This window comes from Blautia sp. 1001283B150304_161114_C9 (genome assembly GCF_015668165.1).
GTDB lineage: Bacteria > Bacillota > Clostridia > Lachnospirales > Lachnospiraceae > Blautia_A > Blautia_A wexlerae.
On the sequence record NZ_JADPGO010000018.1, the window covers coordinates 1 to 57671 of the forward strand.

At 41.1% G+C, this 57671-nt stretch carries 51 protein-coding genes and 2 riboswitches (1 of these 53 running past the window's edge); of the genes, 7 read left to right on the forward strand and 44 right to left on the reverse strand.

Going from position 1 to position 57671, the window contains the following annotated elements; all coding sequences use genetic code 11:
- From ltrA to I4V44_RS10425, 3 genes are all read right to left on the reverse strand, one after another.
- On the reverse strand, positions 1-860 hold an 860-nt coding region (gene ltrA, locus I4V44_RS10415), incomplete at its 3' end, for a group II intron reverse transcriptase/maturase (protein ID WP_196002688.1).
- Positions 861-1430: 570 nt separating this feature from the next.
- The gene (locus I4V44_RS10420) at positions 1431-1766 is read right to left on the reverse strand and encodes a cytidylate kinase-like family protein (RefSeq protein ID WP_082433154.1); all 336 of its coding nucleotides are present in this window, start codon (positions 1764-1766) and stop codon (positions 1431-1433) included.
- A 90-nt stretch (positions 1767-1856) separates the two neighbouring features.
- On the reverse strand, positions 1857-3770 hold the full coding sequence (locus I4V44_RS10425; RefSeq protein ID WP_118341793.1) for a beta-N-acetylhexosaminidase: 1914 nt from the start codon (positions 3768-3770) through the stop codon (positions 1857-1859).
- A gap of 283 nt (positions 3771-4053) precedes the next feature.
- Between I4V44_RS10425 and I4V44_RS10430 the strand changes: the two genes are divergently transcribed.
- Entirely contained in the window at positions 4054-4932 is an 879-nt protein-coding gene (locus tag I4V44_RS10430; RefSeq protein WP_055199859.1) for an ROK family protein, read from the forward strand.
- Between the two features lie 140 nt (positions 4933-5072).
- Here the strand turns inward: I4V44_RS10430 and I4V44_RS10435 are convergent, their stop codons facing one another.
- The 8 genes from I4V44_RS10435 to I4V44_RS10470 form a co-directional block, all read right to left on the reverse strand.
- Positions 5073-6515, reverse strand: a complete 1443-nt coding sequence (locus I4V44_RS10435; RefSeq protein ID WP_118341794.1) for a hypothetical protein — start codon at positions 6513-6515, stop codon at positions 5073-5075.
- Positions 6516-6581: 66 nt separating this feature from the next.
- Entirely contained in the window at positions 6582-7499 is a 918-nt protein-coding gene (locus I4V44_RS10440; protein WP_055199861.1) for a dihydrodipicolinate synthase family protein, read from the reverse strand.
- Positions 7500-7620: 121 nt separating this feature from the next.
- Positions 7621-8076 (reverse strand): YhcH/YjgK/YiaL family protein, encoded by a 456-nt coding sequence (locus tag I4V44_RS10445; protein WP_055199862.1) that lies wholly within the window; start codon positions 8074-8076, stop codon positions 7621-7623.
- Positions 8073-9086 (reverse strand): ABC transporter ATP-binding protein, encoded by a 1014-nt coding sequence (locus I4V44_RS10450; protein WP_055199863.1) that lies wholly within the window; start codon positions 9084-9086, stop codon positions 8073-8075. The genes I4V44_RS10445 and I4V44_RS10450 overlap by 4 nt, the downstream gene beginning before the upstream one ends.
- A gap of 1 nt (position 9087) precedes the next feature.
- Positions 9088-10116, reverse strand: a complete 1029-nt coding sequence (locus tag I4V44_RS10455) for an ABC transporter ATP-binding protein (protein WP_055199864.1) — start codon at positions 10114-10116, stop codon at positions 9088-9090.
- A gap of 11 nt (positions 10117-10127) precedes the next feature.
- Complete coding sequence (locus I4V44_RS10460; protein ID WP_082433155.1) at positions 10128-11021, reverse strand: ABC transporter permease; 894 nt, start codon at positions 11019-11021, stop codon at positions 10128-10130.
- Positions 11022-11035: 14 nt separating this feature from the next.
- Complete coding sequence (locus I4V44_RS10465) at positions 11036-11998, reverse strand: ABC transporter permease (protein WP_118592886.1); 963 nt, start codon at positions 11996-11998, stop codon at positions 11036-11038.
- 115 nt (positions 11999-12113) lie between these two features.
- Positions 12114-13673, reverse strand: a complete 1560-nt coding sequence (locus tag I4V44_RS10470) for an ABC transporter substrate-binding protein (protein ID WP_082433156.1) — start codon at positions 13671-13673, stop codon at positions 12114-12116.
- A gap of 259 nt (positions 13674-13932) precedes the next feature.
- On the opposite strand from I4V44_RS10470, the gene I4V44_RS10475 reads away from it, so the two are divergent.
- Entirely contained in the window at positions 13933-14790 is an 858-nt protein-coding gene (locus I4V44_RS10475) for a MurR/RpiR family transcriptional regulator (protein WP_055199867.1), read from the forward strand.
- Between the two features lie 181 nt (positions 14791-14971).
- On the opposite strand, the gene I4V44_RS10480 is transcribed toward I4V44_RS10475, so the two are convergent.
- The 3 genes from I4V44_RS10480 to nagB form a co-directional block, all read right to left on the reverse strand.
- Positions 14972-15673 (reverse strand): N-acetylmannosamine-6-phosphate 2-epimerase, encoded by a 702-nt coding sequence (locus tag I4V44_RS10480; RefSeq protein ID WP_055199868.1) that lies wholly within the window; start codon positions 15671-15673, stop codon positions 14972-14974.
- A gap of 176 nt (positions 15674-15849) precedes the next feature.
- Complete coding sequence (gene nagA, locus I4V44_RS10485) at positions 15850-16953, reverse strand: N-acetylglucosamine-6-phosphate deacetylase (protein ID WP_055199869.1); 1104 nt, start codon at positions 16951-16953, stop codon at positions 15850-15852.
- A 43-nt stretch (positions 16954-16996) separates the two neighbouring features.
- Positions 16997-17740, reverse strand: coding sequence for a glucosamine-6-phosphate deaminase (gene nagB, locus I4V44_RS10490; protein ID WP_055199870.1), 744 nt, complete (start codon positions 17738-17740; stop codon positions 16997-16999).
- A gap of 403 nt (positions 17741-18143) precedes the next feature.
- Between nagB and I4V44_RS10495 the strand changes: the two genes are divergently transcribed.
- The gene (locus I4V44_RS10495; RefSeq protein WP_055199871.1) at positions 18144-18971 is read left to right on the forward strand and encodes a MurR/RpiR family transcriptional regulator; all 828 of its coding nucleotides are present in this window, start codon (positions 18144-18146) and stop codon (positions 18969-18971) included.
- A gap of 86 nt (positions 18972-19057) precedes the next feature.
- Here the strand turns inward: I4V44_RS10495 and arfA are convergent, their stop codons facing one another.
- The 4 genes from arfA to I4V44_RS10515 form a co-directional block, all read right to left on the reverse strand.
- Complete coding sequence (gene arfA, locus I4V44_RS10500; protein WP_196002689.1) at positions 19058-20581, reverse strand: arabinosylfuranosidase ArfA; 1524 nt, start codon at positions 20579-20581, stop codon at positions 19058-19060.
- Positions 20582-20611: 30 nt separating this feature from the next.
- Positions 20612-21484, reverse strand: coding sequence for a carbohydrate ABC transporter permease (locus I4V44_RS10505; protein WP_118758999.1), 873 nt, complete (start codon positions 21482-21484; stop codon positions 20612-20614).
- A 1-nt stretch (position 21485) separates the two neighbouring features.
- Positions 21486-22385: a carbohydrate ABC transporter permease gene (locus tag I4V44_RS10510; RefSeq protein WP_330380914.1), complete on the reverse strand. Its 900-nt coding sequence runs from the start codon at positions 22383-22385 to the stop codon at positions 21486-21488.
- 267 nt (positions 22386-22652) lie between these two features.
- Complete coding sequence (locus tag I4V44_RS10515; RefSeq protein WP_196002690.1) at positions 22653-24047, reverse strand: ABC transporter substrate-binding protein; 1395 nt, start codon at positions 24045-24047, stop codon at positions 22653-22655.
- A gap of 394 nt (positions 24048-24441) precedes the next feature.
- On the opposite strand from I4V44_RS10515, the gene I4V44_RS10520 reads away from it, so the two are divergent.
- The gene (locus I4V44_RS10520; RefSeq protein ID WP_196002691.1) at positions 24442-25365 is read left to right on the forward strand and encodes an ArsR/SmtB family transcription factor; all 924 of its coding nucleotides are present in this window, start codon (positions 24442-24444) and stop codon (positions 25363-25365) included.
- Positions 25366-25417: 52 nt separating this feature from the next.
- Here the strand turns inward: I4V44_RS10520 and I4V44_RS10525 are convergent, their stop codons facing one another.
- On the reverse strand, positions 25418-26992 hold the full coding sequence (locus I4V44_RS10525; RefSeq protein WP_118758996.1) for a glycoside hydrolase family 43 protein: 1575 nt from the start codon (positions 26990-26992) through the stop codon (positions 25418-25420).
- 44 nt (positions 26993-27036) lie between these two features.
- On the reverse strand, positions 27037-27993 hold the full coding sequence (locus I4V44_RS10530; RefSeq protein WP_118758995.1) for a family 43 glycosylhydrolase: 957 nt from the start codon (positions 27991-27993) through the stop codon (positions 27037-27039).
- A 187-nt stretch (positions 27994-28180) separates the two neighbouring features.
- On the opposite strand from I4V44_RS10530, the gene I4V44_RS10535 reads away from it, so the two are divergent.
- Complete coding sequence (locus I4V44_RS10535; RefSeq protein WP_022380673.1) at positions 28181-29104, forward strand: ArsR/SmtB family transcription factor; 924 nt, start codon at positions 28181-28183, stop codon at positions 29102-29104.
- Between the two features lie 96 nt (positions 29105-29200).
- Here I4V44_RS10535 and I4V44_RS10540 read toward each other — a convergent pair whose 3' ends face one another.
- From I4V44_RS10540 to I4V44_RS10600, 13 genes are all read right to left on the reverse strand, one after another.
- Positions 29201-31129, reverse strand: a complete 1929-nt coding sequence (locus I4V44_RS10540) for a glycoside hydrolase family 127 protein (RefSeq protein WP_118409210.1) — start codon at positions 31127-31129, stop codon at positions 29201-29203.
- On the reverse strand, positions 31126-31398 hold the full coding sequence (locus tag I4V44_RS10545; protein WP_008707104.1) for a DUF6171 family protein: 273 nt from the start codon (positions 31396-31398) through the stop codon (positions 31126-31128). The genes I4V44_RS10540 and I4V44_RS10545 overlap by 4 nt, the downstream gene beginning before the upstream one ends.
- A gap of 55 nt (positions 31399-31453) precedes the next feature.
- Entirely contained in the window at positions 31454-32956 is a 1503-nt protein-coding gene (locus I4V44_RS10550; RefSeq protein ID WP_196002692.1) for an alpha-N-arabinofuranosidase, read from the reverse strand.
- 262 nt (positions 32957-33218) lie between these two features.
- The gene (locus I4V44_RS10555) at positions 33219-34055 is read right to left on the reverse strand and encodes an alpha/beta hydrolase (protein ID WP_196002693.1); all 837 of its coding nucleotides are present in this window, start codon (positions 34053-34055) and stop codon (positions 33219-33221) included.
- Between the two features lie 111 nt (positions 34056-34166).
- Entirely contained in the window at positions 34167-34418 is a 252-nt protein-coding gene (gene spoIIID / locus I4V44_RS10560) for a sporulation transcriptional regulator SpoIIID (protein ID WP_022380265.1), read from the reverse strand.
- 133 nt (positions 34419-34551) lie between these two features.
- Positions 34552-35778 carry a serine/threonine transporter SstT gene (gene sstT, locus I4V44_RS10565; protein ID WP_062807111.1) on the reverse strand — a complete coding sequence of 409 codons (1227 nt, stop codon included), beginning with the start codon at positions 35776-35778 and terminating at the stop codon, positions 34552-34554.
- 242 nt (positions 35779-36020) lie between these two features.
- Positions 36021-37925, reverse strand: coding sequence for an EAL domain-containing protein (locus I4V44_RS10570; RefSeq protein WP_118409218.1), 1905 nt, complete (start codon positions 37923-37925; stop codon positions 36021-36023).
- The gene (locus I4V44_RS10575) at positions 37915-39588 is read right to left on the reverse strand and encodes a GGDEF domain-containing protein (protein ID WP_008707149.1); all 1674 of its coding nucleotides are present in this window, start codon (positions 39586-39588) and stop codon (positions 37915-37917) included. Before I4V44_RS10575 ends, I4V44_RS10570 begins: the two co-directional genes overlap by 11 nt.
- 187 nt (positions 39589-39775) lie before the next feature.
- Positions 39776-40411 (reverse strand): GTP pyrophosphokinase, encoded by a 636-nt coding sequence (locus I4V44_RS10580; RefSeq protein ID WP_008707150.1) that lies wholly within the window; start codon positions 40409-40411, stop codon positions 39776-39778.
- Positions 40412-40761: 350 nt separating this feature from the next.
- On the reverse strand, positions 40762-41907 hold the full coding sequence (gene fucO / locus I4V44_RS10585) for a lactaldehyde reductase (protein ID WP_008707151.1): 1146 nt from the start codon (positions 41905-41907) through the stop codon (positions 40762-40764).
- A gap of 189 nt (positions 41908-42096) precedes the next feature.
- On the reverse strand, positions 42097-42675 hold the full coding sequence (locus I4V44_RS10590; RefSeq protein WP_008707152.1) for a TetR/AcrR family transcriptional regulator: 579 nt from the start codon (positions 42673-42675) through the stop codon (positions 42097-42099).
- Between the two features lie 43 nt (positions 42676-42718).
- Positions 42719-43123, reverse strand: a complete 405-nt coding sequence (locus I4V44_RS10595; RefSeq protein WP_008707154.1) for a HEPN domain-containing protein — start codon at positions 43121-43123, stop codon at positions 42719-42721.
- Positions 43116-43451, reverse strand: a complete 336-nt coding sequence (locus I4V44_RS10600; protein WP_008707155.1) for a nucleotidyltransferase domain-containing protein — start codon at positions 43449-43451, stop codon at positions 43116-43118. The genes I4V44_RS10595 and I4V44_RS10600 overlap by 8 nt, the downstream gene beginning before the upstream one ends.
- 187 nt (positions 43452-43638) lie before the next feature.
- Here I4V44_RS10600 and I4V44_RS10605 point away from each other — a divergent pair, with 187 nt between their 5' ends.
- A complete protein-coding gene (locus I4V44_RS10605; RefSeq protein WP_008707157.1) occupies positions 43639-44139 on the forward strand; it encodes a DUF2284 domain-containing protein in 501 nt (166 codons plus the stop codon).
- 180 nt (positions 44140-44319) lie between these two features.
- Here I4V44_RS10605 and I4V44_RS10610 read toward each other — a convergent pair whose 3' ends face one another.
- The 11 genes from I4V44_RS10610 to I4V44_RS10660 form a co-directional block, all read right to left on the reverse strand.
- The gene (locus I4V44_RS10610; protein WP_020993288.1) at positions 44320-45411 is read right to left on the reverse strand and encodes a M14 family metallopeptidase; all 1092 of its coding nucleotides are present in this window, start codon (positions 45409-45411) and stop codon (positions 44320-44322) included.
- A 186-nt stretch (positions 45412-45597) separates the two neighbouring features.
- Positions 45598-45906 (reverse strand): ArsR/SmtB family transcription factor, encoded by a 309-nt coding sequence (locus I4V44_RS10615; protein ID WP_081017038.1) that lies wholly within the window; start codon positions 45904-45906, stop codon positions 45598-45600.
- 130 nt (positions 45907-46036) lie between these two features.
- Complete coding sequence (locus I4V44_RS10620; RefSeq protein WP_008707160.1) at positions 46037-47902, reverse strand: heavy metal translocating P-type ATPase; 1866 nt, start codon at positions 47900-47902, stop codon at positions 46037-46039.
- Positions 47903-48054: 152 nt separating this feature from the next.
- Entirely contained in the window at positions 48055-48273 is a 219-nt protein-coding gene (locus I4V44_RS10625; RefSeq protein ID WP_020993289.1) for a cation transporter, read from the reverse strand.
- A gap of 213 nt (positions 48274-48486) precedes the next feature.
- The gene (locus I4V44_RS10630; RefSeq protein WP_008707162.1) at positions 48487-49842 is read right to left on the reverse strand and encodes an MATE family efflux transporter; all 1356 of its coding nucleotides are present in this window, start codon (positions 49840-49842) and stop codon (positions 48487-48489) included.
- On the reverse strand, positions 49842-50813 hold the full coding sequence (locus I4V44_RS10635) for an ABC transporter ATP-binding protein (RefSeq protein ID WP_020993290.1): 972 nt from the start codon (positions 50811-50813) through the stop codon (positions 49842-49844). The genes I4V44_RS10630 and I4V44_RS10635 overlap by 1 nt, the downstream gene beginning before the upstream one ends.
- Positions 50806-51588: an ABC transporter ATP-binding protein gene (locus I4V44_RS10640; RefSeq protein WP_020993291.1), complete on the reverse strand. Its 783-nt coding sequence runs from the start codon at positions 51586-51588 to the stop codon at positions 50806-50808. Before I4V44_RS10640 ends, I4V44_RS10635 begins: the two co-directional genes overlap by 8 nt.
- A gap of 11 nt (positions 51589-51599) precedes the next feature.
- Complete coding sequence (gene nikC / locus I4V44_RS10645) at positions 51600-52427, reverse strand: nickel transporter permease (protein WP_008707164.1); 828 nt, start codon at positions 52425-52427, stop codon at positions 51600-51602.
- A 4-nt stretch (positions 52428-52431) separates the two neighbouring features.
- Entirely contained in the window at positions 52432-53379 is a 948-nt protein-coding gene (gene nikB / locus I4V44_RS10650; RefSeq protein WP_306452298.1) for a nickel ABC transporter permease, read from the reverse strand.
- A gap of 55 nt (positions 53380-53434) precedes the next feature.
- The gene (locus I4V44_RS10655) at positions 53435-54997 is read right to left on the reverse strand and encodes an ABC transporter substrate-binding protein (protein ID WP_196002694.1); all 1563 of its coding nucleotides are present in this window, start codon (positions 54995-54997) and stop codon (positions 53435-53437) included.
- A gap of 196 nt (positions 54998-55193) precedes the next feature.
- Positions 55194-55393, reverse strand: a riboswitch (cobalamin riboswitch).
- 75 nt (positions 55394-55468) lie between these two features.
- The gene (locus I4V44_RS10660) at positions 55469-56677 is read right to left on the reverse strand and encodes a hypothetical protein (RefSeq protein WP_117676950.1); all 1209 of its coding nucleotides are present in this window, start codon (positions 56675-56677) and stop codon (positions 55469-55471) included.
- A gap of 141 nt (positions 56678-56818) precedes the next feature.
- Positions 56819-57001: riboswitch (cobalamin riboswitch) on the reverse strand.
- Between the two features lie 448 nt (positions 57002-57449).
- Between I4V44_RS10660 and I4V44_RS10665 the strand changes: the two genes are divergently transcribed.
- Positions 57450-57671, forward strand: the 5' portion of a protein-coding gene (locus I4V44_RS10665; protein WP_243097413.1) for a transposase. The gene runs 879 nt beyond the window's last position; the window shows 222 of its 1101 coding nt (coding positions 1-222); it begins with the start codon at positions 57450-57452; its stop codon lies off the right edge, out of view.

Genomic DNA, 57671 nt, shown 5'->3' on the forward strand with positions numbered 1-57671 from the left:
TGTAGCTTTAAATCCAGTTTTGCCATGATATACTGCAATAAATTCAGTGCGTGATTTGCACTTTTCTTATTCTTGCAAATGATTACCGTATCATCTGCGTACCTTACAAGAATACCGTGAGTAAGTCCATACTTTTCCCACAGTCTGTCCAGTGTGTTTAGGTAAATGTTTGCCAGTAACGGAGATATGACTGAACCTTGGCTTGTTCCCAGTTCAGAGATTGTCAGTACATTTCCGTATAATACTCCTGATACTAACCATTGTTTTATCAGCTTCAATATCCTACGGTCTGATATTCTCTGCTCTACCAGTTTCATCAGCTTTTCTTGGTTTACATTGTCAAAAAACTTTTCAATATCTGCGTCTACTACATAATAGCCCTTGTTGTTACACGCTTTCCTTACTACTTCCAGTGCTTGTTTTGCACTTCTTTTCGGTCGGAATCCATAGGAACATTCTCTAAAGTCAGCTTCGAATACTGGCTCTATTGCTATCTTTGTAGCCATTTGCACAATTCTGTCCTTGATTGTTGGTATTCCAAGAGGTCTTTCACTTCCGTCTGGTTTTGGTATCATAACTCGCTTTACTGGAGATGGTTTATACTTTCCATTCATCAGTTCTGATTTGATTTCTGACAGGTATTTTTCAATTCCCATCGCTTCAACATCCTCGATTTTGATACCATCCACACCACTGGAACCTTTGTTAGCTTTTACCCTTTTCCATGCCTCAAAAAGTACATCATCCCGATATACCTTATCGTAAAGTGCATGAAATCTTCGGCTGTCACACTTCTTGGCTGTCAGATATAGTTTGTTTTGAAGTTGTCGAACTTTTTCTTTGGAGTTGTTAGTCTGCATGACATTCTCTCACTCTTACCCTCTCTACAAACATGAATGAAGCAGGGAACCTTCCCATAAACTGCGTTTTCTTGCACAATCATTATCGGTACTATGTTCCCTTCCGACTCCCTTCCATCAGAAATACGATTTCGCAAGCTTATACGCTTTCTCTTTACCTTTCGGTGATGGGTAGGGTCTCTCCAGTTCCGAACTACACTTTTCATACATACCGTTTCCTATATACCGAGGGATTCTTCCGTGCTGTTTTCCAGTTTCTCCACACGTTCCATGGTTTTCGCCTATTTTACCAAGGCTCAACTTCCCTTTTTTTCTCTTTCGAGACCTTTTTTAACGATACGGCAGAATTCACTTTATGTTACGGTCTGCATGATTGCTCGCACCTTTTTCAAGGTTACTTTATCCACTCGCTTAGCACCCTGTATTACTACAACGCACCGAGTTTAACTACACGGCTCACTGGCGATTACCGTGACCGGACTTACACCGGCAAGTGTAGTCCAGCTTTGCTGGACACACGTAAAAAAAGAAGGGCGTTTTGATATTTATTTCTATCAAAACGCCCTTCTTTTAATCAAAAATTGTACAAAAAAGTACATGCCATATTCTATGTGAATTCTGACACACCGGTGTCACTCCCTTCACGCAGCGCTCCCAGCCAATCCTGTCGCTGTTTAATGTGAAGTCGTAATTGATCGGATTTCTCCAGTCATCACCTGCATAACATTTGTAATATTCATACCTGTATTTATCTGTTTTTTTGATCAGTTCTTCTGCCCGTTTCGGTGTTACATTCAGCATTTTGCAGATTCTGTCCACACAGGCATGACGGGGAGCTTCAATGTAAACGCTGATCACATTATTGAAATTTCTAAGTACATGATCCGCACATTTTCCAACAATAATGCAGGACTGTGCCCGGTGATTTTTTCCATTCTGTTACTTTTTCTATCACTGTTTAGGCTATTACACTATAAACACAATCTTTTGTTTTTCTCAGATTGTATCCGTAAAATCTGCCCCGCTGACTGCTCTCTGCCAGTGATTTTCGATTGCAGGTTCTCCTTCTGCAAAGTACGGAATCCTCTCTGTTTCCAGTTCTTCCAGTCTGGAAATCTTACCTTCCACATAGCTGTGGAGTCTGCGTCTGGTGCTGTCCAGACGGGTGATCACACCACCCATTCTCAGATCGATCAGTTCATATCCAAATGGTTTCGCATCTGCCATCCACAGGTCTTCTCTGAGCTCTTTTAATTTCCACAGGTTCTCTGTAAGATGTGGAATGATTTCCTCACAAATCCGGCTCAGTGTGGATAAATCATGTGCATCATATGCCGCTTTTATCTCTGATCCAAGATCTGCTTTCTGCGCCAGAACCTCTGCCAGACAATGATAATACCCGAAAAATTTTGCGTGATTTTTACATATTTCCGCACTGTTTTTCAGTTCTTCTGCCAGCTTTTTATAATACTCAGAAACCCCCGCATCCTTCAGATGATAATCAAAAATTCCCAGCAGCGCATCCTGATACAGCAAATATTTGGATGGATTTTCGGACTTCATATTCGCCTGATCTCCCAGAAACAGTTGGTCAAATTTATCAAGTTTCAGAAACTCTTTCAGGCTGCTTCCCACAGCATCCTGAAACTCGTCTTCCAATGCTGCTTCGTCAAATTCTTCATGGAATCCCAAGTGTGCAAACAGTGCAGCTCCCGGCAGAATTGCATCCACAGGTGTCTCTGCACCATTGTCCAGCCACGCTGTACAGAACACTTCCGGAACTTCATATTTCTTACAGGTGGTAAGTGCCGCTTTCGTACAGGTAAAGCTTCTGGAATAGTTCGGCGCAATCCCGTTCCAGATCCAGCATCCGCCTGCAAATACGATTTTATCGGAAAGCTGTTTATGTACATTGAGCATTTTTTCATAAATTTTTGTGTCCGCATTATAATAGTCCCAGTATACCAGACCAAGTTCCGGAGCCGGTTTCTTCCAGTCACTGCAATCGGCGTTTTCCGGTACTTCGTAGTAACTTTTTCCGGTATTGGAAGTGATGTACATGTCACTCCAGATCATAGGCTCCAGTCCCAGCTTGCGACAGATTTCCAGAACTCTCGCACAGTGCTCTTTGATCAGTTCAGAACTGTTTTTATAGCCATTTTCTTTCAGATAATTTCCCAGTCCAAGCTGCACTGCCTCGTCCATTCCCAGATGGATTTTTCTTGTATGGAAGCTGTCTTTTACTGCTGTCAGAAGCTTCTCAATGAACTCATAAGTCTCTTCTTTTCCTACCTGCAGAATGTCCGGCGTATCCATAATTTTTTGTGCTTCCGACCATTTCAGGGCATTATGAAGGTGCGCCAGTGTCTGAATACATGGAATCAGTTCTATCCCAAATATCTGCGCATATTCATCGATCTCTCTGATTTCTTCTCTGCTGTATCTTCCTCTGTAAACGCCAAAATACGGAAGCTCCGGCACTTCATACGTGTCTTCTGTATAAAGTAACAGCCGGTTCAGGCCCAGCTTTGCCAGAATGCGGATCATTGCTTTTACTTTCTCCACAGTAAATACCGCATTTCGGGAACAGTCCAGCATCAGTCCGTTTCCTGCAAAATAAGCCTTCTCCTTTTTCTCGCTTTCTCCTTCTGCCTTTTCCAGATGATTGAGTACCCAGTTCAGTCCTCTGAAAAAATGAGCTGGTTCGTGGCAGTCAATTTCCACATCTGCCTTCATTCGTTTCACTTCCAGTTCCATCCCCTCATGAAACTTTACAGTTACTCTGACATCAGAAAAAACATCCCCCGCTTTCTGCTCTGTCTTATTCCATTCTTCCTGTAGGATTTCCGTTCCCTTCTTAATCCTGCTGATGTTTGCTTCTGCCCCTTGCAATATAAAATTCACACCCATACATCCTTCTCCTTGTTCATTTACTCATGGTAATCCATTTTTTTAATTATATACCCACATCACTTACATTCCAATATCCCGGATTGGTTATTCTTTGCAAAAAATGTCATATAAATTTTTCTCCTTTTTCCTCTTGTTTAAGAAAATTATTTTATTTATTCAATTAAATAGAAATTTCTTTTCATTTTGTAATGACTTCATCTCCCCTATATGCTATACTAATTTTAAAACAACTGTTCCATTTATCACAATCCCACTATCAAAAAACCGAAAGGAGTACCCTATGAAAATTTTAGTTTTTGACATCGGCGGAACCGCAATCAAATATGGAATCTGTCAGGACGGACACCTTATGGAAACCAGTGAATGTCCTACTGAAGCTTATAAAGGCGGCCCTCACATCCTCGAAACCATCTGCACTCTCGCAGAGCAGTCCCTCCCATTTGATGCCATCGGCATCAGCACCGCCGGTCAGGTCAACCCGGAAGAAGGGTATATCATTTATGCCAACAGCAACATCCCGGATTACACAGGTACACAGTTTCAGAAAATCCTTCAGGAGCGTTTCCATGTTCCTGTCGCAGTAGAAAATGATGTCAACAGCGCAGCACTCGGAGAAGCCATCTTCGGTGCAGGAAAAGGAAAAGATTCTTTCCTCTGCCTCACCTATGGAACCGGTGTCGGTGGTGCGATTATTGAAAATAAACAGGTTTACCACGGTTCTTCCTTCTCAGCAGGAGAATTTGGTGCCATCATCACACACGCAGAAGAAAAGCTCGCCGGTACAGACCCGTTTGACGGATGTTATGAACGTTACGCTTCCGCTACTGCCCTGGTAAAAATGGTTTCCGCTGTAGACCCGTCTCTTACCAACGGCCGCCAGATTTTCGCCAATCTGGAACGCCCGGAAATTAAAGCAGTCGTAAATAAATGGATTGATGAGATCGTGCTTGGTCTTGCAACCCTGATCCATATTTTTAACCCTTCCTGCGTAGTTCTCGGCGGCGGCATCATGGTCCAGCCTTACATTCTGGAACAGATTCACGCGCGAATCCCACAGATGGTTATGTCCAGTTTTGCACATGTACAGATTTCCAGCGCAGAACTCGGAAACTCTGCGGGGCTTCTGGGAGCTTATTATCTTGCTTCACAGAAACTTTGAAATGGTTCGATTATAGCTCTTGGTTTCTCCACTGCGGAGAGTTTAAATATATCCTCTCCGTAAAACTTATAAACATAAAAAATATCCTGACAGGTATGAAACTCAAATGCCTCTTATCTGTCAGGATATTAACTTTTTATTTACATTCCTTCATTTTCCATATCTGCACCTTCCCAGAGACGATGGCCTTTATATTCCAGCTCTCCACGAACAGCCCAGATTTTCAGATTTTTAAATTGAAATCGAATACATCCACTTTTATCCGGAAGTTTTTTCCCTTTCCATGAAATACGAATCCAGCGACCGGATTTTTCTGTCACAGCATCTTCCATTCCCAGTCCTTCATAAGCATTTTCTGTCCAGACCGGATGTACTGAAGCCATAAGCTCCCAGTCTTTCTCTGCATCAGCTTCATCTGCCAGCACTTCTATATAATTTCCACCTAAGGTCAGAGTAGTCGTAGTCAGAATGCTCTCCATTCCCTCGTTTTTCTCTGTCCAGCAGGCAAATTTATCTGCTTCCCAGTATGCTCTTCCCAACGAAGATTCCCGGAAATTTGTATGCTGTCCATTTCCACCCATGTAGTAAATCCATACTTTCTGTCCGTCTGTCACAGGTGATGATGCATAGATACAGGAATTATCAAATTCTCCATCCGGATAATGCCCGTCACCTCTTGGAATAACCGCCTGATCCATTGCTGCAAAATCAAATTTTTTACCATCCGCAGACCAGGTAAGTTCACAATCCACACAGTCGAAATTTTTCTCGTTTCTGTCACCCTCATGGATCAGCGAAGCCAGACCCAGATATAATCCATGTGTTTTAAATACAGGCATCGAATAAATCTGGTTTTCATATCCTCGCCCCCGAAGTGTTTCTACGGGTTCACTCCAGTGGATAAAATCCTGGCTGTGACTGATGGTCGTCACACGGATTCCGTCTTTCCATATGCGGGAAACCAACATATAGCATTGCTCTTCTTCATTCCAGAATGGAAAATTATGACTGTCTGCCTGTGGATTATACTCCGGCCAGGGAATCAGTTCTCCCCAGTGGATTCCATCCTCAGAGAAACCGACCGCCATATGTGCTCCATGTCCCGGAATATCCACTTTGGTCACCATTTTAAATCTACGTCCGGCATTCTTATCCCGCTCATCAAGCATAACCCCTGTTCCATGCGCATATCGGAACAGAAGATTATTTTCTTTGCTTCCACGCCAGTCTACAAGACCCAATGAAGGTTTTTCCCAGTGGATTCCATCTTTGCTCCGGGCGTATGCCAAAGAAGTTACACGATCCATTCTCGGTCTGTAATTTCTCTGTGTACGCTCCTGCAAAGTAGTGCCTTCTGTATCTTTATCCTCTGTAAATAATGTATAATAGCAGTGAAAAATCTGTTCTCTGCGGTCATAAATTACATTGGGATATCCATTATCAATCCTGATTTCCCAGGGCATATCCTGAGTGAATAACGGATTATTTTCTGTATCTTTTGCCGGAACAGCTGCTTTCAGTTCCACATTTTCCATTGCCTGAGGATTCAGAAATCTCCTGTCAGCACTCAGAAATGTTTTCATAGATTAAGTCCATCCTTTTTGTGAATTTGGGTAACTGTAAAATTACTAAACAGTTACGATTCTTCATTAGCAGTATTTTTTTATCGCTTCGTCAATCATGCCGGCACATTTCTTAATCTGTTCCATATCCTCCGGGATGATTTCCGGTAATGGTTTTCTTACGCCGCCAATGTTCAGGTTTTCACGGATTCGAAGGATTTCTTTCATAACCGCATATAAATTTCCATGGCATTCACACATTGCATAAATGATCGCATCTGCTACATACTGGATTTCGCTGGCTTCTTTTACTTTTCCGGCATCTGTCAGCTCTTTGATTTTTAAATAAAGTTCCGGCATTACTGCATAAGTACCGCCGATTCCTCCATCAGCGCCCATGGCAAGACCTGACACTAACTGTTCATCCGGACCGTTAAATACAACAAAACCTTCTCCACCTTCCATTTTAAACATCTGGATATCCTGTACAGGCATGGAACTGTTTTTCACTGCTGCTACTCTTGGATTCTTTCTCATTTCGCGGAAAAGAGGCATAGTCAATGCTACTCCTGCAAGCTGAGGAATATTATAAATTACAAAGTCTGTATTCGGTGCCGCACTGGAAATATCATTCCAGTATTCTGCGATCGCATACTCCGGCAGATGGAAATAAATCGGAGGAATTGCAGCAATTGCGTCAACGCCCAGTGATTCTGCATGTGCTGCCAGTTCTTTACTGTCAGTCGTATTGTTGCATGCCACATGTGCGATCACTGTCAGCTTTCCTTCTGCTGCTTTCATTACATGTTCCAGAACCAATTTTCTGTCTGCAACGCTCTGATAAATACACTCACCGGAAGAACCACCTACATAAACACCTTTCACGCCTTTTGCAATCAGATGTCTGGTAAGAGCTTCTACTCTCTCCGGACTGATTTCTCCATTGTCATCATAGCACGCATAAAAAGCCGGAATAATTCCCTGATATTTTGTAATATCTTTCATTTTCTTAGTCCTCCTGTTATCTTCCATATTCCCTTTTTGATATTCTTTTTTATTTTAATCTTACTATATTCGCACGGACAGATGATTTTTTCCTCTGTCCAATTTGAATAAACAATTTTATTTACTCTGTGACCAGTACTTTTCCAACTGCTTTTCTTACCTGTGAAATCTGGTCTTTCATAATTTTTACTTTATGTGCATCTTCCGGAAATACGATCAGTACCTTTCCCGGTGTCAGATCCATGTAATGTTCCACCGGACCATGGCATTCGATGGAATCTGTTTCTTCATCTTTAGCAGTTACTGTCATCAGAGACATATCACTGACTCCCATTTTTTCTTCTCCGGAAATCACCATATGGATATCTGCATATTTCTCATGTGCTTCGAAAGCTGTTTTTTCCTCTGGTAATGTTTCATATTCAAAGCAGTTGATAAATGCAAAATCTCCGTCAACTTCATTGCGTCCCTTTTTCAGATCATTCAGTGAATGTTCCTTAATATAATGAATTGCTGTATCCAGATGTTTTCCCATCCCAAGATAACGTTCAAGATTATTTAAATCTGTATAAATCATGCTTTTACCTCACTTCCATCATATAAATGACATGCAGTCATGTGTCCGTCAGCTCCATGGTAACGAAGAACAGGATCTTCTTTTTTACAGATGTCCATACAGTAAGGGCATCTGTTGTGGAACGCACAGCCACTTGGTTTGTGAATAGGACTTGGTACCTCTCCTTCCAGTACCTGGCGTTTCTTTTTGTGATGAATATCTGCCACCGGAATCGCAGAAAGCAATGCTTTTGTATACGGATGAAGCGGCTCATCATATAAAGCTTTGGAATCTGCCACTTCCACAATCTTTCCAAGATACATAACCATGATACGATCTGACATATACTGAACGACAGAAAGATCATGTGCAATAAACAGATAAGTAAGATTTAATTCCTTCTGAATTTCTTTCATCAGGTTTAACACCTGCGCCTGAATAGAAACATCCAGTGCGGATACCGGTTCATCACAGATCAGAACTTCCGGTGTTACTTCCAGTGCTCTCGCAATACACAGACGTTGACGCTGTCCGCCTGAAAATTCATGTGGAAAACGCATCAGGTAATCTGGCTGGATATTAACCATTTTTAATACACGGTTCATGATCTTTTCTCGCTCTTCTACGGAATCTACGCCGTGTGTTTTTAAAGGTTCTTCAAAAGAAGTATATATCTTTTTCTGCGGATTCAATGCTGAATACGGGTCCTGGAAAACCATCTGTACTTTTTTTCTGAACTCAAACATTTCATCTTTGTTGAATTTTGTAATGTCTTTATACTCACCGTTATAGTTAAATAAAACCTCGCCGCCTGTCGGTTTCTCCAACATCATAACGGTCTTTCCAAAAGTTGATTTTCCACAGCCGGATTCTCCTACGATTCCCAGCGTCTCACCTTTATAAACCTCAATGCTGACATCGTCCACAGCCTTTACATTTCCTACTACTTTTTTCATGAATCCTTTTGTAATAGGAAACCAGGTTTTCAGATTTTTGATTTTAAAAATTACTTCCTTCTTTTCCGTTTCCATCTTATTTCACCTCCGGATAAGAATCAAATTTCAGGCAGCGGACTTTATGTCCCGGGCTGACTTCAAATGCCGGAATTTTTCCTTTACGGCATTTTTCCATACACTCAGAACAACGGTCTGCAAACTCACATCCTTCTTTCAGATCAGCCGGGTTTGGAGTAACTCCCGGAATTGTCTCCAGTTTCTGATCATCTCCAAGACCAAGTACCGGCACACTACGTAAAAGTGCTTTTGTGTAAGGATGACTGGTATGATCAAAGATATCCTCCAGACTTCCAAATTCTACAACACGACCCATGTACATAACGCAGACTTCATCTGCCATTTCTGCCACAAGACCCATGTTATGTGTAATCAGGATAATGGACTTTCCTTCATTTACCTGAAGGGATTTGAGCAGTTCCATAATCTGTGCCTGAATGGTTACATCCAGTGCAGTTGTCGGTTCATCGCAGATGATCAGTTCCGGATTACAGATCATGGCAATGGCAATTACCACACGCTGCTTCATGCCACCGGAGAACTGATGAGGATAGCAGTCAATACGCTCTTCCGGGTCCGGGATTCCCAGTTTGCGGAACATTTCCAGAACTTTTTCTCTTGCTTCTGCTTTTTTCATTCCTTTGTTATGCTGTAAAAGTCCTTCTGCTACCTGATCACCCACTTTATAAACAGGGTTCAGACTTGACATCGGATCCTGAAAAACCATAGATAAGTCCGGTCCTCTTAATGCTCTCATTTCCGGTCCGTTCGGTTTAGTGATACTTTCAAGATGATACTCTGTCACCTTTCCATCATGCAGCGCATTATACTGAATACTGTCTGCTTTTACGATTGCATTTTTTCCGGTAAAACGCATGATGGAATTCATGGTCACACTCTTTCCGCATCCGGATTCTCCTACAACAGCAAGTGTTTTTCCTCGTTTTACCTGAAAGGAAACATTTTTTACGATTTTAATTTCTTTTTTATCAGATACAAACGTTGTGTTAAGATTTTCAACGTTTAATATGATTTTCTGGTTATCCATGAAGCTCCTCCTTACTGCTGTTTGGCATCCATGACATCTCGGATACCATCACCCAGGAAATTGATTGCAAGAACAAATAAAGTAATGGCAAGTCCCGGGAATACCCATATCCACCACTGGTTTGTTACGACAGATACTGATTTCGCAGCATTGAGAATATTTCCCCAGGTAGGTGTACTGTCCGCAACACCAAGTCCGATAAAGGAAAGGGCTGCCTCCTGAAGAATGAAAAATGCTACGTTTGTTGTAGTGGAAACAATGATCGGGCTCATTACATTCGGAAGAATCTGTTTGAACATAATGTTCATACGGCTCATGCCAAATGCTTCACATACCTTTACATAAGTCTCTCCTTTAATGGATACAAACTCATTTCGTACCATACGGAATGTGGTCATCCATCCGGTAAATACAAAGATGAATAGTAAATTTCCAAGTCCTCGTTTATTTACAATGGCAACCAGCATCATAACCAGTACGAGCTGCGGAAATGCCTGAAAAATCTCAGAAATACGGATGATTGCTGCATCTGTTTTTCCTCCGAAATATCCTGCGATCGCACCAAGGATTGCTCCGATCACAGAACTAAGCACTGCACAGAAAACACCGATCAGAATAGAATAACAGCCTCCGATCAGAACACGGGCAAACAGGTCACGTCCCATAGTATCTGTTCCGAACAGATATCCGTTTCCCGGTGCTTTCTTCATATCCGGAAGATGCGGAGTGACATAATCTACACCTGCAATTGCGCCGATAATACAGGCTACGGTCATAATAACAATAACCAGCAGTCCCAGAAGGGCCAGTTTATTATTCATAAATTTCTTTACATTCTTTTTAAAGAGAGAAGAAGCTGCGGTCTTTTTCTCTTTTTTCATATCTACTGCTGACTGACTCATCATTTTCTCCTCCTTCTTTATTCGCCAAGACGTACACGTGGGTCTAACAGGGCATTCAATACATCTACCATGAAAGAACAGATCAGCATGGCTGCTGCAATAATCAGGGTAGTTACCAGTACCACCGGATAATCACCGGAAACAATCGCATTGGTCATGGTAAGTCCGATTCCCGGATAGGAAAATACACTTTCAATGACAACGGAACCGCCTACCAGCATCGGAATACGGAATACCAGAATAACCAGAACCGGTTTCATGGCATTTCTGAATCCATGTTTCAGATATACTTTCCATTCCGGGATTCCTTTGGAACGTGCGGTTTTAATATAATCACTGTTCAGTACATCCAGCATGGTATTTCTGGCATAACGCATCAGTACGGCAACCATACCGATTGTCAGAGTCAGTACCGGTAAAAATAAATGCTGAAACGCATCCAGTGCTGCATTTGTGGCATCCGGACTGACACGGTTGCTTGACGGGAACCAACCCAGTTTAATACAGAAAATCTGGATCAGAATAATTCCTACAAGGAACTGTGGAATTGCCTGTCCAAGCACTGCCAGAACACGTCCCACATAATCAATGATACCATTCTGGCGCACTGCGGAAATGATACCAATTCCAACACCAATGATTGCGGAAAAAATCAGAGAATATCCTGCAAGTTCAAAAGTATATGGAAGTCTTACTGCGATAATAGAAGCGATGGAGCTTCCTTCTTTCAGAGAATATCCGAAGTCTCCATGGAGACAGTTGCCAAGCCAGCGAAAATACTGAACGATCACCGGATCATTTAATCCAAGAGACTGTCTCAGTGCTTCTACATTTTCTTTATTGGAAGAAAGCATTTCCGGGCTTACCATAAAGTTGATCGGGTCGATTCCTGTAAGCTGAAGACCGAAATATACAATAAAGCTGATCAGCAGCAGCATCGGAATCATCATAAGAATTTTTTTTACAATATATTTGAACACTATATCACCTCATCTGCACTTATCTTTCTGAATGATAAAGGGGAGAAACATGAAAGGTTCTCCCCCTTTGGATCACTTGTTATCCAGCATCACTGCGCTTTTGCCGGAACAGGAATTATTCAGCTATTTCCCACTCTGCAAAATCAATATCACTCATGTAAAGTGGATTACAGAATTCTACGCCGTCCGGAATCTTTACATTGTCACTTGTGAATACATAAGTACCTACTGTGAATGCCGGAACTTTGTAAACCATTTCCTGCTCTTTATCCTGAAGTTCTTTCAGAACGGTATTTCTTTCCTCTTCTTCTGTTGCCTTGAACAGATCAGCTACCAGATCATCAAACTCTGTACCACCGCCAAAGATATTTGAAAACAGTCCATCTGTACTCATATATTCTGTGTACCATTCATCGATGGAAAATGCACTCTTTCCTTTGAATCCGATATCATAGTCACGGGTTGTAAACAGGTCTGTTGTTCCATCATTGGACAATGTCGCTTCAACAGTAATTCCGGTCTGTTCCAGATAATATACAACAGTGTTGATCAGGTCAATGGAAGTCTGGTCATTGTTATAGTAGCAGATTTTTAAGGTACGGCTCATATCGTATCCTGCTGCTTCCAGATCTGATTTTGCTTTTTCAGCATCAAAGGTATATTCAAATCCGTTGTATGCTTCGTTATCATTCGGCACACCACTGTTGAGAACTTTTGCAGTCGGATATAAAGTTGCCAGTGTTGCACGGTCAATAGCTTCTACCAGTGCTTTACGAACTTCAACATTATCCATTGCTTCGTTTACGTTTCCATCTGCACCTTTCATGTTAAAGATGAAATATTTATAGAACAATACATCAACTTCATGCTCTGTATAATTATCCATACCTTCCAGTGCTTCTACCATATCTGCTGCATTTCCGTATACATAATCAGCATTTCCGGCCTGCGCTGCTGTGATATAGTCAGATACAAAGTAGCAGGTTACATTGGCAATCTTAGGTGCTTCCCCTTCGTAATTTTCATTTCTCTTTAATGTGAAGTAGTTGCCTACATTCAGCTCATCAAGAGTATACATACCGGAGCATACCGGATCTGTCCAGAATGCATCAGATTCCAGTTTCAGAGGATCTGCATCCTTCAGGCAGTGTTCCGGTAAAATTGCAAACTGTGCAAGTACATCGATCATGGATGCGTATGGGGAAGAAAGCGTTAATGTAATTGTATTTCCGTCTACGCTCATGTCTGAAATATTTTTAAATGCAGAAGTATAAATAGAGTTGATAGTTGCTGCTTTCAATGCTGTCTCAATAGAGAATTTTACATCTTCTGCTGTCAGCTCTTCACCATCTGACCATTTCAGACCATCTTTCAGTGTGATGGTATAAGTCAGTTTATCATCGCTGATTTCATAGGAATCTGCCAGATCCGGCTGTGCATTTGTCAGATTGCTGTCTGCCAGGAATAAGGAACGGAACATTAAGTTTGTTGCCAGAAGTCTGTTGTACCATGGTGTTGGAATCTTATCATCAGAAGTGGAACCATCACCTGTAGTTACAGATAATTTTAAAGTTCCGCTGTCTGCTGCTTCTGCTGCTGATACGGTAAATGCTCCTGCTGTTCCTGAAATAGCCATTGTTGTTGCCAGTAATAACGCTGTCACTTTGTTTTTCATATGTCTGATCTCCTTTTCTCTTATGTTTGCCTTTTTGAATTTCTTTCTCGTTTTTATCTGGACTGAGTATATCAATTTCGAAATATTTTTTCAATCTAATTAATAGATGAAAATAATTTTTATTTTTGTGCACTTTCCATAAAAATAATTTTCATTTTAATATTTTTATAAAAATTTGTGCCTGTTTTAAAAAGATATCGCCTTGCATCCCATAAAATCTTGTTTTATAATATTTTTATCATTCTACGGAGGTTTTCTCATGGCAGACAATATTCTTGATTCCATAACAGAACAATACCATTCTCTTACCAAATCCGGAAAAAAGCTGGCAGATTATGTATTTTCTCATACAGCAGAGACACAGTATCTTTCCATTACATCTCTTGCCGAAAACTGCGATGTATCTGAAGCTACCATAACCCGTTTCTGCCGTGGCCTTGGCCTTTCTGGTTATAATGCATTTAAACTGGCATTAGCACAGGCTGACCGCATGACCGACTTAGGAGATTCCGGCAATTCCGCTGAACCTGTATCTTCGGAAGATTCTATTACTACCATAGCAGCCAAAGTACATGCTGCCAACATTATTTCTCTGAATGAAAGTTATGAACTTTTTGATGAAAAAACAATGACTCAGGCAGTATCGATTCTCTCGAAAGCACGCCGTATTTACTGTTTCGGACAGGGCGGAAGTATGGTCATGGCAATGGAAGCATGGGCCCGTTTTTCAACTGCTGCTCCTAACTTTATACATATCAGCGATTCTCATATGCAGGCAAGTGCAGTTTCTCTGGCAGATTCCAAGGATGCGATTTTGTTTTTCTCTTACTCCGGTTCTACCAAAGATATGTGTGATACTTTAAGCATTGCTTCCCAGCGTGGGGTTCCCGTGATCCTGGTCACTCATTTTCCGAAATCAGCGGGAGCAGAGTTTGCCACTGTTGTATTGCAGTGTGGCTGTAATGAAAGTCCTTTACAGTCCGGTTCCGTTGCAGCAAAAGTAGGTCAGTTATTTCTTATTGACTGTATGTTCTACGGATTCTGCTGTCATAAGCCGGAAGCTCGTTCTGCTGCACGTTCTGCAACAGCTCATGCGATTGCAAATAAACTTTTATAAAAAACAGAAGTTTTCTTTCTGTCATTTTCCGTTATGCGGATACAAAAAGGGGATGCAGCAGATATTCCTGAAAGGTTTATCTGTTACATCCCCTTTGATGTTTTATTTTCCGTAATTCTTTCTCCCTCTGTTTTATCCGAAATCCAGATCCGGGGAGAATTTTCATTGTTTTTTATCCGATTTATTTGCTTTCTTTGATCGCATTCTGGAAGCGCTGTGCAATTTCCAGAGGACGTGTGATTGCTCCGCCTACTACGATTGCCCATGCACCTGTCTGAAGTGCTTTTACAGCCTGATCCGGGTAGTGGATCTTTCCTTCACCGATAACCGGAATGTCAATATCTTTTGCAAGTCTTTCCATCAGTTCGTAATCCGGCTCGTCCTTTTTGGATGTGTAGTCGGTATAACCACTCATGGTTGTTCCTACGATATCTACGCCACATTTCCATGCGTTGACACCTTCTTCATAATTGGAAATATCTGCCATCAGGATAATGTCCGGATATTTCTCTTTAATCTGGGCGATAAACTCGTTGACAGTTGTGCCATCTCCACGTTTACGAAGTGTGCAGTCCAGTGCCACAACATCAGAACCTGCTGCTACCAGGTCATCAACTTCTTTCATGGTAGGTGTGATATATCCTTCATATCCAGGATACTGAATCTTAACCAGACCAATGACAGGAAGTCCTGTTTCTTCTTTGATCGCGATGACATCACGGATGCTGCTGGTACGGATTGCAGGTGTGCCTGCCTGTTTCGCAGCACGTGCCATTAAATACATAATGGATTTCTCTTCCACATATAATGGTTCGCCTTTTACAGCCTGACAGGAAATGATCATCTGTCCATGAATTGCATCCAGAAGCTCTTTTTTTGTCATGTCTTCTCCCTCTTTTCTTTCTCTCTATTATCGATTTCGTAACTTTTAATACTGTCCTCATCTATGGGCTCATTATAACATAAAGAAAATAATTTTCAATATTAATAATATTTAAAAATAATTATTATTAATCTATTGTCATATCTTCCAGACTTTTACCTGTGTTTCTGTAATCTCTACAGTACTTTCACAATATTAAGTTCTTCATCCGTCAGAACAATATCTGCCCGTTTTCCAGGGGTCAGAGAACCTACTTCATCATAAATTCCAATACTTCTCGCCGGGTTTGCTGTTGCGGCAAGGATGGCTTCTCTTTCCGGTACTCCCATGGAAATGACGCTCTTCATGCATCCGAAAAGGCAGGTCGCTGAACCGGCAATGGTTCCATCTGCCAGTGTTGCTTTGCGGTCTTTCATGGTTACTTCCTGACCGCCCAGTTCGTAGATTCCGTTTTCCATGCCTGTTGCCATCATGGAATCACTGATGAGAACGACTCTGCTGTCTCCGAAAAGGCGGAAAGTGTTGCGGACAGTTGCCGGATGGATATGGATTCCGTCTCCGATCAGCTCTACCATGCAGTTTTCATTATCTGCCGCTGCTCCGATCACTCCCGGTTCTCTGTGTCCCATCGGATTCATGGCATTGTATAAATGTGTGACATGAAGGGCACCCTGTTTCATGGCTTCTGCAGCACAGTTATAGTCTGCTGCTGTATGTCCGACGGAAATGACTACCTCATTATGTAACTCCCTGATAAATTCTTCTGAGCCTTCCATATTCGGAGCGAGAGTTACCAGTTTGATCAGTCCGCCTGCTGCCTCATTGCATTCTCTGAAAAATTCAATGTCCGGTTTGCGGATATAACCTTCCACATGGGCTCCCTTTTTGGACGGGTCAAGGAAAGGTCCCTCCATGTTGATGCCAACGATTCTTGCGCAGGTTTCGTCCTGTTCTACATCTTTTGCTGTCTGGAAAATTTTCAGCAGTTCTTCTTTCGGAAGGGTCATGGATGTCGGGCAGTAGGAAGTGATTCCCTGTGATTTTTCATACTGAAGAATGATTTTCAGTCCATCCACATCTGCATCTGAAAAATCATGTCTGACTGCACCGTGGCTGTGAATGTCTACCAGTCCAGGCAGCACTTTCAGACCTGCTGCATCCAGTTGGGTTTTATCTGTTACTTCGTCTTCGGAAGCTGCGATCCTGCCATTTTCTATATATAAATCTGTTACTTTATAGCTTCCATCTTCCTGAAATACGTTTCCATTTTTAATAATCATTTCTTCTTCGCTCCTTTTGTGATGCTAATTCTGAAGATTATTTTTACAGAAGTCCTTTTTCACGGATCAGTTTTAATGCTGCTTCGTCTGCTACAACGGTTACATCCGGATGAAGCTGCAGAATAGATGCCGGTACATTCGGGGTGATCGGTCCGTACAGAGATTTGTAAAGTGCATCTGCTTTTGCTTCTCCGGTTGCGATCAGGAGGATTTTCTTTGCTGACATGATACTTTTAATTCCCATTGTGTAAGCCTGTTTCGGAACTTCATCCATGCTTGCGAAGAATCTTGCATTTGCTTTAATTGTACTTTCTGTAAGGTTTACACAGTGAGTTTCTTTTTCAAAAGCTTCTCCCGGCTCGTTAAATCCGATATGTCCGTTTCCGCCGATTCCCAGAAGCTGCATGTCTACGCCGCCTACACTGCGGATGATCGCATTGTAATCTGCGCATGCTTTTTCGCTGTCTTCTTCCAGTCCGTTCGGTACATAAGTTTTTGTTTTGTCGATATTTACGTGGTCAAACAGGTTTGTGTTCATAAAATAACGGTAGCTCTGGTCGTTGTCTCCGGAAAGTCCTTTGTATTCGTCAAGGTTTACAGAAGTAACTTTGGCGAAGTCCAGATCACCTTTTTTATACCATTCAATTAACTGTTTGTACATTCCCACCGGTGTGGAACCTGTAGCCAGACCAAGAACTGCGTCCGGTTTCATAATAATCTGGGCAGACATAATGTTGGCTGCTTTTCTGCTCACGTCATTGTAATCTTTTCCTGCATAAATAATCATTGTTTTTCTCCTTTTCATTATAACACGTTCCGACAGATTTGTTACTGTCCGCACTACCCCATGTCTGCGTTTCAGCAAAAAAATAACTGTGTTTTCAGCGTTGTCTTTCTGTCCGTTCTGCTATCTGTTTTTTAGTTGAACTCATTATAATTCGGGGTGAATTTATTTTCAATAAATGTTATGGTTTTAGAATCTTCTTTCATTCCCTGTTCTTTCCGTTATTTTTGAGCATCTGTTTTTCTTTGTTTTTGAAATTACTTTCTTATTTTTTATATTACAGCGAAATTATTTACATCTCAGGTTGAGAAAGCAATTTCAAGATATTATAATAGAAGTAATATTTCAGATTGATACACCGATACCCTGCTTTCAGTTAAAACATACAGAAAGGATATGCCAGCTCATGTCATTAAGCAAACGAAAAATTATTCCATTAATTGAATCTTATTACCATACATTTACACCACTGGAACGAACGATCGCAGATTTCTTTATGCACAATACAGAGGAAGAAGACCTTTCCTCCAGACATATTTCGGGAATCCTTTATGTATCGGAGGCTTCTCTTTCCCGTTTTGCCCAGAAATGTGGTTTTCACGGATATCGGGAGTTTATTTATGAATATAAGCAGAGCCTTACTCCGGAAACAGAGGAGAATGTTCCGAACTTCGAAATTTCTGAGTTTAATACTTATCAGGAACTTCTGAATAAGGCGAATGCGCTTCTGGACAAAGCACAGATTGCGCGTATCACCAAACTGCTTGTGTCCAGACCAAGGGTGTATGTCTATGGAAGAGGCAGTTCCGGACTTGTCGCGCAGGAAATGAAGCTGCGTTTTATGCGCATTGGGCTGAATATTGAGGCGGTTACGGACAGCCACATTATGAAAGTAAATTCTGTGATTCTGGATGAGAGCTGTCTGGTGATCGGAATCAGTGTCAGCGGACAGACGGCTGATATTATTTCTTCTCTGAAAGCCGCTCATCAGAGAGGTGCCTATACCCTTCTTATGACTGCAAGGCAGGACAAATCCTATCAGGAGTTCTGCGATGAAACACTGATCTTTGCGAGTATGGAGCATCTGGAATATGGAAATATCATTTCCCCACAGTTTCCGATCCTGCTGGTCCTGGATGTGCTTTACGCTCATTATCTGCAGATTGACAGAAGCAAAAAAGAAGCGCTGCATGAATATACGATACAGACGCTTCAGCCTTTTCTGATCAAATAGACTATCAAGCGGATATTCCATTAAAAATCCCCTTTAAGCAGATTTTGGTTATTTACCAGGTCCACTTAAAGGGGATTCTATAATTCTTATTTATTATCCTTTACAAGACGGATCACGTTCCAGGATGCTTTATGAAGCATACTTGTCAGTTCGCCATTGTCCATGGTTGTCTGCTCTGTTGTTTTTGGTTTTACGTTTTCCTGTCCGAATGCATTGACTACTTTCAGGTCATCGCTTTCAAGTACGATATGCCCGGCAACTCTGTAGCCTTCGAAACTTCTTACGTCTGTGTTGAGCACAACGTCTTCTTTCAGGTTTCTGTTTACTGCGAAGATTGTAACTTCTTCTTTTTCTTCATTGTAAACAGCAACTGCTTCGATATCTGTGATGCTTCCATGTCCGCTTGTCTCATGCTCTGTAGAAGAGATGACCGGCTGGAGTGCAACACCACGGCCATATTTGGATGCATGCATGAATGGATAGAAAATTGTCTGTTTCCAGGAGCCGCCTCCGTTGGGGTCAGTCATGATCGGAGCGATAACATTAATAAGCTGTGCAAGGCATGCTACTTTTACTCTGTCAGAATGACGGATCAGAACAATCAGCATCAGCCCTACCAGCAGGGCATCCTCGAAGTTATAAATATCCTCAAGAAGCGGCGGCGCTATCTGCCACGGATGATTCTCTGTGATATCATTGTCAGCAGCATTTGAATGATACCATACATTCCACTCATCAAAGCTGAGGTACATATTCTTTTTGCTGCGTTTTTTTGCTTTTACATAATCGCAGGTTGCAATAATTGTACGGATAAATTCGTCCATGTCATCCGATTTTGCAAGGAAGTCATTGCTGTCATCAGAACGGTTTCCATAATATGTATGAAGGGATAAGTAATCTACATAATCATAAGTATGGCTCAGTACATGATCTTCCCAGAGTGCAAATGTAGGCATCTCCTGGTTAGAGCTTCCACATACAACAAACTCAATAGACGGATCAATAAGCTTCATTGCTTTGGCTGTCTCTTCTGCCAGTCTTCCATACTCATCCATAGTCTTGTGACCGATCTGCCATGGACCGTCCATTTCATTTCCAAGACACCAGGTTTTGAATCCATATGGATCCTTCTGTCCGTGTTTAATACGAAGATCACTGTATTTGGTTCCGCCAGGATGGTTACAGTATTCCAGAAGATTGCATGCATCTGTGATTCCTCTTGTTCCCAGATTGACTGCCATCATAACCTCTGAGTTGGCTGCATCTGCCCATTTCTTAAACTCATGAAGTCCTACTTCATTCTTTTCCAGGCTTCTCCATGCAAGTTCCAGTCTGTGAGGTCTTTCCTCAACAGGTCCCACACTGTCTTCCCAGTAAAAGTTAGATACAAAGTTTCCGCCCGGATAACGTACGATCGGTACATCCAGTTCTTTTACCAGATCAATGACATCTTTACGGAATCCGTCAGCATTGGAAAGCGGATGTCCCGGCTGATAAATTCCGTCGTATACAGCTCTTCCCAGATGTTCAATAAAGGAACCGTAAATTCTTTTGTCGATTTTGGAAATGGAAAATGCTTTGTCCACTACCATTTTTGCCTGTTTCGCCATAATGTTTTGAACCTCCGTTCTTATAAATTATCAACCTTTGACAGCACCGGATGTCATACCATCGATCAGATATCTCTGGAAGACCAGATAGATGATCAGGATCGGAAGAATACCAAACATGGAACCTGCGATCAGAAGGTTGTAGTTATTTCCATAAGGTGTCAGCAGTGTATTCAGACCGATCTGCAGTGTAAATTTACTTGTATCACGGAATACCAGCATCGGCCATAACATATTGTTCCAGGATCCCATTGCACAAAGGATCGCCATGGATGCAAATGCCGGTTTGGTGATCGGCATCATGATCTTAACACTGATACCATACTCTGTACATCCATCAATTCTTCCCGCATCCAGAAGTTCTTTCGGAAGACTCTGCATATACTGCTTAAAGAAGAAGATCGTCGAAGCTCCGCACAGACCTGGCAGGATAACGCCCGCTCTTGTGTTAATGATCCCAAGTGTTGTTATCTCGTTATAAAGAGGAAGCATCAGGATTTCAAAAGGAACACACATAGTTGCAATTACCAGGAAGAATAAAAATCCCTGAAGTTTGAATTTATACATAGTCAGACCATATGCGATAAAATAGCATACCAGTAATGTCAGAACTACTGTAATCAATGTCAGGATCAGACTGTTTTTATACCACATGAAATATTTACGGGAATCTTCATTTCCGGAAAACAGGTATTTATAGTTGTCCAGATGCATCTTAGAAAAATCAAGATTCAGGGACATACCCTTCATAACTACTTCACGGCCTTCCTGAAAGGAAGCGAAGAATCCTGCAAGAAGCGGAAATGCGATCAGTACACCCAAAATAGCGAAAAGTCCTGTGGATAACACAGTCGCAATTTTATGATTAGATTCCATTGTCTTTGGCGCAGCTGTTTTTGCCATATCACTTTTCCTCCTTTTTGAATGTTCCTGTTGCCACAAGCTGGACAATATTGATTGCCAGAGCAATTACCAGAAGTACCATACCTACAGCACATGCATAACCCATATCATTTTTCTCAATACCACGTTTGTACAGATATCCTACGATTGTAAGACCGATATTCTTTGGTGAGGAGTTACCATTCCAGAGCATAAAGCTCTCAAGAAACATGGAAAGACCTGCATATACAGAAATTGTAACAACGTAGATAGTAGTCGGTTTCAGGAGCGGCAGTGTGAGATACCAGAATTTCTGTTTTGCGTTGGCACCGTCGATGTCTGCTGATTCATAAAGGGAAGTATCAATACTTTTTAATCCTGAAATAAAATACAGCATGTTGACACCTGTCCATCTCCACATACAAAGCAGCAGCAGAGCTACCCATCCTGTAGTCTTTTCCTTCAGCCACGGAATGCTGGCATTTCCAAGTAAGTGCATTAACTGGTTCATCTGTCCGTTGTCACCTTCTGAGAACATCAGTCGGAATAACATACCGGAAATAACTACAGATGTCAGTGCCGGAATATACATGATCACTTTCCATACGCCTTTTGCCTTAGTAAGACGGCTTTCCATCAGTACTGCAAGCAACATTGGGATAGGTATCAGCAGAAGCAGTGTCAGAAGCATATATTCCACACTGTTAAATACAGCTGTTTTAAAGAACTTATCGGAAGCCAATTTCTGATAATGCTTCAGACCAACCCACTGAGAACCGCCAAAGGAAATATCCTGAAAACTCATTACAATACCACTGATGAGCGGGTATAACCAGAATACCAGAAGGCTGATAACAAACGGAAGTACGAATACATAAGGTGCAACCTTCTGAGAATAGAGCATCTTTTTCACTTTATTCACAATGAATTCCTCCTCTTCTAAAAATAGCAGCAACTTTTCAGTATCTCATAAAAGCACTGCTTACTGAATAGTTACAAGTAATTTTTTTCTTATTACCGTTATCCTGGTGAGAAATCAGATTCCACATCCTGTGAAATTCTCACCAGGATAACAGTAAAAGGAGGTCAGGGAATGCGATTCCCCGGCCTCCCGTATCATTTCGGTCACTGCAGGCCTGCCGCAGTTTCCATCTATTATTCACTTGATCAGTGAACTGTTATCTTTTCATTATTCACACTCAAAATCCAGATAATCCTGTGCATCCTGAAGCGCTTCTTCTACATCCATACCATCCTCTAATACATTGTTCAGAGTTGTTGTACACATGTAATCATTCAGTGTCGGTGAGTTCTTTGTTGTATAAACAGTTCCGATCGCATCGTTTTCAGCAAGTTCGTTCAGAACTTCGTATGGTTTTACACGGAAGAATGTATTATATGTATTGGACTCATCATAAGCAAACGCTTCGTCAGACCATAATGCTGTATTGCAGACATCAAATCCAAGTTCGTTCCAGATCAGGTTTTCACCTTCTTCAGAGCATTTAGCCCATGCAAGCCATTCAGCTGCAAGTTCAGGATTCTCACACTGATTGGTTACAACAGTACCTGTACCACCGATACCAACGGAGCATTTCTGTCCTTCTTCAAATACAGGGCATGTTGTGATGTCATATTTGCCTTCCATCTCCGGCATGTAATCTTTGAAACGGCTCATGTACCACATAGCTTTCGGGAAGGAAGCAATTTTGCCCTCCATGATATTAGAGAATCCGGCTTCAAGGTCAACATGTCCGTCTGTGGATACCATTGCGATTCCATCATTTAACCAGTTCTGCTGCATTGTGAGCATTTCTTTTACGGAATCAAGCTGTACGTTTACAGTTCCGTCCGGACCGCCTGTCCAGTCTTCACCGTTCTCAGCCATTGCAAGCCACATCCAGTCAACACCGCCTGTATCAACAGAAGTTAAGTACACTTCACCATTGGAAGCCTCTTTTAACTCTTCACCAAGTTTGGTATAATCATCCCATGTCTTTACAGATTTGTAATCTAATCCGTAAGATTCAAGAAGATCTGCGTTCCAGTACATAACAGTTGCACCTACATGGAAAGGAACACCAAGTCTTGTTCCGTCAGCCTTGGAATAAACATCAAGTCTGGACTGTACCATTGTATCTTCATAAGGAGCAAGTGCATCATTCATAGAATATAACGGGCTGTCATCGCCGGAATAGTTCGGGAACTGTCCGATCTCGATGTCGCAGAGATCAGGAGCACCAGATCCTGCCTGTAAGGACATCATTAATTTATTATGCATATCAGCGTATGGATATGTACTGAATGTAATCTGAATCTGTTTGTCCGGATTCTCTTCATTCCACTTGTCTACCATTTTTCCGTAAAATTCGTTATGCAGGTCTACGAATGACCACATCTCATACTTTGTTCCATCATCAGGACCTACGGTTGTTACTGCTGTAGGTTCTCCCTCAGCCGGTTCTTCGCTCTCAGCAGCTTCCTCTGTTGTGTCTTCTTCCGCAAAGACATTCACTGCCATGCTCATGCTGGACACTGCCATAGCCGCAGTCATAAGTAACGCGAACAATTTTCTTCTCTTCATAAAAAGATCCTCCTTTTTTGCATTTCTTTGCGCTCTTCCGGTTTCAATGATGCCATTGTACAAACTTCATAATCATTTCGTATTTTTTTAAAATATATAGTCTTTCTTTTTATTATGGTCATTTTGCACAACTTTTTTATTTTCATCACCGGTTTATGTTGATATTATATAATTTATTCCTGTAAATGTCAATATATTTTTGATTTATTTTTATTATTTTAGTTTTATCTAAAATAAATGTATGATATTTATTCGTCAATCTATCCATTTTTTTGCTATTTTCCTATATTTTTTTAACTGATTTTATGGTAAAATAACTAATCAAAACGTATTTTCCTAAAAATTCTTATTTAGTGTTATATGCCTGTAAATACAGTCAAAAGGAGGTTTTTATATGAAATCCTGTTCTGTTTCCGATGGTCTTGCCATCTTCAAAGCTCTCGGTTCCCCTGTCCGTGTACAGATCTTACGTCTGATTCAGGAAAAAGAAGGTCTGAACATTAAGCAAATTGCACAAAGCCTGAAAATCCCTGTTACAACCCTGTCCCCTCACCTTAATCTTCTGGCTGAAGCCGGGCTGATAGAATTCAGGGATGAATCTCTCACACACGGAACACAGAAACGCTGCTATTTTATAAAAGACTGGGATCAGCTTTTGGTAAATATGGCACTTTCCGGTCCTGAACTGCAGATTTACAGTGCAGAAATCGGTGTGGGACATTTTTCTGATTTTTCGGTAACTCCCACCTGTGGTATGGCAACTTCTACTTCTTTTGTAGGACAGTTGGATCAGCCACGGTATTTCATACACCCCGTCAGCCGCCAGGCAAGGATCGTCTGGTTCACCACCGGATATCTGGAGTATATACTGCCCAATTTCATCCCTGAGCACAGCGCGATCAAAGAACTGACGGTTTCCTTTGAGATCAGTTCCGAGGCACCCCAATTCTGTGATGTATGGCCTTCGGATATTACCTTTTCCCTGAACGGTGTAATCCTTGGCACCTGGACCAGTCCTGGAGATTACGGAAATCGCAGAGGGAAATACAATCCTTCCTGGTGGTTTTCTTTTCTAAATCAGTATGGTTTGCTGAAAAAACTGACGATCACTCCTGAAGGCACTTATCTGGACGCAGAAAAGCTGTCCGATGTTTCCACCAGACAGCTTGCACTCACTGATCAGTCCGTTATGAAATTGCGCTTTTCTGTTCTTCCGGGCGCTGAACATCCCGGCGGGTGTACCCTTTTTGGTGCAGGTTTCGGAGATTATAACCAGCATATACGGATTACCATCGGATATCATCCCAAAAACATCTGATTTCTCCGCCCGACTTCAGATTTATATACTGCCCAAATACTCCCGCAGCCATTTATGGCAACAAATATTTCACACCCCATATGGTTTCATTATTGTCACCCTTAGCGCTGAAGCACATCGTATCATTGCCTGCCTCATCGGTCATTTCCAGGACAACTCCTGTATAAGTATTTTCACCGAGAGTCACATCAATATATGGTGTGCCTTCTTCCGCTTCCCATGTGCCTTCCAGTTCTTCTCCGGTAACTGTTCCGTCTGCATTAAGCTGAATTCTCTGCGGTTTATGTACTTTGTCCGAAATATCCGTACCATGGTTTACCAGATAAAAAGTACCCTTGATTTCATCCCCGGAATATCCATCCTCTTTCAACGTCTCGCCGTCTGTGGCAAATGGCGCAGCAACCAGCCATCCGTCTTTTGTGCGGAACAACTGATGTACGCGAGGCTCATGAAGTTCTCCGGTTTTAGCAAAACGCTGATGATAGACCAGGTATAATTTACCATCTTCATCTTCAAATGCAGTCTGTCCGCCAGGTGCCATATAGGTCTGGGTAAGACTTGGGAATGTATAATTTCCCATCATTTTCAGCCCATGATCTTTATGCTCCACAAATAAATACATATCCTTCCCTGCTGCATCTGTATAAGTTCCGTCCACAGTGTCACAGCGGAAGAGTCGCATCTGATAACCTCCTTTTGCCTGCAGATTTCCATAGGACAAAAACAGATAATAGTATCCACTGGTCTCATCATACATAATATGCGGGCCTTCGATGGAGTTGTGATAACCACCGAGAAGTTTCTTACCATAATAGCTGTCCACATGATTTTCTTCGTCTGCTTCCGGATAAATCGGATAGCCGGTCTCTTCATCAATCTCAATCAGAAAAATACCGCCGGACCAGGATCCATAAACCATCCACATACGCCCGTCTTCATCATAAAAAACATCCGGATCAATACAGTTTGGCCAGTTATTGTTGTCATAAGACGCTGCTGTATATGGCCTCGGGTCTGTTCCCATCAGTTCTTCGATATTACTTTCCTTAACATCATGATAGCTATAACCAGAGTACAGGAATGTATCCTCATAGTGATACGGACCTTCAATGTCGTCTGCTGTTGCAAAACAGATATTGGATTTCACATAAGAAGATGTGGTACAGAAATACATCACATATTTTCCCATTTTTTTGTTATAGATGACATCCGGTGCCCACACGGAATAACCACCTTCCTCGTTCTTTCCTACATAAGTAAACGCTGCCGGATCGCCGTCTTCTTCTCCATCAAAAAGATTGTCAAACAGCTTATTCTCTGCGTTGACCCCGGAAGAAAAACCGATCCAGTTTCTCAGATCTGCAGACTTCGCAGATTCCATATGGGAGCCAAAGATATAGTAAGTGTCATTGTCTTTGATGACAGATGGATCATGTACAGAAACTCCGGCAGTGAATCCGCCTTTCTTAATCCGGCTCTCAATATCATCTGTGCCTGCTGTTTCTTTTTCGTTTGCCGCATCTGTTGTCTCTGCTGTGCCATCAGCAGCTTCCGCAGCATATATACTCTGTGATCCGAGAAGCATCATTCCTGTCAGCCCCAGAATTATTCCCCATTTTTTTCTCATACCAGTTCTCCTGTTTTCCAAATATTATCCCATCTCAGGTTACGTTAATCTTCGTAAGAAAATATCGGTGCGCCTGTTTTTTCATCCCAGCGGATTTTCATCAGCATGGCATGACGGTTTGGATTGTACAGCGGATTTCCTTCAATCTCTGCTTCTGTTCTCGCATGATAAACCATGATCGGGTTTCCTTCTTCGTCTTCAGTAAAGGAATTATGCCCCGGTCCATAGATTCCTCTGGACTCATCTGTACGAAGAACCGGATAACGTTCTTTTGTCCAGGATTTCGGATCAAGAAGATCAGAATTTTCATCTGCTGTAAGCATTCCCATGCAATATGCAGCACCGGTCTCAGATGCAGAATAGGTAAGATAAATCCTGCCGTCATGATGAATAACTGCCGGTCCTTCATTCACCCAGAACCCAACTCTTTCCCAGTCATAATCCGGTGAAGTGAGAAGTACCTGGACGGTTTTCAGTTTATACGGAGTTTCCATTTCACCAATATAAAGGTTGGAAATCTGCTTGCCAACTCCTACCTTCTCAGCCCATACATAGTAATGTTTTCCCTTGTTTTCAAATACTGTTGCATCCAGAGAGAAAGCTTCAAAAGAAAATTCATCTGCATCCGCACGTCCCATCTTACCTTTCTCTGTCCAGACTCCTGTAAGCGGATCTGTATCTGCACATTCCAACACATATGGGCGGATTGCCCAGACATCATCTTTGTCCCCGCCTGCAAAATAGATATACCATTTATCATCCAGATAATGAAGCTCCGGCGCCCAGATATGTTCGCTCATGATTCCTTCTTTGTGTTTCTCCCAGACTGTCACTTCTTCCGCATCTTTCAGTCCTGCCAGAGTTTTGCTTCTTCTCAGCACGATCCGGTCATAGGCCGGTATGGATGCTGTAAAATAATAGTTTCCATCTGTGTGGCGGTAAACATATGGATCTGCTCTCTGCAGAATCCATGGCTCATTATACTTAAGTTCTTCACTCATTGTATGTCCCCCTGTTCGCTTTTTATTTTAGGTTTATATAAATTATTTTTTATATATTTAAAATTGTACTGCATTTTTCAGAAAATATCAACCATATTTTTTTCTTTTCGTTGCACATTTTTTTCAGATTCGTTATAATTTACCGTAAACGTTACAAAATCATTTTTAACAGAAAGGGAAATCCGTTATGTTATATATTAAAAGTCTGGAGCAGGCGGTCCCTGTCTTCAAAGCTCTTGGTTCTGACATCCGCATACGGCTGATTCAGACTCTCCTTGAGCATCAGGAAATGAATATGAATGAACTGGCTTCCAGTCTGGGGATTACCAACGGTGCCCTGACCAGCCATGTAAAGAAACTCGAAGAATCCGGAATTCTCGCAATTCTTCCAGAGCATTCCGGCCACGGAAACCAGAAGGTCTGTCGCATTAATGTTGACAAGATCCTGGTTGATATTGCCTCTAACAATGACAGCCCGGCTGAGGATAGTTACTCTATTGACATTCCGATCGGCAACTACTTTAATTATTCTGTCTATCCAACCTGTGGGCTGTCTACTACCGATAATCTCATCGGTGAGGTAGATGATCCTCGTTATTTTGCGCATCCGAGCCATGTAGATGCAAAGATTTTATGGTTTGGACGGGGATTTATTGATTACCGCATTCCAAATATGCTGCCTCCGGGACAGAAGATCGATCGTCTGACACTCTCCTTTGAGATCAGTTCAGAAGCTCCCGGAGTCAACAGTGACTGGCCTTCTGATATTTCCTTTTTCCTGAATAATACAAAGGTCGGAACCTGGACAAGCCCCGGAGATTTCGGTGATGTCCACGGTATGTTCACTCCCGACTGGTGGTTCCCGAACTGGAATCAGTATGGTCTTCTGAAGATGCTTGTCATTGACCGTCACGGTACTTTTATCGATGGATTAAAGATCTCTGATGTGAATACACAGCAGCTCACTTTTACCTCTCAGGATGATATGGTATTCCGTTTCCAGGTGGATGAACCATCTCAGAATATTGGCGGTCTGACACTCTTCGGAAAAGATTTCGGAAACTATAATCAGGATATTAATGTGAAAGTGCATTATACTCCAAATGTATAATTTTACAGAATATCTGAAAACAGCAAAAAGCAAGGAACCGATGTGTTTTGCCACATAGTTCCTTGCTTTTGTTTTATATTTCATCTGATTCTCCGGTTATTCTCCGCGCATCCAGACTCTCATCTGATTTTCTCCGCGGTTGCCCCATGTGTAATACGGCACTGCTGTCAGTGTTGTCAGCGTTCTCACCGGTGCAATATCACTGTACAGAGAATCTCCCACTGTTTCCAGCTTACGTGCTTTGATCTTAAGCAGGACGCAGCCTTCCAACAGGCCTTCTTTGCAGACTTCCTCTTCCATCTTTGCATCTTCAAAGATGTGGTAAGACTGAAGCAGGCCCGGATTGTCCACACCCTCGAAACAATAAACGATCGGCCCGCGCATAAATGCTACACAGCCGGCATCTTCCCTTACTTTAAGGTTTGCATAAATCTTGCGGATCTTCATCGGAAAAGCAAGTTCTACTTCATCATTTTCCCACACTCTCTTAAGGATCAGATATCCTTTTTCCACATCTGCAGTGATATTCTTCTCTTTTCCATTTATACGTACCTGAACAGAACCCGGGCGTACCCAGGATGGGATATGGATTCCCAGGATAGTCTCTTCCTCTGTTTTTCCGGTTATATGATAGGTCACTCTGCCATCCCACGGATAGTTGCTTTCTACAGTTACATCCATCTTATCAAAGTGTGCTTCTGTGCCTGCCGGGATATGAGAATAAACTCCCTCTTCAGTCTCACTCCACAGATATTTGCCAAGAGACATCAGCAGACGCACTACATTGGGAGGACAACATGCACATGTATACCAGCCCGGACGCTCCGGCAGAACATGCTTATATCCATATAATTTTCCGCTGACTCCAGGTTCTGTTTCCAGTGGATTTACATAGAAAAATCTCTTTCCGTCAAGCTGCATTCCGCTGATGATCCCATTATAAAGTGCTCGTTCCATCACATCTGCATAGCGTCCATCCATCACATTATCAAGCATCTTTCTTGCAAAAAATACCAGCCCGATGGATGCACAGGTTTCCGCATAAACGGTGTCATTCGGCAGATCATAATCAATGGTAAATGCCTCGCCGTCTACGGTACTGCCGATTCCTCCGGTGATATACATTCTCTTCTGAGTCATGTTCTCCCAGAGATCACAGCATGCCTGATAGAGTTTTTCATCTTTGTAAAGAGAAGCCAGTTCTGCCATGGCAGTATACATGTAAACTGCACGGACACTGTGTCCTACTGCTTCTTTCTGCTCATAGACAGTAGCATGTGCCTGGTTATATTCTCTGTTATGCACATCCATATCAAAGTGAACCCAGCCTCTTTTTTTCCTCTCTTTGACAAAGTAATCCGGATCTTTTCCACGCTGTTCAATGAAATATCTGGCAAGGTCTTTGTAATTTTCTTTTCCGGTTACTTCATAGAGACGCAGAAGTCCCAACTCGATTTCCTGATGTCCCGGAATGCCCGCTTCTTTACCTTCTTCTGTTCCAAAACGTTTCCCGATATGTTCTGCCATGCGCTCCATTACATGAAGCAGACGGTCTTTTCCAGTCACCTCATAGTAAGCCGCCGCTGCTTCCATCATATGTCCGGCACAGTATAATTCATGGCATTCCTGTAAGTTCTGCCAGCGGTGTTCCGGCTCTTTGATCGTGAAAAAAGTATTCAGATAACCGTCATCCTGCTGCGCTTTTTCAATGATTTCAATAACCTTATCTGCACGTTCTTCCAGTTCAGCATCCGGTCGGACTTCCAGTGCATACGCCACACCTTCCAGCCATTTGGCAACATCACTGTCCTGGAAAACCATTCCGTAAAATTCACCCTCTTCCAGTCCCGCTGCAATACGGAAGTTTGCCAATGCATGGCTCTTTTCCACTCCCGGAATCTCATCATTTAATATTTTCTCCTGATAAGGAATTACTGTATCCATTACCAGTTCCTGATATCCTCGCCAGAATTTATCCGTTACTTTTACCTTATTCAGCAAACTGCTCTTTAAACCTTCTTTCATTTCTGCGCCTCCCATTTTGCCGGCAGATCCGGACATTTTCGCACCTTCTGTACAGCCCGCAGTTCCACAAAGCATCCGCAGAGCCTGCACATCCCACTCATTAATCGTTCACAGGAGCTGCATATGCCAAGCCTTTTCTCATAGGTCTGCTGATCTACTTTCAGCTCTTCATCCATACGCTGAATATAGCGTGACAGATCCTCATAAAAAGCTTCTTCATTCTTCTGTCCGGGCAAACATTTCCTGCACACACGCAGCTTCCCATTCATACCTCAGTCTCCTTTTTATTCCCATATATAAATGTTCACAGAAAATGCCTGCCTGTTATCTTACTTCCAGATGGAGAACACTGCATTTAGGAATTATAAATTTAATTCCCTCTGCTGTTTTTTCCACTTCGTTAAATTCTTTTACACGAACCTGATCCGGTGTTTCGAAGGTATTCATTTCGTGCATTTCACCGTGTACAATCTCACCTTTAACTTCATTTACCTGGTAATCTGTAAGGATAGTTCTGATTTCATAATCTTTATCCAGAGACAGGTTTGTCAGTGTGATATGTACAGCTCCGTCTTCTGCTACAGATACGGATTCTGTCAGGTTCGGTACCTGCCATTCGTCTTCCACACCAATAGTTTCTGTTTCAACAGAACTGTCTACAAGCATTGCATCCTGATGATATTTATACATATCAAATACATGATAAGTTGGTGTCAGAATCATATCAGCACCGTCAGTAAGAATCACAGACTGAAGCACATTTACGATCTGTGCAAGGTTCGCCATCTTTACTCTGTCGCTGTGTTTGTTAAAGATATTCAAAGTGATACCTGCGATCAGGGCATCTCTCATTGTGTTCTGCTGATACAGGAATCCCGGGTTTGTTCCTGGTTCTACTGTGTACCATGCACCCCATTCATCAACGATCATGCCGATTTTTTTCTCTGGATCATATTCGTCCATGATATGTCCGTGACGCTCGATCAAAGTTTCCATAAAGAGCGCTTTATTCAGACTCTTATACCATACCTTATCATCAAAATCTGTAGCACTTCCCTTGATCTCCCATCCTTCCGGATGTACATAATAATGAAGAGAAAGACCATCCATATTTCCGTGAAGTTCTTTCAGACAATGATTATGTGTAGTCTTTAATACTTCGGAAGTCCACTCATAATCATCTACATTGGCACCACAGCAGACTTTGTGGATTGGATGATCCGGATGATAATTACGGACATAAGTCTGATAACGGCGGTATTCATTTGCATAGAAGTCAGGATTCATATTTCCGCCGCATCCCCAGTTTTCATTTCCAACTCCAAAGAAATCCAGTTTCCATGGTTTCTCATGTCCGTTTTTCTTACGGAGGTCAGCCATCGGAGAAACACCCTCGAATGTGATATATTCTACCCATTCAGACATTTCCTGAACTGTTCCGCTTCCCAGGTTACCATTAACATAAGCTTCGCAGCCAAGCTGCTCACAGAGTTCAAAAAATTCATGTGTACCAAAGCTGTTATCCTCTACCACACCGCCCCAGTGTGTGTTGATCATTTTTTTACGTGTTTCCTTTGGTCCGATACCGTCTTTCCAGTGGTATTCATCTGCGAAACATCCACCCGGCCAGCGAAGTACCGGAATCCTGATATGCTTCAGTGCTTCTACTACGTCTGTACGCATTCCGTTCTTGTTCGGAATCGGGGAATCCTCACCTACATAGATTCCTTCGTAGATACATCTTCCCAGATGCTCTGAAAAATGTCCATAGATCTCTTTGTTGATTTTGCTCTGTTTCTTTGATGGATTAATTATAAGCTTAGTCATTTTTACCTCCACAGTTTATGATTTCAGGTTTTTATTTTACCTTTTTCTAAAATAATATACTTTATTTTGCTTTTTCATTATACACAACTTCTGTCTGATATTCAATATATTTTCTGCAAAATTGCTATGATAATTTTGTATTAAGAAGGAGTCCTGCCCATAGGGCTTTATTCTGTTACAGGAACATTACGGAGTAATTTCCTGCAACAGAAATAAAAAGAGCCACAACAGATTTCATATCCATCTGTTGCAACTCTCTCATTTACAGTCCTACATTCCCACTGTTCATCCCTTCTTTGCTGTCCCTATCAAGAGGCAGCCAGTCCAGGACTTTCTTAATATAACGATTCCAGAAATCCCACTCATGTGCTCCCGGACCTTCCTCGTAAGTTACATCCACACCCAGTTTCTGCATGGTATCTCTGAACTTACGGTTCGGAGGAAGAAGCGGATCATCCAGTCCACAGGCAAGGTACATATGCGGAAATGGGATTCCATCTTTTTTCATATTTTCAGCAATCCATTCCGGATTGATCTCACAGTCTTTGATCCGGGACAGATCTCCAAATACACTCTCCAGAAAACTTTTTTTCTCAAAGAACATAGGAGAACTGTCATCTGCTGTCCCCATTTTTTCAAGTATCACGGCTGAAGAAAGGCCTGCGATATATCCGAATGTATCATGGTATTTCAGACCATTTCGGATTGCACCGTATCCTCCCATAGATAACCCGGCGATAAATGTATCTTCTTTTTTGTGGGATAACGGAAACATTCTTCGTGTGATCTTTACAAGTTCTTTTCCGATAAATTCACTGTAGTTTTCATTTGCATTCGGATGATCCATATAGAACATATTTGCTCCGGAAGGCATAACTACTGCCAGATTCTTTTCTTCTGCCCATCGCTTAATACATGTTCCTGTTACCCAGTCTGTGTAATTTCCCATTACTCCGTGAAGCAGATACAAAGTCTTAAACGGTTTGTTCTCTTCTTCTGTTTCTTCTCCAAAAAACACTTTATCAGCCGGCAGGATTACATTCATCGTTACCGGACGCATCAGTGCTTTTGAAAAGAAGTTCACTTCCATTAATGCCATCTTCTTGTCCTCCTTATGTATATACAAAATATCCTGAAATATCTGGATTTATTATACAGAAAATGTATCAAAAAAGCTACTGTCATATCCGACAGCAGCTTCTTTTACGCTCTAATGCTGATGTAAATATTTTTCTCTTGTAGCGAGCCCACCTCTGATATGCCGCTCCTGCTTGTTCACATCCAGAACCTGTCTCACTTCACATGCCAGTCCCGGATTGAGCTGACTGAGACGGTCAGTGCAGTCCTTATGTACAGTGCTCTTACTAATCCCGAATTTCTTCGCCGCCTGACGCACCGTTGCCTTTGTATCAATAATATAATTTGCAATTTCCACTGCCCGCTCCTCGATATAATCTTTCACGGATAAGCCTCCGAAGACGCTGTTTTTACAGTGTATGCACAGAAATTTCCGAATATGTAGCAATCGTTTTTATAGTTGTGCCTTATAAAAGAACGACCGTCCATACCGGACGACCGTTTCGCTCATTGCAATCTTATTTAAATTTAATCTCTTTCCCTTCAAGTCTCCACTGTCTGAATTCTGCGGAAGCAGATAACAGAAGATCTGACGAAGAGTTCAGAGCTGTTTCTACAGAATCCTGAACTACGCCAATGATAAATCCTACTGCAACAACCTGCATGGAAATGTCATCTGAAATTCCGAACAGAGAGCATGCCATCGGGATCAGAAGAAGTGATCCGCCGGCTACACCGGAAGCGCCACATGCTGACAGAGCTGCAAGAAGACTCAGGATAATTGCTGTCGGAATATCTACATGAATACCAAGAGTAAATGCAGTTGCCATTGTCATAACCGTAATAGTGATAGCCGCACCATCCATATTAATAGTTGCACCAAGCGGAATGGTTACAGAATAAGTATCTCTGTCCAGTCCCATCTCTTCACAGACTTTCATGTTTACCGGAATATTAGCTGCGGAACTTCTTGTAAAGAAAGCCGTCAGCGCACTTCTCTTCAGGCAGTGGAAAATCAGCGGATATGGATTCTGGCGGATGCACCAGTAAACCAGAAGCGGATTGGTCACAAAATAGATAAACAGCATACATCCTACAAGAAGAAGCAACAGTTTTCCATAAGTCGTAAAGATATCCAGACCGTTTGTAGATACTGTGTTAAATACCAGACCAAAAATTCCAAAAGGTGCAAGATTAATGATCCAGGTTACTACCATGGAAATACCATCTGCAACATCAGCCAGAACCTTCTTTGTCATCTTATCAGCTGCACGAAAAGCAAGCCCAAGAAGAACAGCCCACATCAGGATCCCTACATAGTTTGCATTTACCAGTGAAGATACCGGGTTGGCAACTACGTTCAGAAGCAGGTTATTTAATACCTCAACGATACCCTGTGGTGCACTTGTATCTGTTGCTGCATTTGCAAGTGTCATCTTTACAGGAAATGCCATACTCGCAAATACTGCGATCACTGCTGCCAGAACTGTACTGAACATATAGAGAATGATAACTGTCTTAATAACTCCTCCGTGAGATTTTCCTGCATTACACAGGGAACTGATAACCAGGAAGAATACCAGCAAAGGTGCGATTGCCTTTAATGCACTTACAAAGACATCACCCAGAATTGCGATTCCTGTTGCCTGCGGTACAGCAATTCCCAGAATCGCACCCAGAATCAGGCCAACCAGGATTCTCTTTACAAGAGCAATCCTGGTCCATTTGTCCCAAACTTTTTTCATTTCTTTAATCCTCTTTCCCTTTAATTTGATAAAACAATGATACGTTACATTATAAAGGAAGCACATAGAATATGCAAGAACATCTTTATAAGTGTATTGTATTTCTGTTTTTAAATTATTTAAAAAAGCAGATGTCGTTCAATCATTTATATCTGATTGAACAACACCTGCTTTCTCTCCGGCGCAGTGCGATTCTGTCCGGAGGACCTTTTTATGTTATAGGTATATTACGGAATAATTTCCTATAACATGAAAAGTCTCAGCAACTCTACCTCCGGAAGTGGTCTTGAGAAGTAATATCCCTGGACCATGTCCACGCCCCATTCTCTCAGCAGACTCACCTCTTCTTCTGTTTCTGCTCCTTCTGCTACAATTGTATAACCCATATTCTGCATAACCGTCACAATACTGTGGTAAAAAACAGCAGCCTGTTCATCACAGGTAATCCCTGTTAACAACGATCTGTCCATTTTCACCACATCAAACGGAAGTCTCAATACTGCATTCAGATTTGCATACCCTGAACCAAAATCATCCAGACATAATCCGATTCCCGCATTCGTAAAATCCTCCACAGCTTTGCAGAAACTTTCACTGTATTCAGTTGCCACTGTCTCAGTAATCTCAAACTGAAAATATTTCGGTGAAAGCTCATACTCCTTCACTATATCGATCAGAAGCTGACTGTGTCCCGGTTTTAACAGTTCGGAAGGTGACAGATTGAACTTTACATTCTTAATCTGTTTCATCATATATTCATTCTCTTTAATAAAACGGCACACCCTTCTGAACTGAAGCAGTCCGATCTGTGCGATGAGCCCCTGCCTTTCTGCAATACTGATAAACACATCCGGCGGGATCATTCCCATACAGGGATGCTTCAGCCTGCTCAAAGCTTCGAGAGTAATATAACGATCTTCCTTTGTCCAGAATACCGGCTGATAGTACACTTCAAACAGGTCTTTATCCACTGCTGTTTTCAGGAAATGCTCCACCTCTTTTTCATAACGGAAGCCCTCCAGAATCCTGTCATCTGACTGGATCACTACCGTTTCATCTGCACGTTTTACCAAAGATATCAGATACTCGATATATGCCAGCAGTACATCTTCCTTCTCCATCTTTTCACCGTTGATAATCCCGCAGATGATTGCCGGAAAAGTGATTTTTTCCCCGTCAGTTTCAAAAGGTTCTTTGAAATAGTTCTCAATCTCCTGTCTTTTTTTCTCATATTCTGTCAATGAATCTGTAATGATCAGAAAACAGTTTCCTGTGGTTCGGAACACCTGTACAGAACCTGTAATGTTTTGCAGTTCTCTTGCAATCTGTACCAGAAGCAGATCACCTGTACTACTTCCGTAAACCTTATTAATCTGTTTCAGCATAAACAGCTCTACAGCAATCACATGAAACTCGATTCCTTTGGTAAATTTCTCCTGTATCCAGTTATCAAAATACCTTTTATCAAATGCTCCTGTTGTACTGTCTATATAATCACCTGGATTGTTCATCATAAGATAGAGAAATATGAGACCAAGTGCCAGTCCAAAATCTGACAGAAATATGTACCCTGTGTACAGTTCCACTCCTATACATACGCCTTCGATCACAAGAAATTCGCCTGCAATACTCATCTTTTCCGGCGTATAGTCCTCTCTGCTTCTGATCATACGCTGCATTATCAGAACGATATAAACCAGGGCATAGAGATAAAGAAACACGTACCCTGTTCCTTTTTGAAAAACGCCATTACTGTCAAAACAGAAAAATCCCCCGCTTCCAAGGTTTCCAAGTACAGCTATCATCATAGCCACCGTAATCCCGGCACAGATCACAGATAATGCACCGCTCTTTTTCTCATTTTCACGCGAATCAGGAATACATGAATACAAAATATAAGGAATCAGAATATCAAGCAAATAGATTCCTGTCAGAATACCCATGACAGTTCCTTCATCTTCCGCTGTGTAATTCATAATTGTCAGCGTACCCAACAGGTCAGACAAAATATATAAACCGCTCAGGACAAGTATATATGTAAATGTTTTCACATTTGCATTATGCAGTTTCTTCTGCGTCAGAAAATGATATAAGAGTAACGCTGTAATAATAACTGCCGCTACCTGAAAGTTTATATTATAATTCATGTGTCTTTCTCTCTTTCATTTTATTCTGATACATATTCGTATCTGCCTCATACTTCCATTCACCAGTTGTCTTCAGCTTTCCCCTGTCATCCCGAATTGAACTGAAACCTCTTGAAATAGACATACGATATCTGCTGTTTCTGTTATAACGCCTTATTTCTTTATCCAGTTTCTCAGACAATGCATTCCTGTCTTCCTCCGGATCAAACACAACTACCGCAAACTCATCTCCTCCTGTGCGATAACATTTTCCGATTGCTCCAAAAACATTCTCAATGCATCTGGCAGCCGCCACAATAACCTCATCTCCTGCCGCTCTGCCAAAATCATTATTGATCCTGCGCAGATAATCAATATCCATAAAGACCAGCAGGATATCCTTATGCTCATTCATGGTTTTCGGAATTTCCGCCAGCAGATTTTCAAAAGGTTCCCTGCTCTGCATTCCGGTCATCCAGTCCTCTTTCATCAGTCGTTCATATGCCTGCATTTCTGTCCGGTAACGGACCTTTCCAACAAGACTGATCACAGTATCTGCAATGATCATAACCAGAAATACCAGTATTCCAAACTCAAATATTGCTCCATAATAGGATATTTCAAACAGCCAGTACAATGACAGTGACAAAAGTCCACTGAACAATAATATCATATAAGCGATCAATATGATCTGCACACTTCGATCCGGCTTCTTTCTATATTCTTTCCAGAGCAGTACCGCTACGATCAGTACCCACGTTATCAGCAGAACATGTGTTACAAACAGCATATCTGCAAACGTGAATACCCCGAAATAGGCCAGAAGTCCCTGAATAAATGCATTCAGATAAAACACAGCAATTCCTGCATCCAAAATGCGTTCCTTTTTCAGTCCACCTATTTTCTGGGCAAAATGCAGCATCGGTACCGAATGTAACATAAACATATAAAAAGAAATCGTACAAAGCATATCCGGATGACTGCTATAGGTCTGGATCGCCGAAGAATCTGTAATCAGCCAGACTGCACATATCATAAGGAACAATGCTACATCGCGAAATCTGGCATCCGGCATCTGACGGTATTTCAGATAAACTGTAATCAACAGAGAAATAACGCTCAAAACAAGAAAACACAAAGCAATACCTATAACTATTCCTGAATTCTGTAAATGTAAAGCAATGACTGCACTTCCGGTTCCAATATAAACAGAAGTCAAAACGTACTTTCCGTGATGTGGATTTGAATAAACCAGCTTCAGCGGCTCATTCTGCATGTCTGTAGGGATTTCCCCTACACATTCCAGTTTTGATTTCATCTGCGTATTCCTTACAAAGGTTGTATCCTGATATTCATAGATGGGACGGTCACCCAGCCAGATTTTCAGATCATACTGTGCACCTCTGGTTGTAACTACCTTACCGGCATCCAGATCAGTAATCCCGTCATTATATAATATCAGTTCTTCCCCTTTCTCTGCCTGTATTGTATCCGGAAGAGTAACTTCTGTTCTTTTTCCGTTGTCATAATAGTACCAGCCAGAAGATATCTTCCTGATCTGGTTCACCGGCTGCATCTTTTCTCCCAGTGACATAACTCCCAGAACAGCAGCAAAAACAGCCATCACCATGATAAACAGAAATATCTCTATGTTTTCTTTTTTCTTCTTCTGATTATATTTCACACGCTTCTCCTTCTCTTATTTCCAGAATCACAACTGTTCAGTACCTCAGCAGGATAATAAACTGCTGAATAGTTACCTTTATATTATTTTCTGAAGGTGCTGTCAGAAAATAATATAAGAGTACTATAAACCAATGTTATACTAACATCCCACTATAAAAAATACAAGACACAAAAACAGCCACCTTTTACAATGACTGTTTTACTTCTGCTGTTCTTTTTTCCTGTTGATGATCCGTCTCATTATACTGCTCAAAACGGCTCTCGATCTCTACCAGCATATTCGCATATTCTCTTAATTCCTCTTTTAGCTGTTCTTTATCTGTGCGTTCCTTTTTGTAGGAAATCCTATGCTCCATACTGGCCCAGAAATCCATGGACATAGTGCGAAACTGTATCTCCACCGGGAAGTATTCCATTCCATCCAGACAGTATACCGGCACTCCTACGATCACATGATAGCTTCTATATCCATTTGGCTTCGGGTTTCCAATGTAATCCCGTTCTTTGATCACGATCAAATCACTCTGACTCTTCAGAAGTTCTGTCAGATTATAGATATCATCTACAAAATAGCAGATTACTCTGACACCTGCAATATCCTGAAGATAATCCTTCGCATTCATCACAGTAGGTTCTTTTCCCTTTCGCTGTAATTTCTCTTCAATGCTCTGTTTCTTCTTGATCCTGCATTGGATGTTGTGGATCGGTCTTGCAGATGCTTCACCGTACAGGTTGTGATTCAACACATCAAGACGTGTGAGAAGCATCTGTTTAGCATCTTCATATGGTTGTATAAATTCATAGTATTCTTCATCTGTCATATTATTTCTCCTGTAAAAACCTCTGCTGTTATTCTTCTGTCTTTCATATTTCTTATTCTGTACTTCTTTGCAGAACTTACCTTTTTTCCACATTTGTACTGCAAAATAACCATTTTTTCCCCATTACGTTTCCATCATACAAAAGAAATGTGTTTAATCAGTGTCCCAATTCTAATCATTTTATAAACAAAATTCTCGTCCGTTTACACTTACATATGGCACTGCTTCTCATGCACAATCCCGCCACACTCAGAGCATCAGCACACTTATGGGAAATAAAAAAGCACTGACTGTGACAGTACTCCATTACAGCCGGTGCTTTTTTTATTTCATCTTATAACCATTATTAATTACATAATCTTACGGAACAGATCTTTCAAATCTTCTACGCTTGCATCTTTCGGGTTTCCTGGTGCGCATGCGTCTGCGTGTGCAGATTCTGCCAGGAACTGAAGGTCTTCTTCTTTGATTGCTTCCAGTTTAGTCGGGATTCCTACATCAACAGAAAGTTTCTTAACTGCTTCGATTGCTGCTTTTCTGTATTCATCCTGAGACATTTCATCTACACCTTTTACGCCCATTGCTCTGGCAATCTCACGATATTTCTCACCTGTGCATTCCTGATTGTATTCCATAACAATTGGAAGCATCATTGCGCAGGCAACACCGTGTGGTGTGTCATAAACAGCACCAAGTGTATGAGCCATGGAATGAGCGATTCCAAGACCTACGTTAGAGAATCCCATACCAGCGATATACTGTCCAAGAGCCATTCCTTCACGACCTTCTTTTGTGTTTTCAACAGCACCGCGGAGAGATTTGGAGATCAGCTCGATTGCTTTTAAATGGAACATATCTGTCATTTCCCACGCAGCTTTTGTTGTATATCCTTCGATTGCATGAGTGAGGGCATCCATACCTGTAGAAGCTGTCAATCCTTTTGGCATGGAGGACATCATTTCAGGATCAATAACTGCGATGATCGGCATGTCATGTGGGTCAACGCATACAAATTTACGTTTTCTTTCTACATCTGTGATAACGTAATTGATAGTTACCTCTGCTGCTGTACCTGCTGTTGTCGGAACTGCAATGATCGGTACACAGGGTTTCTTAGTTGGAGCTGTACCTTCAAGACTTCTTACGTCTTCAAATTCAGGGTTTGCAATGATGATACCGATTGCTTTGGAAGTGTCCATGGAAGAACCGCCGCCGATTGCAATCAGATAATCTGCGCCTGAATTCTTAAATGCCTGAACACCATGCTGTACGTTCTCGATTGTCGGGTTCGGTTTGATGTCTGAATACAGTTCATATGCAAGTCCGTTTTTCTCAAGAATGTCTGTAACTTTGCTTGTTACATGGAATTTTACAAGATCAGGGTCAGAACATACGAAAGCTTTCTTAAAGCCATGTGCTTTTGCTTCGTTTGCGATTTCCTCGATCGCTCCTGCTCCGTGATAAGATGTCTGATTTAAGTTAATTCTGTTTGCCATAATGATTTCCATTCCTTTCGGTATTCTTCAGTATTAGGTAAGTTTCCGCATCACTTATCTTTGTTATTATCTTAACAATATAAAATAAAAAAAGAAAGTTACACTTTAGCTCAAATGTAACCTTCTCACAATATTTGTGCAATAATGCCGAAAAACTGGGTGCAAAATTATGCATTAATATTGTTATATTTATGACAATATTTCCAGCTTTTCAAACAATTCCGAGAGTTTTCCAGGCATCCCGTCAACTAAAATTTTCGCCAGTCCCTCCGGTGCACATTCCAACTCTCCCAGTACCCATTTTACAGTCATATAAATAGAACTATGGCAGTACATTTCCAAAATGCAATGTATGGTCTCATCCGGAATCCTTCCTGTTTTCTCACGAATCAGATTCTCATAGAAGTCCAGGATCAGTTCAAAATCATGCTGGCGCAGACTGTTCTGACTGTCATACTTAAATGCTGCTGCAAAGAAAACATGCTCTTCCTGAATATAGGTAAACTTCTTTACCAGAGCATCATAAACAGTTTTTCCCATTCCCATATGCTCAAAGGATTTCGCCAGAAGCTTATCGAAATACCAGTTGATAAGGTCAAATTTGTCCATAAAATTCCGATAGAAAGTCTGCCTCGTAACACCACAATTCTCTGTGATCTGTTTTACTGTGATGTTATCTACAGACATCGTTTTCATACATTCCTTCATCGACCGCGCAAGACGGTATTTCATTTTTTCACCCTTGCTGTTTTCTGCCGTCAGCTTCATAAGATTTCCTCTCGCTAATTCATTTCTCTAGTGTGTCGACAAGTTAATATTGAATACCTTTCTCTGACAGATATTCTTCTATCTTTTCAATAATAAGCTTCGCTGACTTATATTGATCTGATGCATCTTTTAAAGATGCAACGTAAAAATCATCATAATCACTATTTTCTCTCTCCTGCTTTAGTCTTCCCAACCTCTTTCCCATTTCTCTTGGAAAAATCTCTTTTGCTATATAAGTTTTATTAAAATACGCAACCGCATCCTTATGACGCTTAAAATCAATCTCTTCTAAAGCTAATACTGCTTTTATTGCATAAAAAGCAGCATAATAACTACGATTTATTGAATCTTTATAATGTTGACTTTCTAAGCATAATACTGCCACTCCCAATGTCTCCACCGCATTCCGAATACGGTATATACATAAATCCTCTTTTTTGTCATTCATCGATCACTACCCCCTCATCTCGCACATTTCGGTAAAAAGGTAACGTATCAATCCAATACTCATACTGGTCTTCATTTTTAATGATGGGAGAGAACTCTATTCCTGTATTTATTTCAAACTCAAATGCAAGATCATAAATATCATTCTTCACTAATCGAATTTCTTCATCAGACATTTTCACCAAAATCATAATATCTATATCAGAATTTTCTCGAAAATCTCCTCTCGCATATGATCCATATACGATAATCTTTGTCAATTTATCGCCCAAAATACGTCTTAACTCCTGAGAAAATCTATATATGATGTTTCTGATATTTTCCGGCATATAATCACTTCCTCTTATTAATATCCCCCAATTTGCATATCTATATGTTAACATAAGTTTTTTGTTACATCAAGTTTCCCTCATCAGAAGTTCTCGACAAAACTTGATTTTATTTATTTCAAAATGTTATAATTCACCTTGATATGTTCAAGCCAAAATAATCCGCTTTAAGAAGGGAGTCATTCTTATGGATTTAATAAAAGAAGCACTTTCCATGGGTTTCGCAGATGCGGCGATCATGGATACAAAGGATCTGGTATTTGTGCCGGAATACAGACAGTTCTGCGAGGACAATCTCTGTGGAAATTATAACCTGGTTCCTGCATGTCCGCCTGCCTGCGGTACTGTAGAAGAAATGCAGGCAAAAGCATTGAAATATGAAAAGGCACTGGTTCTCCAGACTGTTCTGAAGGATCCGATCATGGATCCGGTACTTTTCAAGCAGGCGAAGCATGCACAGAATATTCTTACAGAACAGCTTGCCAGACAGATGCAGGAAGCGGGAAAAGAAGATATCCTGATCATGAGCGCAGGACCGTATAAGAATTGTTCCTGTATGTCCGCCTACAGTGTAGATGCACAGAAAATGGCTGATGCAGTAGGTATGGTCTGCTGGGCAGATGACTCAGATGTAAGATTCTTTACACAGATTCTGTTTCACGAAGATTATAGCAAGCCTCATAAATAATGCATATTGATTAAGAGGCTTGCTATAGTATAAAATACGGCTGCACTATATCCGCATTTAACCCGGATATAGTCAGCCGTATTTTTATACCCTGTTTTTATATTTATGTCGAACCGATAAGCTCATTTGCTTTGCTGTTCACTTGAGTTGGTCGAACCCATTTCTGTCTTACTTAAGTATTTATTTATCCTCATGATGCTTATGATGTTCATGCCGTTTATGATGTTTTTCCTCTGATTTATGATGATGGTGTCCATGCTTATGTTTCTCATTTCCGCACACTTCACATCCTACTTCAATCTTACCCTGTGTATCCTCATCCCAGGTACCATAAGAAACCATCGGCGTATCCTTCATAATGCACAGACTGATGGTCTGATAAAGAATAATACCACCCATTTTGGCTCTGTATACAAACAGTTCACGTCCAAAATAATCGCAGATTCTTCCCAGTACTTCGCCTTCTTTAAAGGTCTCACCGGGCTGTTTCGCCGGATACCAGCAGCCTGATACCGGGGCATCTTCATAGATCACAGGACTTACTTCTATCGGTGGTTTGCCATGAATATGGGACTTCCCGCGAAGGATTCTCAGATGTCTGAGGATATTCTTCACATCATGAACATCCTCCGCTACCAGATCTTCGCACCAGCGGGAACTGTGTCCACGTTCCAGCAGGATACTTGGGATTCCCATGCTTCCGGCATAGTTGTAAGCTCCGCCTGTTCCATACATGGAAGTTACCAGATAATCTACATGTGCGATCTCCGCCATCTCACGGCTCTTTGCAGCTACTTCCGGAGCTGCTGCCCCTGTACAGTATACATAAGATACCAGTCCCTCAAATCCATCACCGCAGTGCAGATCCACATAGTAATCTGCCTTCGGGAAAAATTCTGTCACAACAGTATAAGCGATCCTGTCACTAAGTGTACCATTCGGATTTCCAGGGAAAACTCTGTTCAGGTTTTTTCCATCCTCATAAGTAAGACTCATGGTACGGTGTTCGAATCCAGTTCGGTTCATCAGACGGATCACTATGATATTTCCTGCGATCTTCTTCGGATCCAGCTCATCTGCAAGCTGCATAGCTGCCTGAATTCCTACATATTCTGCATTATGTACCCCACCGGAGATCAGAACAGTCTCCCCCTCTTTTTCTCCACAGATCAGTGTTACCGGAATTCCGAATTCTGCCCCGATGATGTGCACAAATCCTGATACTTTCTCACCCGGTTTTGCTTCCAGGTCTGCTACTCGTAATGTTCGCATCAAATCTTCTCCTTCCACTCATTCCATCTCTGCCAGATCTTATCATCCACTGGCAGGCTCTTATTTCATTCTGTAAATTCCACTTTCAATAGTTAGTTCTATAAAACTTTTATATTTTCAAACAGGGAGCCAATACTTGAAATATCAACTCCCTGCTTTTTACTTTTACCATACGTTCACATCGGATTAATTTTCTTCTATATGCTCTCTTCCCTGATTGATAATCGTCCGCACATGATCATCTGCCAGAGAATAAAAAATGGACTTTCCCTCTCGTCGGTTCTTCACCAGTTTGTTTTGCTTCAGGATTCTAAGCTGATGGGAAATTGCAGACTGTGTCATATTCAGTGCTTTCGCAAGGTCGCATACACATACCTCTGTTTCGAAAAGCACAAACAGAATACGGATTCTTGTAGAATCTCCGAAAATCTTAAACAAATCTGCCAAATCCTCAAGTTCCGTCTCTTCTGGCATTGTTTTATTTATAATTTCCATTGAATCTTCATGAATTTCATAATAGTCACAAGCCTCGTCTTTATGTTTTTCCACGCTTTCACCATTTTCCTTCCTGTCTGCAACTGTCTGTTATTCTATAAATTTTTGTAACTGTTCAGTACCTTCACAGTTACAGGTTTTTTACAAATAAAGTACGGATTGCGTTTAATACCGCAATGATCATAACACCTACATCTGCAAAAATAGCCATCCACATATTGGCAATTCCCAGCGCACCAAGTATCAGACACAAAATCTTAATGCCAATTGCAAAATAAATATTCTCATATACAATATGAATACACTTTCTTGCAATCTTAATCGCTTTGGAAATTTTCAGCGGATCATCATCCATCAGTACGATATCTGCTGCTTCAATCGCTGCATCAGAACCCAGTGCACCCATAGCAATACCAATATCTGCTCTGGACAGTACCGGCGCATCATTGATACCGTCACCCACAAATGCAAGCTTCTCTTTTTCGGATTTCTGATGAAGTAATTCTTCTACTTTACTTACTTTATCTGCCGGAAGAAGTTCACTGTAAACTTCCCCAATTCCCAGTTCTTTTGCTACCTGGTCTGCAACACGTTTAGAATCGCCGGTAAGCATAACTGTTTTCTTAATGCCTGCTTTCTTCAATTCTGCAATTGCTTCTTTTGCATGAGGTTTCAGAATATCAGAAATAAGAATATGACCTTCATATTTTCCATCTACAGCCATATGAATTACTGTACCCACATGATGACATTCCTGATAGGAAATTCCAAGACGTTTCATTAATTTCGCATTTCCTGCTGCTACAGATATACCATCCACTTTTGCAGTCACACCGTTACCGCTGATTTCCTCAATATCTGTGACTCTGTTTCTGTCAATTGGTTTTCCATATGCTTTCTGAAGACTCTTACTGATCGGGTGGGAAGAAGAACATTCTGCAAGAGCTGCATATTCCAGCAGTTTTTCATCTGAAATCTCATTATGATGAACTCCGCTTACTTCAAAAACACCCTGTGTCATTGTACCAGTTTTATCAAATACTACATAGCTGGTCTGTGCAAGTGTTTCCAGATAGTTGGAACCTTTAACCAGAACGCCCTGATTACTTGCTCCACCGATTCCTGCAAAGAAGCTTAAAGGAATACTGATCACCAGTGCGCATGGACAGCTGATTACCAGGAAAGTAAGTGCTCGGTAAATCCAATCACCCCACATAGCCGGTTTTCCCATGATCAAAAGTACGATCGGAGGAATAAAAGCAAGTGCAAGTGCTCCGTAGCATACAACCGGAGTATAATATTTGGCAAACTTTGAAATAAAATTCTCTGATTTTGATTTTCTGGAACTGGAATTCTCCACAAGTTCCAGAATCTTGGATACGGTAGATTCTCCGAATTCTCTGATCGTACGGATTTTCAGAACACCTGTCATATTGATACATCCGCTGATTACTTCATCCCCGGCTTTTGCATCTCTTGGAAGGCTTTCTCCGGTCAGAGCACTGGTATTTAAAATAGAAACACCATCAATGATCACACCATCAATCGGAACTTTTTCTCCTGGCTGTACAACAATTACAGTACCAATTTCAACTTCATCCGGGTCTACCTGTTCAAGTTTTCCATCTACTTCAATATTGGCATAATCCGGACGGATATCCATCAGTTCACTGATGTTACGTCTGCTCTTTCCTACTGCATAACTCTGGAAAAGTTCTCCGATCTGGTAGAACAACATAACCGCAACACCTTCGGAATAATCTCCAAGCAGGATTGCTCCCACAGTAGCTACTGCCATCAGGAAATTCTCATCAAATACCTGTTTATTTCTGATACCTTTAAATGCTTTCTGAAGAATATCATAGCCAATTACCAGATATGGAATCATAAACAGTCCAAATCTGACATATCCATCTATCGGCAATTTAGAAAAAAGCACGATCAATACCGCCGCTACGATGATTCTGATCAGCATCTTTTTTTGCTTCTTATTCATCTTAATACCTCACTTCTTATAAAACAGGACCGCCGCCAGAATATATATCAGTGGATAACCATAACCGCCTGATATATCTCTGTGCCGCAGTCCCTCTCTGCTAATTTACGACAATTCCCGTAAATATATTATCAACAGAAATCGTTCCTGAATTAAAGATAGATTTCGCAGTCGTCTTCTACTTTCTTGCAGTTTGCCAGAACATCTTTCATAACTGCTTTCGGATCCTGTCCGTCTTCAAATTCAACGATCATTTTCAGCATCATGAAGTTTACAGTTGCATCCTTAACACCTGCTGTATTCTTAGCAGCTTCCTCCATTTTATTTGCACAGTTTGCGCAGTCTACGTCAATTTTGTAAGTCTTTTTCATAGTATTTTTTCCTTTCTGGCTCATGAATATTTTTTCACATTATCATATGAGCACTTGTTCATTTGTTTATTTTATTATAACAGATTTTCGTCCTCTGTCAATAGCTTAATGTTAGAAAAATAGCAAATATATAAAAACAGAGGATACCGCCTGATCATTCTTCCTGCCATATCCTCTGTGTCATCTATCATTTACAAAATGATTGCAATCTTTTTATTTAATTTTCTTATGGTAGAGTTTCCTGACTTTTGCCAGATATAAAACAGCAAAAGCAACACCGGACACAACCCATGATCCAATATAGATCCATACAATACATTCCATTGTTTTAAATGACGGTAAAACAAGCAAAATGCATACTACTCGAAACAGGCAAATTGTAAGTAATGTAGTAATCATCGGTACCAGCGTTTCACCCAGACCACAGCAGGCTCCTGAAAGCGCCTCTGCAACTGCATAAAATACAAAAAAAGGTGCCATCATCTGCATATATCTTACAACCAGCGGGATCAGTGTCGGAACGTCTTTCTGATCAATAAACAACGGTCCAATCAGTCCTGAACCGAAGTAAAGAACAAGACTGATAATTCCTACTGCGATTACAGATAACCCAGTACCGATCAGTGCTCCTTTCTTTACTCTCTTCGTCTTACCGGCACCGAGATTCTGTGCGGTATATGTCGTCAGTACAGGTACCATAGAATCCGCGATCAGCCAGATCAGTAAATCCAGTTTATCACAAATTCCCCATGCCGCAATACTGTCAGTTCCCATTGTGTTGACACTTGCCTGAACAATAGAATTGGCAATTGGAAACAACATAGATTGAAGAGCTAACGGGAAACCTTTTTTTACCATCATCCCCATATGCTCTTTGCAGATTTTCATAGTTCTGATTCCTATCTTTTCTTCCAGGAAATCAGATTTCACAAGAAAATATGCGGTAAGTACAACACTTACAATCTGAGAAAGTACAGTAGCTGCTGCCGCTCCTCCAACACCAGTATGCATAAGTCCTACCAGTATGAGGTCTACAACAATATTAACCACACTGCATACGACCAGTACATATAATGGCTTTTTAGAATCTCCAAACGCTCGCAGGACTCCTGCCATCATGTTATAAAGGATCATTGCCCATATTCCGCCAAAATAAATGCGGCAGTAGATTAGTGATCCTGCACGAACTTCTTCCGGAACAGACATGATATCAAGCAGCCATGGAGAAAAAACAGCACCGGCTGCTGCACAGATAATTCCCAGAATACCGGCAAGCAAAAGAGCTGTCCGCACTGCGCAATGCAGTCCTTCTTTATCTTTTGCTCCAAAATATCTGGAGATCATAATCGTCGCACCAGTTGCAAGACCATTCATAAAGTTAATCGGAAACTTAAAAAGTGTATGTACAGAATCAATTGCAGCAAGTCCGACTTTTCCCGTAAACTGTCCGACGATAACCGCATCAACTGTTGTATACAACTGCTGGATCAGACTTCCCGCAATCAGTGGAAGTACAAAAAGTAATAATGCTTTTCCTATATTTTCAGAGATCAGACTATCTTTTTTCATTATTTACTGCCCTTTTGGAACAAATGGCAGGCAACACTGTGTCCATCTTCCACTTCCACAAGTTTTGGATTCTCTTTTTTGCAGATATCCATACAATGCTCACATCTTCCCTGAAACGGGCATCCCTGTGGAAGATCCAGTGGGCTCGGAGCCTCACTTTCAATACTCTCGATTGGTTTGGAAAAGTCCATATTAATATCAAATACTGCACCCATCAGTGCTCTTGTATATGGATGCATTGCTTTCATATCAAGATCTTTTCCCGGAAGAACCTCTACGAGGTTTCCAAGATACATAACGGCTACCTGATGTGCCACTAACTGAACCAGTGCAATATCATGACAGATAAAACCAAATGTGATGTTCTTTTCTCTCTGAAGCTTCGTGATCAGTTCAATTACTGTTTTCTGAACAGAAACATCAAGAGCGGAAGTTGCTTCATCCAGAACAACGATTTCCGGTTCCAGTGCCAGTGCTCTCGCGATTGCAACACGCTGACGCTGTCCACCACTCATATTGTGAGGATAACGATCCGCAAAATCTCCCGGTAATTCTACCATCTCAAGAAGTTTTCTGCAGACAGCATCCTTCTCAGATTTCTTAATCTTTTTGAAATTCATCAAAGGTTCGCACACAATATCACGAATGTTCATTTTCGGATTAAAAGATAAGGTCGGGTCCTGAAATACCATCTGAATGTTCTGACGGTTATTTCTCAGTTCTTCTCCCTTTAATTTCGTGATATCTGTACCGCGGTACAGAATCTCACCCTCTGAAGGTGTATCAAGAGAAACCAGAAATCTCATAAATGTACTCTTACCACATCCGGATTCTCCTACAAGACCCAGTGTTTCGCCTTTGTACATTTTCAGATTGATGTCATTGTTCGCCAGCAGAGTACGTCCATGTGATGCCGCAAATCTTCTGGTTACATGTTTCGCTTCCAGTATGACTTCTCTTTTTTCAGACATATCGTTCACCTCCCCGGGATGGAACTGCTTCCAGAAGTTTTCTGGTATATTCGTTCTTTGATTCTTTCAGAATATACTCTCTTGTTCCCTGGTCTTCCATTCTTCCGTTCTTCATTACAACAATATAATCTGACATGTAGGCAGCTACACCCAGATTATGGGTTACTACAATAATGCCTGTATGGTAATCATCTCTGAGCTTCATCATCTGACGTACGATCTGCGCCTGTGTTGTTACATCCAGTGCAGAAGTCGGTTCATCTGCAAGAAGAAGCTTCGGCTGATAAGTCATTCCCATCGCAATACCAACTCGCTGTCTCATACCACCGGATAACTGGAAAGGATAAGATTCCATAATATTATCCGGAGACGGAAGTCTCATTCGCTCCAGCATTGCGATTCCCTTACTCCATGCCTCTTTCTTGGAAATGTTCTCATGAGTAAGAATATATTCTGTAAATACCTTTCCGACTTTACGTGTCGGATTCATCATTGCACCACTGTCCTGAAAAATCATGGAAATATCAGAACCACGAAGTTTTCTCCACTGTTCCGGTGTATAGGATAAAAGGTCTTCTCCTTCAAACGTAATACTTCCTTCTGTGACCTTACCGCCACCTGCAAGAAGTCCCAGAACAGCACGGATAACAGTGGTTTTTCCACTTCCGGATTCTCCTACCAGAGAAACGATCTGTCCCTCTTTCATATCCAGATTAAAGTTCTGAACAGTTGGAACATTTTTGTAGGAGATTGTCACATTATCTAATTTCAGCATGTTTATTCCTCCTACTCATTTCTTGGATCGAGGATATCACGGATGGAATCCCCAAGCATATTAAATACAACAACTACTACAAAAATAGCAAGACCCGGGAAGATCATCAGCCACGGAGCGGACTGCATACACGCTCTTCCTTCATTCAGCATATAACCCCATTCCGGTGCCGGCGGCTTCGCGCCAAATCCCAGGAAGGACATTGCTGCCAGTTCCAGCATCATGGAACCTATATCTGTGGCAGCAGTAATGATCAGTGTAGGAAGTGCATTTGGAAGCATATATCGAAACAGCATATACGGTGTTTTGGAACCGGTAACGATCGCTGCTGATACATAATCCCTGTCACGGATCTTCATAACTAGGCTTCGTGCCAGACGCGCATATTTGGTCCAGCTTACTACTACAATAGCGATGATCGCATTTTTGATACTTGCGCCCATAATACCTGCAACAGCAAGAGCAAGTACCAGTCCTGGGAAAGCAAGCATCATATCTGCAATTCGCATAATAACAGCATCAATGACACCTCCGAAATATCCTGCAAGGACTCCGGTAACAGTTCCCACCAGAAAGATCAGGGCAACAACACCAAAGGTTGCTGACAGAGATGCACGTGCTCCATAAATAACTCTTGAAAAAATATCCCTGCCCATTTTGTCGGTTCCAAAAATATGTTCCTTGCATGGCGGAAGCAGTGCATCTACCAGAGAACCTTTTAACGGGTCAACCCCTCTGGTTACCACCGGTGCAAATACTGCTGTCAGAATAATACAGACTGCAAGAATAGAAAACACGACAAAAGTTTTATTTGCTAAAAATCTGTTTTTCTTTTTCATGATTCTACTCCTTTAAACGCATACGTGGATCAATATAAACATAAGATGCATCAACGATCAGGTTAATGACCATATAAATCAGGGCAAGCCATAATACATATCCCTGGATCAGATTGTAATCACTGGATGTGATTGCTGAAACTGCAAGGTTTCCAAGACCCGGATAAGAGAAGATTACTTCTACAACACTGGTTCCTCCAAGAAGTGATCCTATGGAAAGACCAAACATTGTGATCAGCGGAAGCAATGAATTTGGAAATACATTGCCCCAGATAATCTTTGATTTCTTTACTCCTCTTGCCTGTGCACCGATCACATAATCCTGACTCAGTTCATCCAGCACCGCTGTTCTTACCTGTCTGGTATATTTGGAAGACATTGCAATCGCAAGTGTCAAAGCCGGAAGAAACAGACTCTTAAAGTCTCCCGCAGAACTGATAACCGGAAATGCATTGATATAAACACAGAATGCCAGCATTAACAGAAGTCCAACCCAGAAGTTAGGCATCGCACATCCGAGGAATGTAATTCCCCGGACGAGATAATCGATCCATTTATCTTTATATATGGCAGACAACATACCTAAAGGTACAGAAATAACCAGCATAAGGATCATGGCCATTAATGTAAGTTTCAAAGTCGGCCATAATCTGGCTGCAAGAAGTTCTGTAACTGGTTTATTTAAGCTGTATGATTTGCCAAAGTCACCTTTCAGACAGTTCTTAAGCCATCTGGTATACTGCACCAGAAACGGATCATTCAGACCAAGTTCCTCGCGTGTCTCCTGAACCATTTCTTCAGTAGGCATTACACCGGTTGCCGTGTACATGTTTCGTACAGGGTCACCTGGTGACATAAAGGTCAGTGCAAATGTAATAAAGCTGATACCGATCAATACGATCACAATCTGTAATAAACGCTTGATTATTTGCTTTTTACTCAAAAAAGACACCTCTTTTTATTTCTGTTTGTAACTATTCAGTAACTTCACAATTCGCAGACTTTTCTTATTCTGCAGGAGTAATTTCTGTTGACAGCCAGTAGTAATCTGCTGTATGGATATGTGCAGAACCAACTTTCTTACTGTAGATCATAGATGAGTTGTAGTATCCATCAATCAGAACCGCTGCATCATCTACCAGAATCTGCTGCATCTGGAAGATCAGATCTTTTCTCTTTTCCGGATCCATTTCACCTTTTAATTCTTCATATAACTTGTCATAGTCCGGGTTGGAGTATGCGCAGTAGCTGGTATCAGTTGCCCAGTTAGCCATATATGCCAGAGGATCTCCGGTACCAACAGTGATCCAGTTATTGTTATTAAAGTCATAATCCAGTGCTGCAAGTTTACTCCACTGATCATCTGAGCTTCCGTATTCAGGAACAACACCAATACCGATTTCTGCAAGATACTGTGCCTGAGCATCTGCAAAGTCATTCAGAAGACGGTTTTCATAAGAAATATATCTGAGGTTGATATTCTGACCATCCAGTTCACGGATTCCATCTCCGTCTGTATCAACGATTCCTGCATCATCCAGAATCTGTTTTGCTTTTTCCGGATCATAGGTATATGGATTTTCCAGTTTGTCATAGTCATAGTTCAGAGTAGAAGGCAGTACGGAGAATCCTGGTGTATAAAGTCCACCGATTGTTCTGGAATTACAGATTGTATCATTATCAATTGCCATCAGGATTGCCTGACGAAGTGTTTTGTTTCCAAGAACACCATCAAAGTTCATCCATGCAAATCCGCAGCGTACACCGGATGCAATATCAACAGTAAAGTCATCACTGTCCTGGAAATCCTGAATATCTGCTACATTTGTGATATTCTCAACCAAGTCTACCTGACCACTCTGGAGAGCCATTGTTTTTGCGGAGTTATCTCCCATGAACAGCAGATTGATCTTATCGTATGGAACATCTTCACGATAATACTCATTTGCAGCTAATGTATAACCAACACCTACACCATTGAATTCTTCAATCTTGTATGGACCTGTTCCAATAATTCCATTATCGTAGTTTTCAATATGTTCTACATCTGTGATTCCCATAGTTGGGTGGCAGAGCTGTCCTACAAGGTTTGCATATGGTTTGCTTGTTTTGATGTTAATAGTATTTGCATCATCATCTACAGTAACTTCTGCTTCAAATTCCAGATATTTCTCCGGTTTGGCAGATCCGGAAGGTCCTACCTCTTTCATGTGATCAAAATACTCTTTTACCTTTGTCGGAGTTAAATCACATCCGTCAGAGAATTTAATTCCGTCTTTCAGCTTGATCGTCCATTCTGTATGCTCGTCATTTACTTCATAACTCTCAGCAAGCCACGGGATAACTTCCATATTGTCATCGAATTTAAATAATGCTTCAGCAATACCATATCTCATAGCATTCCATCCACCGTTTTCATCATTTGCACTGTTTACACATCCATCTGTGTACATCTGACATCCGAAGTTTAAAACCTTCTCATCACCCTTCGCCTGTACAGTAACTCCCATTAATAATGCAACTGTTGTTGCCGCTGCTAACACAAGTAATTCTCTTTTTGTTTTTTTCATCCTTTACTTCCTTTCTTTTTTTGTTTCTTCGTTGTTTTTCTTCCTTCTCATACTGTCCATTCCTGTGATTTTGAACGAAAAAAAAGACAGATGCTCCCACATCCGTCACGAAATCTTACCATTAAAGAATCAAACATATATATGCAACACATGAAGTTGTAACTCTTAATCAGGATTTCTCGTCGTCCGCAAGAATCTCTTTTACCAGAAATAAGCAGGTCTCCTGACTTAAGCTTACCCATTTTCAGCACCTTCCCAGAAAAACATCTTCCAGTGGCATTCAGCTGAAAACCAACTATCACAGTGACGGGATCGTACCGGATTTACACCGGTTTCCCTTTTAATCAGACCAGCAGGACGCTTCTGCTGGTCTGAACTTATCTCTAAAATCATTAAATGACCGTATGAATACTCATTTATCATAACATACCATCATGTATACGTCAATTATTTTAGACTCTTATTTTCTATCTATTTTTCCGTAAATTTCCGGAATTTCTCAAAATTTGTTTCCGGTGTATAGGATTTCAGAACTTCCATCATGTCCTCTACACTATATGTATTATCATACATTCCAATAGATAACGCATACTGCTTATTAAACTCATCTACTGAATCCGCTGTCCAGAATGACTGCTGCAGCCGGAAAGCACTTCCATCTTCACGGTAATCTTCTGCAAAGCCTTCCAGAGCATTTTTCATGGCAACAAATGATGGTGCAACGATAGCACCGTATTTTCCTACAAGATAGTCGATTCTTTCCTTGCCGTTATATCCCTTTTTATTAAACATTTCGTATGTATCTTCTGTAAAACAGTCAATGGAACCCAACAATACATCTGTACTGTTCTCTTCTTCATAAGCATCAATTATCTTGATAAAATCACTTGCGCTCACTACACTCAGAATAACATTATACTCTCCTGTATTCAGCGAATCAGCCAGCTTTTCATCCAGGTGATCTTTTGGATACCCCGGAACCAGAGTAATCTTAATGTCACTGCCTGTTTCAATTTCTTCAGTATCCTGCGTATTCACCAGTTCTTCTACAGACTTCTCATATGACAGGCCATATGCTTCCTGAAGCTTATTCAGAATACCAATCGTTCTCAGACGATGCATCTCATTACCGATAGCAGATCCTCCACATGCTATTATGTAATGATTCTGGTTATTCTGATCCTCTGAAACAAAATACTCCGCCATATTGGCAGCCGCATCCATTTCTGTTTCAACAGATGTTCCTATTGTTCCCAGAAAATAAGGATTATCCTTTACTTTCTCATACATTTCATCACTGATCGTTCCTGAGCCACGTACATAATACATACCATATTCTTCACATACCGGAAGAACTTCTTCAAGATCTGAGGAAAGGAAAGAAATAATTCCCTTTACATTTCTTTCATGAAGCTCGTTGATAAAGCTGATTTCTTCTTCTGCTGTACTTATACTGGAAGAATATAAAAACTCGACATCAAAAGCCATGCCGACATAATTTTCAAAATAATTTCTAAATGCTCTTACTTCTGCATCATTCAGATTATATACGGACACTCCTATTGTCATTTTTCCGTCCTGATTTGTTGTATCACTCTGAGTATCGGCTGCCATAACTGAAATACTGGTGCAGGTGAGCAGCATAATCATTGTCAATATAAAACTTATTATCTTTTTCATTCCTTTTTTACCTTTCTATCGTATTTGTATAAAAGTTCAAGTTTTCTTTTCTCACATCCTTTCCTGAAATAAAAAAGATTCTTTTCTTAAAATGTATTTTAGGTATAAAAATAAAGCCTTTCTTATACACCGTAAGAAATAACCTTTTTTCCAATGCAAGCAGGTCTCCTGACTTAAGTTCATCGCATTTTATCGTCTTCCCGCCTCTTCAGCAGTGACGTATATGATAAAAAGCTCCCTTTTACAGTGGCGGGACCGTACCGGACTTGCACCGGTTTCCCTTTTAATTCCATATTACTGGAAACATGCATTATTTTTATAATATGATATCAGGGGCTAAAAGTCAAAAACTATTTTTACTCCGCGCTAAGGCTTTTCCCCAACTTCATTATATTTTTATTATATAATTCCATTTGGTTAACGTCAATAATTTACATCTAATATTTATATGTTTTTTTATTCACTTTTACTATGGTCTTGAATATTCAGATTCCAGTATCTATTCCATAATAAGGGTCTCTTTGCAGCACTACCTTCTCTTGTGGCATTTCTTTGTTTATGCTAAAATATTTTTACTACTATAAATGAGCAAGTTCGTGATTTTGCATAAAAGAAAGACACCTCGATTCCGTGTGTTGTATAATGAAAGTGCCTAAACAAACATTTGCAACATTTACGAAAGAAGGTGTCTCTCGCAAATACTATACATCATTCCGCATTCATATACAACCAGCTTAAGAAATTAAATTTATGCAAATTTTATTCGAACCGGGTGATAAACCACCTTATAAGTATCCTGATCAGCATTTTCATTTCAGGATATCATGGAAAAACCACGGATTTTGCTAAAAACAGTTCCTGTCACAGAACTACGATTGCACATTTCCTTAATTCAGGGAAATGGGATGATTCTCTACTTTCAGATACGTTAAAACGTTCTGTTATAGAGATTATTTATTCAGAAGCAGCACGCACCGGAAAGCCTGTTTTCTGC

Bases quoted from the DNA above. Each gene is read 5' to 3' on its own strand.
- I4V44_RS10450 (WP_055199863.1), bottom strand. From the start codon at position 9,086: ATGGAAACGGAAAAGAAGGAAGTAATTTTTAAAATCAAAAATCTGAAA.
- I4V44_RS10615 (WP_081017038.1), bottom strand. From the start codon at position 45,906: ATGGAAATTATAAATAAAACAATGCCAGAAGAGACGGAACTTGAGGAT.
- I4V44_RS10495 (WP_055199871.1), top strand. From the start codon at position 18,144: ATGTCATTAAGCAAACGAAAAATTATTCCATTAATTGAATCTTATTAC.
- I4V44_RS10545 (WP_008707104.1), bottom strand. From the start codon at position 31,398: ATGAATGGGAAGCTGCGTGTGTGCAGGAAATGTTTGCCCGGACAGAAG.
- I4V44_RS10520 (WP_196002691.1), top strand. From the start codon at position 24,442: ATGAAATCCTGTTCTGTTTCCGATGGTCTTGCCATCTTCAAAGCTCTC.
- I4V44_RS10630 (WP_008707162.1), bottom strand. From the start codon at position 49,842: ATGAAAAAAGATAGTCTGATCTCTGAAAATATAGGAAAAGCATTATTA.
- I4V44_RS10430 (WP_055199859.1), top strand. From the start codon at position 4,054: ATGAAAATTTTAGTTTTTGACATCGGCGGAACCGCAATCAAATATGGA.
- sstT (WP_062807111.1), bottom strand. From the start codon at position 35,778: ATGAAAAAAGTTTGGGACAAATGGACCAGGATTGCTCTTGTAAAGAGA.
- I4V44_RS10660 (WP_117676950.1), bottom strand. From the start codon at position 56,677: ATGAAAAAGATAATAAGTTTTATATTGACAATGATTATGCTGCTCACC.
- I4V44_RS10455 (WP_055199864.1), bottom strand. From the start codon at position 10,116: ATGGATAACCAGAAAATCATATTAAACGTTGAAAATCTTAACACAACG.
- I4V44_RS10480 (WP_055199868.1), bottom strand. From the start codon at position 15,673: ATGACAAAAAAAGAGCTTCTGGATGCAATTCATGGACAGATGATCATT.
- nagA (WP_055199869.1), bottom strand. From the start codon at position 16,953: ATGATTATTAAAAATGGAAACGTATTTCAGGAAGATGGAAGCTATAAA.
- I4V44_RS10620 (WP_008707160.1), bottom strand. From the start codon at position 47,902: ATGAATAAGAAGCAAAAAAAGATGCTGATCAGAATCATCGTAGCGGCG.
- nagB (WP_055199870.1), bottom strand. From the start codon at position 17,740: ATGATTATTTATGCAGGAAAAGATTACAATGACGTGAGCAGAAAAGCA.
- I4V44_RS10555 (WP_196002693.1), bottom strand. From the start codon at position 34,055: ATGGCATTAATGGAAGTGAACTTCTTTTCAAAAGCACTGATGCGTCCG.
- I4V44_RS10550 (WP_196002692.1), bottom strand. From the start codon at position 32,956: ATGACTAAGCTTATAATTAATCCATCAAAGAAACAGAGCAAAATCAAC.
- fucO (WP_008707151.1), bottom strand. From the start codon at position 41,907: ATGGCAAACAGAATTAACTTAAATCAGACATCTTATCACGGAGCAGGA.
- I4V44_RS10640 (WP_020993291.1), bottom strand. From the start codon at position 51,588: ATGCTGAAATTAGATAATGTGACAATCTCCTACAAAAATGTTCCAACT.
- I4V44_RS10610 (WP_020993288.1), bottom strand. From the start codon at position 45,411: ATGCGAACATTACGAGTAGCAGACCTGGAAGCAAAACCGGGTGAGAAA.
- I4V44_RS10655 (WP_196002694.1), bottom strand. From the start codon at position 54,997: ATGAAAAAAACAAAAAGAGAATTACTTGTGTTAGCAGCGGCAACAACA.
- I4V44_RS10635 (WP_020993290.1), bottom strand. From the start codon at position 50,813: ATGTCTGAAAAAAGAGAAGTCATACTGGAAGCGAAACATGTAACCAGA.
- I4V44_RS10625 (WP_020993289.1), bottom strand. From the start codon at position 48,273: ATGAAAAAGACTTACAAAATTGACGTAGACTGCGCAAACTGTGCAAAT.
- I4V44_RS10570 (WP_118409218.1), bottom strand. From the start codon at position 37,925: ATGAATTATAATATAAACTTTCAGGTAGCGGCAGTTATTATTACAGCG.
- I4V44_RS10540 (WP_118409210.1), bottom strand. From the start codon at position 31,129: ATGAAAGAAGGTTTAAAGAGCAGTTTGCTGAATAAGGTAAAAGTAACG.
- I4V44_RS10590 (WP_008707152.1), bottom strand. From the start codon at position 42,675: ATGAAGCTGACGGCAGAAAACAGCAAGGGTGAAAAAATGAAATACCGT.
- I4V44_RS10425 (WP_118341793.1), bottom strand. From the start codon at position 3,770: ATGGGTGTGAATTTTATATTGCAAGGGGCAGAAGCAAACATCAGCAGG.
- I4V44_RS10475 (WP_055199867.1), top strand. From the start codon at position 13,933: ATGGCAGACAATATTCTTGATTCCATAACAGAACAATACCATTCTCTT.
- I4V44_RS10530 (WP_118758995.1), bottom strand. From the start codon at position 27,993: ATGAGTGAAGAACTTAAGTATAATGAGCCATGGATTCTGCAGAGAGCA.
- I4V44_RS10605 (WP_008707157.1), top strand. From the start codon at position 43,639: ATGGATTTAATAAAAGAAGCACTTTCCATGGGTTTCGCAGATGCGGCG.
- nikC (WP_008707164.1), bottom strand. From the start codon at position 52,427: ATGAAAAAGAAAAACAGATTTTTAGCAAATAAAACTTTTGTCGTGTTT.
- I4V44_RS10435 (WP_118341794.1), bottom strand. From the start codon at position 6,515: ATGAAAACATTTCTGAGTGCTGACAGGAGATTTCTGAATCCTCAGGCA.
- I4V44_RS10445 (WP_055199862.1), bottom strand. From the start codon at position 8,076: ATGATTTATACAGATTTAAATAATCTTGAACGTTATCTTGGGATGGGA.
- I4V44_RS10470 (WP_082433156.1), bottom strand. From the start codon at position 13,673: ATGAAAAACAAAGTGACAGCGTTATTACTGGCAACAACAATGGCTATT.
- I4V44_RS10515 (WP_196002690.1), bottom strand. From the start codon at position 24,047: ATGAAGAGAAGAAAATTGTTCGCGTTACTTATGACTGCGGCTATGGCA.
- arfA (WP_196002689.1), bottom strand. From the start codon at position 20,581: ATGGCGAAACAGGCAAAAATGGTAGTGGACAAAGCATTTTCCATTTCC.
- I4V44_RS10535 (WP_022380673.1), top strand. From the start codon at position 28,181: ATGTTATATATTAAAAGTCTGGAGCAGGCGGTCCCTGTCTTCAAAGCT.
- I4V44_RS10460 (WP_082433155.1), bottom strand. From the start codon at position 11,021: ATGATGAGTCAGTCAGCAGTAGATATGAAAAAAGAGAAAAAGACCGCA.
- I4V44_RS10600 (WP_008707155.1), bottom strand. From the start codon at position 43,451: ATGCCGGAAAATATCAGAAACATCATATATAGATTTTCTCAGGAGTTA.
- I4V44_RS10580 (WP_008707150.1), bottom strand. From the start codon at position 40,411: ATGACAGATGAAGAATACTATGAATTTATACAACCATATGAAGATGCT.
- I4V44_RS10505 (WP_118758999.1), bottom strand. From the start codon at position 21,484: ATGGCAAAAACAGCTGCGCCAAAGACAATGGAATCTAATCATAAAATT.
- I4V44_RS10440 (WP_055199861.1), bottom strand. From the start codon at position 7,499: ATGAAAGATATTACAAAATATCAGGGAATTATTCCGGCTTTTTATGCG.
- I4V44_RS10525 (WP_118758996.1), bottom strand. From the start codon at position 26,992: ATGAGAAAAAAATGGGGAATAATTCTGGGGCTGACAGGAATGATGCTT.
- I4V44_RS10595 (WP_008707154.1), bottom strand. From the start codon at position 43,123: ATGAATGACAAAAAAGAGGATTTATGTATATACCGTATTCGGAATGCG.